Raw genomic sequence first — 53095 nt, forward strand, 5'->3', positions numbered from 1 at the left:
GGGCTGGTGCCCGCCGAGGAGCGCGACGAGGCCGCCCACGCCCTCGACCTCCTGACCCAGCGGATCGCCGAGCGGGTCGACCTCGACCGGGTCCTCACGCTGGCCCGCACCGCACCCGACCTCGACGAGGCGCCGTGGGACGCGGCGCGCGAGGTCGCCGCCCCCACGGACCGGAGGCCGGTCGTCGCGATGGCCGGCGGTCGCGCCTTCACGTTCCGCTACGCCGAGACCGAGGAGCTGCTGCGCGCAGCCGGCTGCGACGTCGTCACCTTTGACCCGCTCACCGACCGGGCGCTGCCCGCGGGCACGAGGGGCCTCTACCTCGGCGGCGGCTTCCCCGAGGTCCACGCCGCCGACCTCAGCGCCAACACCGCGCTGCTCGGAGCCCTGAGACAGGCCGTCGCCGACGGGGTCCCCACGGTCGCCGAGTGCGCCGGCCTGCTCTACCTGTGCCGGACGGTCGACGACGCCGCGATGATCGGCGCGCTGCCGGCCGATGCTGCGATGACGCCCCGGCTCACGCTGAGCTATCGCCGAGCCACCAGCCCGAGCGACACGCTGCTGGCGCGGGCCGGCGAGACCGTCACCGGCCACGAGTTCCACCGCACGCAGGTGAGCCCGCCGGCCGGGCACGACGCGGCCGCCTGGGTGATCGACGACCTGCCCGTCGGCTTCGCGTCCGCCCGCCACCACGCGTCGTACCTCCACACGCACTGGGCGGGCCACCCCCACCTCGCCCAGCGCTTCGCCGACGCGGTCCACGGCTGAGATGGAGCCCCTGCACGACGCCCTGCGGCACCACGGCGACGTCGAGGCCACCGCGGGCCTGGTCGACCTCGCCGTCAACGTCTACGACGAGGCCCGGCCCGCCTGGCTCGACGAATCCCTGCGAGGAAGCCTCGACGACGTCGGGCGCTACCCCGACGCGACGGGAGCCCAGCAGGCACTGGCGATCCGGCACGGCCGCGACCCCGACGAGGTCCTGCCGACGGCCGGTGCGGCCGAGGCGTTCGGCCTGCTGGCGCGCCTGCGGCCGTGGCGGCACCCGGTGGTCGTGCACCCGCAGTTCACCGAGCCCGACGTGGCCCTGACCCAGGCCGGCCACCCGCCCGACCACGTGCTCCTGCGGGCCGAGGACGGCTTCGCGCTCGACCCGCGTCACGTCCCCGACGACGCCGACCTGGTGGTCGTCGGCAATCCCACCAACCCGACCGGCGTGCTCCACCCGGCGGCTGCGATCCGAGCCCTGGCCAGGCCGGGTCGACTCGTCGTCGTGGACGAGGCGTTCATCGACTTCGTGCCCGGCGAGCAGGAGTCTCTCGCCGCCCGCGACAGCGAGAAAGCCCCACCAGGGCTGGTGATCGTGCGCAGCCTGACCAAGCTGTGGTCGATCCCGGGCGTGCGTGCGGGCTACGTGCTGGCGGCCCCCGACGTCGCACGCGACCTGCGCGCGGGCCAGGCCCCCTGGTCGGTCTCGACGACGGCCAGCGCAGCCATGCAGGCCACCGCGACGGGGCAGGCGCGCGAGGAGCAGGAGCGGCGGGCAGCGCGCACGACCACCGCCCGTCAGGTCCTCGTCGACGGCCTCACCGCACGGGGGATCGAGACCGTGCCGAGTCGCGCGCCCTTCGTCCTGGCGCGTGTCGGCGACGGCGTCCATGCCCGGCTGAGGGCGACCGGGTGGGCCGTGCGGCGTGCCGACACCTTCCCGGGCCTGGGGCCCGACTGGGTGCGGATCTCGGTCCGTGCGCCGGCGGTGACACAGCGGCTGCTCGATGCCCTAGGGTGAGCGCACGGGCACGAGGAAGCCGGTGGGAATCCGGCACAGTCGCGCTACTGTGACACCCCCTCCCGAGGGGGTGGAGTCAGACCCGAAGGCCCGTGAATCCCCAACTATCCAGGGACGCACGTATCCCTCAGGAGGACTCATGTCGCACGTCACCCCTGCCCCGATGGCAGGCCCCCTCTCGGTCGAGATCCCCTCGATCCCCGCAGCGCAGCTCGCGCCGTGGCTCTTCTTCGCCGGTCTGCTCGGTGTCCTGGCCATCGTCTTCGTCGGTGCCGAGCAGGGCGCCTTCTCGGTGTTCTCCGGCACGATGCTGCACGAGTTCGTGCACGACGGTCGCCACCTCCTCGGCTACCCCTGTCACTGACGGCCGACTGACATGGCGCGGTCCGAGACCCTGACCGCCCGCACCTTCCTCCTCCACGGCCTGCTGGCCGGCCTCGTGGCCGGCCTGCTCGGCTTCGCCGTCGCGTCCGCGGTCGGCGAGCCCCCTCTGGCGAGCGCGATCGCCCTCGAGGGTGGCCACGAGGAGGCCGGTGCCGGTGACGGTCACACGCACTCCCACGGCGAGGAGGCCTCCGACGACGAGGCCTCCGCCGTGTCCCGCAGCACCCAGAGCACCTGGGGCCTGCTCACCGGCACCACGGCCATCGGGCTGGCGCTCGGCGGCCTGGTCGCCCTGGGCGCGGCCGGCGCCATGGGGCGTCTCGGTCGCCTCCGCCCCGGCCAGTCCACCGCCCTCGTGGCGGCGGTCGGCTTCGTGGCGGTGGCGCTGGTGCCGTTCCTGAAGTACCCCTCGCTCCCGCCCGGAGTCGGCAGCGGCGACACCATCAGCGAGCGCACGGCGGCGTACTTCACCTTCCTGCTGGTCTCCGTCGTCGCCGCCGTCCTCGCCGTGGCGCTGGCGTCCCGGCTGGCCCCCACCCGTGGGGCGTACGCCGCCACGCTGGCCGGGGCGGGTGGCTACCTGGTCGTCGTGGTCCTGGCCGCAGCGGTCCTGCCCGCGGCCCAGCAGCTCGGCGACTTCCCGGCCGACACGCTGTGGTCCTTCCGCCTCGGGTCGCTGGCGACGCTCGCCACGGTCTGGTTGGTGATCGGGGTGGTCCTCAGCGGACTGGTCGGGCGCACGTGGGCCCGGAGCCAGGAGCGTGAGGCACGCCGCGAGCTGGCGGCCTCGCTCTGAGACGGGACCCGCGGCCGGACCTAGAGCCGCAGCGCTCGGCCTGCGACGACCAGCACCACGTCGTCGCAGGCCGTCGCGACGCGTTGGTTGACGACCCCGAGCAGGTCACGGAAGACGCGGCCCGAGCGGTGGTCGGGCACGATGCCGAGGCCCACCTCGTTGGTGACCAGCACGACCGGTCCGACCGCCTCGCCCAGCGCGGCGACGACGGCGTCGGTCGCATCGGTCACGGTGGCCTCGAGCACCTCCCGCCCGGCCTCCCAGCCGGCGTCGTCGAGCAGGGCGGTGAGCCAGGTGCCGAGGCAGTCGACGAGGACCGGGCCGTCGGACCCGCGGATCGCCGCGGCGACGTCGGTGGTCTCGACCGTGCTCCAGCTGTCGGGTCGCCGCGAGCGGTGCACCGCGACACGGGCCGCCCAGTCGGGGTCGGCCTCCTCGTCGGGCACGGGCCCCGGGGCGACGTAGCGCACGGGCTCCTCACCGAGCAGCCGCTCGGCATAGGTGGACTTGCCGGAGCGGACCCCGCCCGTGACCAGGACCTTCATCGCGCGTCACCCTATCGGGGTCTGCGATGAGCCCGCGGGCGGCCGGCCTGCTGCTCGGCCTGGCCGCCGACCGGGCGCTCGGCGACCCCGTGCGGTGGCACCCCGTGGCCGGCTTCGGCCGGCTGGCGGGCGCCCTCGAGCAGGTGACGTACGACGACGCGCGCGGCGCGGGCGTGCGGCACACGGCCCTGCTGGTCGGTGGCACGGTCGCCCTCGGTGTCGCCGCGGAGCGGGCCACCCGCGACCGGCCGCTGCTCCACACCCTCGTCACCGCCGCCGCGACCTGGACCGTGCTCGGCGGCACGTCGCTGGGCCGCGAAGCCACGGCCGTCCACGACCTCCTCGCCGCGGGCGACCTGCCCGCCGCCCGGCAACGGCTGACCCACCTGGTCGGCCGGGACACCTCGGCGCTCGACTCCTCGGGCATCGCCCGCGCGGTCGTCGAGTCGGTCGCGGAGAACACCTCAGACGCGGTCGTCGCGCCGCTCGTGCTCGGGGCGGTCGCGGGGGTCCCGGGGTTGCTCGGCTACCGCGCCGCCAACACCCTCGACGCGATGGTCGGTCACTGCACGCCGCGGCTCGAGCGCTTCGGCTGGGCGTCGGCCCGCCTCGACGACGCGCTCAACCTGCCGGGGGCACGACTCGCGGGCGCGCTGACGGTGCTGCTCGGGGAGGACCGACGCGGCGGCGTACGCGCCTGGCGGCGGGACGCCGCCGCCCATCCCAGCCCCAACGCGGGCGTGGTCGAGGCCGCCTTCGCGGGCGCGCTCGGCCTGCGACTGGGCGGGCTGACGACCTATGCGTCGGGGGTCGAGCAACGGCCGACCCTCGGCGACGGTCGCGACCCGGGCCCGGCCGACATCGTCCGCTCGACCCGGCTCGCGACGCGCGTGCAGGTCGGCGCCGGCGTGGTGAGCGCGGGCCTCGCCCTCAGCGGCGGTCGGCGACCCAGGCGAGCGCGGCGGCCGCGTCGCTGACGACCTCGACGCCGACCGGAGCCGGGCGGCGCACGACGACCACCGGCACCCCGAGCGCCGAGGCGGCGTCGAGCTTGGGCCGCGTCAGGTCGCCGCCGGAGTCCTTGGTGACGAGCACGTCGGTGCCGTGCTCGCGCATCAGCGCGAGCTCGCCGTCGAGCTCGTAGGGCCCACGGTCCAGCAGCACCCGCCACGCGGCAGGCAGGTCCACCTCGGGCGGGTCGACGACGCGCACCAGCGCGTGCGCCTCGGCCAGGGGCCCGGTGAAACGCCCCAGCGACTGACGACCGACGGTCAGGAACGGCCGGTCACCCAGGGACGCCGCCACGCTTGCGGCCGCGTCGTGCCCGTCGACCCAGTGCCACGCGTCAGCGCCGGGGAGCGACGACCAGCCGGGACGCTCGAGCCGGAGCAGCGGCACACCCTCGGCGGCACACGCCTGGGCAGCGTGGTCGGTGATGCCCGCGGCGAAGGGATGGGTGGCGTCGACCACGACGTCGTAGGACGCCTCCCGCAGGTGTGCACGCAGTCCCTCGACACCTCCGAAGCCGCCCAGCCGGGTCTCCCCCACGGGCAGCCGCGGCCGCGCGACCCGTCCCGCGAGCGACGACAGCACCTCGATGTCGGCCTCGACCAGCAACCGGGCGAGCTCGCGGGCCTCACCGGTGCCGCCGAGGAGCAGGACGCTCATCGGTCGCGCCCGGGCGCGAGGAGGGGCAGCCCGGCCGGGGCGCCGTGGGCGACCAGGTCGAGCAGCGCCTCGACGTCGAGGTGCTCCTCGACGAGGTCGGCGAGCAGCTCGAAGCGGGCCTCCCGGCGCTCGGCGAAGACCACCCCCGCCGGCTCGTACGACGTCCCCGCGGCCTGCGCGGCCGCCCCCAGGAGGGCCTCGCGCAGCGCGTCGGCCTCGAGGCTGCCGTGCCACATGGTGCCGAAGACCGCGCCCGCCCTTGCCCCGCCGAGGAAGTCCTCGATGTCGGCCCCACGGGTGATGCGGCCGTGGTGGATCTCGTAGCCGTGGGCCTCGGCCCCCAGCGCCCGCCCGGTCGGCAGCCGCAGCACCTTGTCGGCGCCGAAGGTGGTCTCGACGTCGAGCAGGCCCAGCCCGTCGACCACCGCGCCCGCCGCGCCCTCGACCCCTGCGGGGTCACTCACCTGCCGCCCCAGCATCTGGAAGCCGCCACAGATGCCCAGCACGGGCTTGCCCGAGCGAGCGTGGGCGAGGACGGCCCGGTCGAGCCCGCGGCTGCGCAGCCAGGCGAGGTCCTCGATCGTCGCGCGGGTGCCGGGCAGCACGACCAGGTCGGCGTCGGCCAGCGCGCGTGGGTCGGAGGCGAAGACGACGTCGACGTCGGGCTCGAGCCCGAGCGCGTCGACGTCGGTGAAGTTGCTGATGCGCGGCAGCCGCACGACCGCGACCCTCAGCCGGGCCACGGTGTCCGAGGCACGCCGACCCTCGAGATCGAGCGCGTCCTCGGAGTCGAGCCACACGTCGGGTCGCCACGGCAGCACGCCGAAGACCGGCCTGCCCGTCAGCCGGGTCAGCTCGTCGGTGCCGGGCGCGAGCAGGGAGACGTCCCCGCGGAACTTGTTGACCACGAAGCCCGCCACCAGCGCCTGGTCGGCCGGCTCGAGCAGCCCGACCGTGCCGTACATCGCGGCGAAGACCCCGCCCCGGTCGATGTCGCCCACGACCACGACCGGCATCGAGGCGTGCCGGGCGAGCCCCATGTTGACGTAGTCGCTCGCGCGCAGGTTGATCTCCGTCGGCGAGCCGGCGCCCTCGGCGACCACCACGTCGAAGCGGCTCGCCAGGTCGTCGTACGCCGTGTGCGCGGCGTCGCGCAGGTGGGTGCGGCCGCCGACGAAGTCGCTCGCCGACAGGCTGCCGGCCGGTCGGCCCATCACGACGACGTGGCTGCGCCGCTCACCACCGGGCTTGAGCAGGACCGGGTTCATCGCCGGCTCGGGGACGGCGCGGGCCGCCAGGGCCTGGGTCCACTGGGCGCGGCCGATCTCGGCGCCGGCGCCGTCAGGGCCCGCGCAGACCATCGAGTTGTTGGACATGTTCTGCGCCTTGTAGGGCGCGACATGCAGTCCTCGCCGCGCGAACGCGCGGCAGAGCCCGGTCGTGAGCACGCTCTTGCCGGCGTCCGAGGTGGTGCCGGCGACGAGGAGCGAGCCGCGGACCGCGCTCAGCGGCCGCGCCGCCACACCACGACCGACTGGTCGGGGTCGGACGGTCGGAGCACCGGGAGCCGGTTGGGCGGCCCGGCCGCGCGGCGCACCATCACGGCCTGGCGCAACGCCTCGCGGGTGGCCTCGAGCTCGGCAAGGAGCTCCTCGTTGCGGCGGGCGAGGGCGGCAGCGCGGTTCTCGAGGTCGAGGATGCGCCGCACCCCCTCGATGCCGATGCCCGAGGAGGTGAGGTCGGCGATCTCGCGCAGCCGGTCGATGTCACGCGGGGAGTAGCGGCGACCGCCACCGCCGGTGCGGCCGGGGGTGATGAGCCCCAGCCGCTCGTAGGTGCGCAGCGTCTGCGGGTGCAGCCCCGTCAGCTCCGCGGCGACGCTGATCACGAAGACCGCAGCGTCGGGCCCGGGAGCGGCGAAGGGGTCGCGCGCGGGCATCACGCACCGGCCTCGAAGAGGTTGGCGCGAAGGGGCTTGCCGGCCATGGCCTGACGATAGGCCTCGATCGCGGCGCGCGCCGGCTCATCGAGCACGGCGGGCACCTGGACCTCGACCGTGGCGAGCAGGTCGCCGTGGGAGCCGTCGGCCTTGACCGCGCCCTTGCCGCGCACCCGGAAGGTGCGCCCGTTGGGGGTGCCTGCCGGGATCTTGAGCGTCACCGGGGTCCCACCGAGCGTCGGGACCTTGATGTCGGCGCCGAGGGCGGCCTCGTCGAAGGAGACCGGCACGGTGAGCGTCAGGTTGTCGAGCTTGCGCCCGAAGAGCCGGTGGGCACCGACCTTGACGACCACGAAGAGGTCGCCGGCGGGGCCGCCGTTCTCGCCGGCCGCGCCCTTGCCGCGCACCCGGATCCGCTGGCCGTCCTTGACGCCCGCGGGGATGCGGGCCTGGATGGTGCGCGCGGACATGCCGCGACCGTTGCCGTGGCAGGTCGCGCACTTCTCGTCGTAGACGAGCTGGCGGCCGCCGCAGGCGGGGCAGGTCTCGTTCATCGAGAACGCACCGCCGACCGAGGCCGTGACATAGCCGGCGCCGTCGCACTCCGGGCAGACCCGCGGGCGGGTGCCGGCCTTGCCGCCGGTGCCGGAGCAGTCGGGGCAGGGCGCGTCGGAGGTCAGCCGCAACGAGATCGTGACACCGTCGATGGCGTCGGTGAAGCTGATCGTCGCGGTGGTCTCGACGTCGGCGCCCTTGGCGGGGCGGCGGACCTGCTGGCCGCGCCGGCCCCCGCCGAAGAGGTCGCCGAACATGTCGCCGAAGCCGGCACCGCCAGCACCGCCGGCCCGGTCGCGGAGCAGGTCCTCGACGTTGAAGCCGCCGCCACCGCCGCCGGCGAAACCGCCGCGGGCGGCCCCGGAGCCGTAGAGCGAGCGCATCTCGTCGTACTTGGGACGCTTGTCGGCGTCACCCACGACGTCGTAGGCCTCGGCGACGGCCTTGAACTTCTCGTGCTTGGCGGTGTCGCCGGGGTTGGAGTCGGGGTGGTTGGCGCGCGCGAGCTTGCGGTAGGCCTTCTTGATCTCCTCGCCCGACGCGTCCTTCTTGACGCCGAGCACGGCGTAGAAGTCCTTCTGGGCCCAATCGGCCCGGAATCCGTTGTCACTCATCGCGCACCTCCCTCCCTCGTCGTGGTTGTTACTGGTCGGCCGGGTCGACGACCAGGACCTGCGCGGCGCGCACGACCCGGTCACCGATCTTGTAGCCGGACTTGGCGATGACCTTGCACGTCGTCACCGTGACCTCGGGATCCTGCCCGATGTGGGACAGGGCCTCGTGGACATTGGGGTCGAAGGCGTCACCGACCGTGCCGAACTTGATGAGCCCGAGGGACGCCACGGTGCGCTCGAGCTGCTCGGCGACGGCCTTGAAGCCGTCGTCGAGGGGCCCGTGCTCCTTGGCGCGGTCGATGTTGTCCAGGACCTCGGTGATCGGCGCGAGCGCGGCGTAGGTCGCGTTCTCGCGGATCAGGTCCCGGTCACGGTCGACCCGGCGCTTGTAGTTGAGGAACTCCGCCTGCAGCCGCTGCAGGTCGGCGGTCCGCTCCTGGAGCGCACCCTCGATCGCCGCGAGGTCGGAGGGCTCGAGCGGAGCCCCCTCCTCGATGAAGTCCGAGACACGCAGCTCGTCCTCGGTCTCGGTGCCGGACTGCTCGTGCAGGGGCACCTCGACCTCGGTCTCGTTGGGCATCTCGGCCGCGGCGTCGCCGAACGTGCCGTCCGCCGCGCCCTCCTCTGGGGTCACTTGGTGTCCTCGGCGGGACCGTCCGTGGCCTCCTCGTCGACGATCTCGGCGTCGACGACGTCGTCGTCGGCCTCGCCCGTCGCGCCGGTGGCGCCACCCGCAGCGGCCTGGTCGGCCTCCGCGGCGGCGTACATCGCGGCACCCATCTTCTGGCTGGACTCACCGAGCTTGCTGATGCCGGCGTTGAGCGACTCCGAGCTGGCCTCGGCGTCCTCGAGCGTCTCCTTGAGGGCGTCGAGGTCGGCCTGGACCTCGGTCTTGACGTCTTCGGGGATCTTGTCGCCGTTGTCGGCCAGGAACTTCTCGGTCGTGTAGACGAGCTGGTCGGCCTGGTTGCGGACCTCGATGGTCTCGCGACGCTTGGCGTCCTCCTCGGCGTACTGCTCGGCCTCCTTGACCATCCGGTCGATGTCGTCCTTGGACAGCGCGGAGCCGCCGGAGATCGTCATCGACTGCTCGCGGCCGGACGCCTGGTCCTTGGCGGAGACGTGGACGATGCCGTTGGCGTCGATGTCGAAGGTGACCTCGATCTTCGGGATGCCGCGGGGGGCCGGCGGGAGACCGGTGAGCTCGAAGTTGCCGAGCCCCTGGTTCTGCGCCCACATCTGACGCTCGCCCTGGGCGACCTTGATCTCGACCGACGGCTGGTTGTCGTCGGCGGTGGTGAAGATCTCCGAGCGCTTGGTCGGGATCGTGGTGTTGCGCTCGATCAGGGTGGTCATGACGCCGCCCTTGGTCTCGATGCCGAGGGAGAGCGGGGTGACGTCGAGGAGCAGCACGTCCTTGACCTCGCCCTTGAGGACGCCCGCCTGGAGCGCGGCGCCGACGGCGACGACCTCGTCGGGGTTGACGCCCTTGTTGGGCTGCTTGCCACCGAGGAGCTCGGTGACGAGCTCGCTCACCGCGGGCATGCGGGTGGAGCCACCGACCAGCACGACGTGGTCGATCTTGTCGACCGCGACGCCACCGTCCTTCAGGACGTTCTGGAAGGGGGTCTTGGTGCGGTCGAGCAGGTCGGCGGTCAGCTTCTGGAACTCGCTGCGCGTCAGGCGCTCCTCGAAGTGGAGGGGGCCGGACTCGCCGTGGGTGATGTAGGGCAGGTGGATCGTGGTCTCGGCCGAGGACGACAGCTCGATCTTGGCCTTCTCGGCGGCCTCCTGGAGGCGCTGCTTGGCGATCTTGTCGGCCGCGAGGTCGACGCCGTTGTTGTCCTTGAACTTCTTGACCATCCACTCGACGACGCGGTTGTCCCAGTCGTCACCACCGAGGTGGTTGTCGCCGGAGGTCGCCTTGACCTCGACGACGCCCTCGCCGATCTCGAGGAGGGACACGTCGAACGTGCCGCCGCCGAGGTCGAAGACGAGGATCGTCTGGTCGTCGCCCTTGTCGAGGCCGTAGGCCAGCGCGGCCGCGGTCGGCTCGTTGACGATGCGGCTCACGTTGAGGCCCGCGATCTCGCCGGCCTCCTTGGTCGCCTGGCGCTGGGCGTCGGAGAAGTAGGCCGGCACGGTGATGACCGCGTCGGTCACGGGCTCACCGAGGTAGGCCTCGGCGTCACGCTTGAGCTTCTGGAGGACGAACGCGCTGATCTGCTGCGGCGTGAAGTCCTTGTCGTCGATCTTCTGCTTCCAGTCGGTGCCCATGTGGCGCTTGACCGAGCGGATGGTGCGGTCGACGTTGGTGACCGCCTGACGCTTGGCGACCTCGCCGACGAGGACCTCGCCGGACTTCGCGAACGCGACGACCGAGGGGGTGGTGCGCGCACCCTCGGCGTTGGCGATGACAGTGGGCTCGCCACCCTCGAGGACGGCGACGACGCTGTTGGTCGTCCCCAGGTCGATGCCGACAGCACGTGCCATGGTGTTACCTCCGGTGATCCGGCCCCGATCGGGGCGCTGGGTGAAGACTGTGGGTGACAGTCTTGCAAACAAGTTGAGTCCACTCAACTCAAGTTCGCTCACGGGGTAGAACGGAAGGTCGGCGGGCTTTGTTCCCGCCGCTTCCGACGCGCAGGGGTGTCTAGCGCGGCCAGTCGGTCCACGTCGCCCCGGCGTCCCGGCTGACCACGAGCCCGGTCCCGGTGAAGGTCGCCGCGAGGAGCAGCTCACCGACCGCGCCGAGGAAGAGGGCGTCGTCGGGCAGGTCCAGCGGACGCCAGCCGGAGTCGTCGCTGTCGTCGTCGAGGGACCCGACCCAGGGCCGCTGGTCGCCGAGCGCCACTCGGCCGTCCGGCAGCTCCTCGACGGAGGCGCCGAAGAAGTCGGGGTCGTCGATGTCGTCGAGGTCGGCTCTGTCCCAGGGCCCCGAGGTCCTGCCGACGGGGCGGTGGCGCAGTGCCACGGCCTCGTTGCCCGTCCTCCCGCCCAGGACGGGCACGACGACGGAGCCGCCGACGACGCGCACGCGGTCGGGATAGCCGTCGGGCGTGGGCAGCTCGAAGGTCGTGGTCGTCCACGGCGCCGCGCCGTCGGCGGAGTGGAGCACGTCGATCGAGGTGCCCTGCCAGGCGACCAGGGCCCAGACACCACCACGGTCGTCGAGGTCGATGTCGAGGGCACGACGGTCGTCGGGCCTGCGCTCGGCGTAGCGGTAGGTCGCGAGGTCCGCCGGACGGAAGAAGCGCAGCTGGTCGATCGCGACGTCGCCGCGTCGGGTCGGCGTCGGCCTGCGGCTGTTGACGACCGGCACGACCTCGCCGTCGGCGCGGACGAGCTCGAAGCGCGGCAGGGTCCAGTCGGGGCGCAGCAGCACACCCTCGGAGGTCGACCACGCGTCCGGGCTCGCGCTTTGCTCGCTCACGCGCACGCCGCGGCCCTCCGCGACCCGGTCGCCCTCGTCGTCGTACAAGCGCCAGGCGGACGCCTGCGGACCCTCGTCGTCGTCCGAGGCCACGAGGAAGGAGACGAGCACCTCGCCGGTCCCGGTCGAGGCGACGCGCGTCGCGCGGCCGGCGCCCACGATGTCCTCGACCGTGGCGTCGGGATCGGCGGCAACCTCGATGCTGCGGTCGGGGTCGTACGACGTGCCGCCCGCGCCGCTGTCGGGCCCGGCCGTGCAGCCCGTCAGCAGCAGGGCGGCCATGACGAGCGAGCTCAGCGCGCGCGTGCCGTCCACGTCTCGCCTCCGTCCTCGCTGACCTGCACCGGGTCGACCCCGGTGCCGAGGTCGTAGAGCACCCCGTCGCGCTCGCGCAGGGCGCCGGCGCCGTCGTCGGCGAGGTCGACCTGCTCCCAGTCGCCCTCCTCGGTGCCGGTGAACCAGGAGGGACCGGTGTCGCCGAGCAGCAGCCGGCCGTCGGCCATGACGTCGAGGGAGGGGCCGTACCACTCCTGCGCCTCGATGCCCTCGAGCGGCACCGAGCGCCACTCCTCGGCGGCCGGCGCTGCGGCGTCACGGACGGCCAGCGAGGCGAGGGTCTCGCCCATGTCGCCGGCCAGGAGCGGCACGTAGACCAGCTCGTCGCTGACCTGGACCCCGTCGGGGTAGGTCTGCGGCGGCACCGGGAGCGGCACCTCGGTCCAGGGCTCGCGGCCGTCCGTGGAGGTGGGGACGCGCAGCCGGGCACCGTCAGCGTTGGGAGTGGCCCACACGCCCCCGTCGGCGTCGATGGCGATCTCGAAGACGTCCTGGCCGATCGGGCGCAGGTCGGGCAGCCGGTGGACGACCCCGGGACCGTCGCCCTCGCCGGGTCGGAAGAAGTAGGGCAGGCCCAGGGCGACGTCGCCGGGTTGCGTCGCGGTAGGCCCCTTGACCACCGGCGCCTCCTCGACCTCGCCCGCGCTGGTCACCACGTGCCACGTCGGCTGGCCCTCCGTCGGTTGCACCAGCACACCGTCGTCCAGGTCCCACAGCTCCGGGAGCGCGCTGGCCTCGAAGACGCGGACCCCCTTGCCGTCGGCGACGGTGGCGCCCTCGTCGTCGTACAACCGCCAGGCGGACGCCTGGGGTCCCTCGTCGTCCTCGGACTCGACCACAAAGGTCACGAGCACCGCGTCGTCCCCGGCGAAGGACAGCCGCGCGGGCCGCCCCGCCTCGATGATCTCCTCGGCCGTGGCGTCGGGATCGGCGGCGACCTCCCACATCTGCTCCGGGTCGACCGGCGGCGCTCCCGAGGGCGCGTCCGTGCCGCTGCCGCAACCGGCGAGGGCGAGCGTCAGGGCTCCGACGCTGACGGCGACGAGGTGGTGCTGGGTCCGAGACATGCCCCCATGGTCACTCACGTGGCGCCGACCTCAGCCCAGCTCCTCCAGGATCGCGTCGCGGTCCTCGTCGGGGACCGACTCGGCCACGTAGATCGTGACGGTGCCGTCGTCGGCCCTCACCCCGATCACCTCGGCCGGCTCGTAGCCCTCGAGGGCCACCAAGGGGACCTTGTCGGGCTCGGTCGGGAAGAAGGCGCCCTGGGGGTCCTGACCCATGTCGTCGCAGTCGGAGAGGGCGCCCTCACCCACCTCCTCGCTGACGTCCCGGCCGGTCGTCCCGAAACCGACGTAGACGACGTCCTCGAAGCGCATCAGCTGCGCGCAGTCGGCCGAGACCTCACCGCCACCGCTGCCGGCTCCGGCGCAGGCGGGGAACAGGGTGAGCGCGCCAGCGAGGGAGGCGGTCAGGAGCGCGGCGTCGGTCCTCATCACAGCAGTGTCGCCCGGGAGCGCAGCCAGTCCTCGAGGCGCGCCAGCTCCGCGGCGTCGGTGATGAACGACCGCCGGCCGGGCGGGGGCAGGAAGCCGACCACGTCCATCACGTCGAAGAACGGCTGCGGCGCACGCCCGGTGCGCGCGACGTAGGCGTCGGCGAAGGCCTGCGCGGCGTCCGTGCCGTGGTGGAGCGCGATGTTGCTGCAGCCGTGGGCGACGTCGAGCCACGCCGGCCCGAGGGACGTCTCGACCCAGTCGACGACCCCGCCGACCTCGTCGCCGACCCACAGCACGTTGCGATGGTGGAAGTCGCGGTGGATCAGGCGGGGCTCGTACGACGGAGGGTCGGTGCGCAGGAGGGCGAACGCTGCCTCCCACAACCCGGCGTCGCTCGCCCAGGGCGGCACGACGTGCTTCGCCTCCCACGCCCAGGACTGGTAGTCGCGCACCTCGATCGTGGGCTCGACGTCGTGGATCGCCGCGAGCACGTCGGCCAGCCGCTCGAGCGACGCGGCGTCGACGCGGTCGACGTCGACCTCGCCGGGGACCAGCGTCATCAGGTGCGCCGCGACGCCGCCGTGCTCGCCCTCTGCATCGAGCGCGAGCGACCGCGGTGCCGGCACCGGGGTCGGCGCCAGCATCCGCTGGACCTCCGCCTCCCGAGTCGTGAGCGCGGCGCCGTGGGTGCGCCACGGCTCCTCGGTCATGAGGCGGAGCACGACCTCGTCGCCCCCCTCCGGTGTGAGCGCGAGCATCGTCGAGGTCCAGCCGCCCTGGAGCTCCCGGACGTCCTCGACCGGGCCGACACGGCCCTCGACCCAGGACCGTGCGGTGTCGCTCAGGTGCGCCATGGCGACCCGAACCGGGCGACGTGGTGCCAGACCTTCTTGAGGTCCTGCGGGTCATGGCGCCCCTCGCGGATCGCGCGGCCGACGACCTCGGCGTCCAGGCAGCCGTGCTCCGCGATGCTGCGGCCGACCTCGACGACGCCGTGCACGTGCGCCTCGACGTAGACGTCCAGCAGGTCGGCGGCGCTCACCGGACCGATGCTGCCATGCGGATCGGTGGGGATGGCGGATCGGTGAGGATGGCTCCATGCGCGACATCTACGTGGTCACCCATCCGGAGGCGACGCACCACCTGGAGGACCGCGTCGGCGGCTGGTTCGACTCCGAGCTGACGCCTCGCGGTCACGAGCACGCACGTCTGGTTGCGCAGGCCCTGCACGAGCGCATCGAGGTCGGCCCCCCTGCGGCCGTCTTCACCTCCGACCTGCGCCGCACGGTGCAGACCGCGGAGCCGATCGGCGCCGCGCTCGGTGTGACACCGATCCGGCTGCAGGGCCTGCGGGAGAAGTCCTACGGCGAGGGCGGCGGCATGCCGGACGCGTGGTTCCGCGAGCGCTTCGTCCCGCCGCCCGCCGAGGGTGAGCGCCTCGAGCACGACGAGGGGATCGCCGGCGCAGAGACCAAGGGTGCGTGGGTGCGGCGGGTCTACGCCGCCATGGACGAGGTCGTCGCCGACCCCTCCGCCACGACGGTGATCGTCACCCACGGCGGCTCGGTCTCGTTCGTGATCGCCCACTGGATCGGGATGCCGCTCGACGCCCTGAGCCGGGTCGCCTTCCGGGTGCCGTCGGGCAGCATCACCCACCTCCATCGCGACGACTACTTCCACAACCACGCCGTCGTGTCGCTCGGCGACACCGCGCACCTCAGGGGTCGGTGAGGTCTCTCGTGCCGTGTGGGGTGACGAGGAGGGTCTGGCCGTGGGGTTCTTGCCAGAGGAAGGTGCCGGGGACCAGTTGTTGATATCGCCAGCCGGCGTGGGTCTTGAGCTGGTGGTGATGTCGACAGAGTGGGGCCAGGTTGCACTCGCACGTCACGCCCGACTTTGCGTGGGCGATGAGGTGGTCGAGGTCGCATCTGCGTGAGGGCTTGGAGCAGTGGGGGAAGACGCAGGTGGGGTTGCGGAGTCGGACCGTCTCGGCGGTGGTGAACGACGGCACGTAGGGGTCGTCACCGGTGTGGCCGGCGGTGTCGCCGCCTGCGCAGTGGGTGGTGAGGTCGAGGACGGGGCGGATGGTGACGTGGCGGTCTTGGCGGGCGAGCCAGTCGCGGACGGTGGTGGCGAGGAGGGTGTGGCCGTGCTCGTCGGTGGCGAGCAGCCCACGGCCTTCGAGCGCATCCTGGTTGAGGTGGACGTAGGCCACGATGCTCTTGCTCGGTGCCGGCGCGTCCTGGTGGTTGAGGAGCGCGAGGGCCCGGGCGGGGTCGGCGAGGATCCCGACCGCCATGGAGCGGCGTACGTCGAGGGTCTCGAGGGATCCGTCGCGCTTCAACGCCTCCGCCACCTGTGACAGGGCGGTGTTGAAGTCGTGCAGGTCGGCCCAGTCGGCGCGGATGTCCATGGTGGCGATCCCGGTGTGACCCATGGTCTTCTCGTCGAGGGTGACGTGGCGGTGCTCGAGGGCCTCGAGGGACTCGATCTCGACGAGCTCGGCGTGGAGCTTCAGTTTGGCCTCATCGATGAGCCGGTCGACGGTCACCAGTCCGGCGGTCTCGGCGATGGGTGCGATGCCTCGGTCGACGTGCTCGATGACGTCGCGTGGTGCGCCGAGGACGGCCTTCGCGATGCGGTGCGCCCGCCACACGGGGACCTTCCCGGCGCAGACCTTGGCGTGCACCCTCGGCATGCGGTGCCGGATGACCAGGGAGTCGCGGATGAACGCACGACCCGCGCTTGTGCTCATCTGGTTGGCGGTGGCGAAGGGTGCTGCGGCGTTCCAGGCGATGGGTGGGATGCCGAACCACTGGTCCTCGTCGAGGTCACCGGTGCCGGGGGTGCGGTCGTCGCGGTCACCGAGGTCGTCGGCCGGCACGGAGCTGCTGCGGGGTGCTTTCCAGGTCTGGTCGCCGGGGGTCTCGGGGTGGGCGTGGGCCCACGCGATCGCGAGGTGGAATGTCTGCAGAGCCGCAGCGTCGGCTGCTGCTCTGGCGTCACGGACCAGGGTGATGAGGTCGGTGGGGGTGGGCGCGTCGTCGTCGACCTGGTGGGGGTCGATGACGGTGGTCATGACATCTAGTGTAGTCGAAGACACGTTCGGTTGACAAGCACGATTCCACATGTATCCGCAGGTGGTTTCGAGGCTCGCTGCGCTCGCACCTCAACCACCGTGCGCGGCTCGCTCGCCATGGGTCCCTCTTCGGTGGCCACACGTTTGACCACCCCGCAAGCGCGGAGTCCAGCCGGCCTCGACGCCTCCTCGCTGACGCTGGTCGCGCCTCACCACCGATATCCGGTCGAGTTCACTGACTGGACGTGGTGGAGTCCTGCCTGGAGGTGATCGCGATGGCTGGTTACGGCGCACTGTCCGACGTCTACGAGTGGCTGATCGGGGACGACAAGCTGACCCCCGCCCAAGCAGCCGCGGTCTACTGCAGCGAGGTCGTGGGCTCCGTGCCGCCCGACGCCCGCGTCCTCGACTGCGCGTGCGGGACCGGCCAGCTCGCCGTCGGTCTCGCGGGTCTCGGCCTCGACGTGGTCGCCGCGGACGCCAGCGACGGGATGGTCCGCCGGACCGAGGAGCTCGCCAGCGAGCAGGGCGTCTCGCTGCACACCCTCCACGCGAGCTGGGACGAGCTGCCCGACCACCTGGCGGACGCGACGTTCGACCTGGTGTTCTGCGTCGGCAACTCGCTCGGGCACGCCGAGGGCGCAGCCGGGCGCCTGACCGCACTGGGGGCGATGTCACGGCTGCTGGGCCCGGGCGGGCGCCTCGTGATCACGTCACGCAACTGGGAGCTCGTGCGCTCCGCCGGCTCGCGGGTCGACGTCCGCGACCGACTCGTGCGCCGCCACGGCCGCGATGCGGTCGTCAGCTACTACTGGCACATCGAGCAGCGCTGGGAGCAGGAGCACGTCCTCGAGATCGTGGTCGCCCGGATCGAGCCGGACGGGGCGGTGCAAGCCTGCGCGGAGCGGTTGTCCCTCTGGCCCTACCGGTACGACGACCTCGTGGTGCAGCTGGGCAACGTCGGGCTCACGGTGCAGTCCACCACCTTCGACCCCGCCACCGACGGCTACACGGTGGTCGCCGGGAGGTCCGCCTCATGAGCGAGCCGTTCTACGCGGACGCGAGGACCTACGACCGCTTGTTCCCCGGAGGCGAGCGGGCCGTGGAGCTCTACCGGGCCGAGGCCGATCGGCACGGCGGGTCCGTCCTGGAGCTCGGGTCCGGCACCGGGCGCACGCTGATCCCCATCGCCGCCGACGGGCATCCGAGCGTCGGTCTGGAGCTCTCGCCGGACATGCTCGCCGAGGCGCAGCGCAAGGCGGCCGAACGCGGCGTGGACGTCGACTGGGTGCAGGGCGACATGCGCGACTTCGACCTGGGCCGGAGGTTCGACCTCGTGATCATCGCGGCCAACTCACTGCTCCACCTGCACGACGCCGACGACCTGGTGAGCTGCTTCCGGTCCGTGAGCCGGCACCTGGCAGCCGGAGCGCGTTTGGTCTTCGACGTGTTCAACCCGAGTGTGCACGTGCTTGCCGGCGCCGACGGCGTGCGGCGCACCCGTGAGGAGTTGGCATTCAAGGATCCCGGACGCGGCAACGTCAGCGTCGATGTCGCCGAGACCTACGACGCGGCGGCCCAGGTGACCCGCGGGACGTGGTCCTTCTCGGCGGAGTCCCAGCCCGACTACCTCGTCGTGCCGTTGGAGCTCAGGAGCGTCTTCCCCCAGGAGCTGCCGCTGTTGCTCTCGCTCGGCGGCCTTCGGCTCGTCGAACGGTTCGGCGACTGGTCCCGTGGGCCTCTCACCGCAGAGTCGGCGATCCAGCTCTGCGTCTGCGAGTCGGCCTGAACCGAGGGGCCACAGGACCACCGTGGTCGGCTCAGGCGGGCCGATATCGCAGGGCGACCGCACCGGACCCGAGCTCACGACGGTCCACGAGGTCGAGCCGGATGGGCTCGCGCAGTCCGGCGAGCGTGACGTTGATCGAATAGCGAAGCGGTCTCATCTCGTTGCTCTCCCTGGATGCGTGCCGCGCGTGCACCGGACGCTACTCAGGAGCACCGCACTGACAGAGGATGAGTCACATGCCCGAGCTCCTTACCCCGACCACAGACCTCCACGACGCCTGGCTCGCCTGCCACCGCGAGTGGGGGCCGGGGGTGCACGAGGACGGCTTCGCGATCAACCCCGATGACGACGTCGAGTCTGTCGACGGCTTCGCCGCCTGGGTCGCCCGGCTGCACGCGCTGCCGGCCGCGCGGGCCTGGTGGATCGTCGAGGGCGACGAGGTCCGGGGCGGGATCGTCCTGCGCCACGTCACCAGCGAGACGACCCAGCGACTGGGGCACGTCGGCTATGGCATCCGGCCCTCGGCCCGGGGCCGGGGCCTCGCCACGTGGGCGCTCGGCCGGGTGCGCTCCCACGGCCGGGCCGCGGGCCTGGACCGGCTGCTGGTCGTCTGCCTCGACGACAACGTCGGCTCGATCACGACCATCGAGCGCAACGGGGGGATCCTCGAGGAGGTCGTGGACGACCCCCACGGCCGGCTGCGGCGCTACCGGATCGACGTCGACGACAACAACGACGGCGACGTCACCGACCCGTCACCGCCGCACACAGCCCACTGACCGTCCGGGTCCACACGTCCGGATGCGTCGACCAGAAGTCGTGCGGCACGTCGGGCAGGGTCGTGAAGGTCCCGTGGCGCACGGTCCGCGCCAGCTGAGCCATCGGCCAGCTCGGCCGGATGTCGTCGCCGGCCGCGACGAAGGCCATCGGCACGTCGCAGTCGGCGAGATCCCGCCACAGCGAGTCCCCTTGGATCCATGCGGTGAACGACGCACCCAGCGCCGCGTGCACCTCCGGCGCCCAGGCGATCTCCACGACGGGCTCTCCCGGCTTGCCCGCCTCGTAGGCCTCGGACCAGGTGCGGTCGCGCTGCGGACCGCGCCCCGCGATGCCGACGACGGCCACCACCGACGCCGGGTGCTCCACGGCGTAGCGCACCGCCAGGTCACAGCCCCACGAGTGGCCGACCACCACCCACGACGCCACCCCCACGGCCGACCGCACGGCCTCCAGGTCCGCAACCGCCCGCTCCATGTCGTGCGGCCCGCCGCCGGAGCGCCCCACCCCGCGCGGCTCAGGGAGCCAGACGCGGTGGCCGACCGGCGCGAGCGCGTCCTGCTCCAGGTAGTGCACGCACCCAGGTCCACCCGACAGCACGAGCACGTCCGGGCCGTCCCCCGTCACGCCGACGTGCAGGGCGACGCCGTCCACCTCGACGCGCACCGACTCCATGCCCACGGACGCTAGCAACCGTGAGCCACACTGGGGTGATGAGGCGACTTCTCGGCGCCATGGTCCTGCTCCCGGCACTCGCCGGCTGCAGCAGCACGGCGGAGCCCGGAGCAACCCCGACACCCCCGGCCAGCAGCACCCCGGCGCCGCCCACGAGCAAGCCCACCACCCCACCCACCGAGACGCCGACGCCGACGCCGACCCCGACGCCCCAGCGTCGCGCCAGCCCCGACGACGTCGACGTCTCGGTCGCGACGCGGGCGGTGCGCCACCTCGCGGGTGTCATCGGCCCGCGGCCCGGGACCAGCCCGGCGTACGTCGAGGCGGCCGCCTGGGTGCAGGGCCGGCTCGAGGCCAGCGGGTGGCAGGTGACGCGGCAGCGCTTCGCCACCCCGGCCGGCGTCTCGTGGGGCGTGCCCGTGCAGGCCGGGCCCAGCATCAACCTGGTCGCGACGCGGGGCGACGTCGAGCCCGGCAAGCCCTGGCTCGCCGTCGGTGCGCACCTCGACACGGTGCCGCAGGCGCCCGGGGCCGAGGACAATGCGTCCGGCGTCGGTGCCCTCCTGGCGACGGCCGACGCGATCGCGGAGACCAGGACCCGGCTGCCCGTCGTGCTCATCGCGTTCGGGTCCGAGGAGCCGCGCGGCCCCAGCGACGACGACCACCACTACGGCTCGCGGGCCTACGTCGCCTCCCTCACGCCCGCCGAGCGACGCGGCCTGCGCGGCATGATCTCGCTCGACCGGGTCGGCGTCGGCGACGTGATGCCGGTCGGCACGCCGGCGGAGCCCAACGCCCTCACCGACGAGATCACGGCAGCCGCCCGGCGCGCGGGAGAGGCGACCGTGCTCGACCCCTTCCAGCGCTCCAGCGACCACTGGTCCTTCGTGCGCGACGGCCTGCCTGGCGCCCGGCTGGGCAGCACGCCCTACGCCGGCTACCACTCCGAGGCCGACACCCCCGACGTCGTACGACGCTCCCAGCTCGCCGCAGCCGCCCGCATCGTCGTCAGCTGGCTCAGGTAGCCCCGCTCAGGTAGCCCCGCTCAGGTAGCCGCCCGCCAGAGGTCGAGCGCGATGTCGACGAGCCCGACGCGGGGCAGCCGCGCCACCTCGGCGAGCGGCCACCAGCGCGCCTCGTCGGTGCTGCCGTCGACCTCCTGGGTGAGCTCGCCACCCACGACGGAGCCCTCGTAGACGACGCGCACCGCCTTCATCGGCCGGTCGGTGTCGGCCAGGCGCCGCGAGACCGGGATGGTGTAGCTGTGCACGCCGAGCAGGCGACCGAGCCGCGCGTCGTAGCCGGTCTCCTCCCGCACCTCGCGCACCGCGCCGTCCTCGGCCGACTCGTCGAAGTCCACCCCACCCCCGGGCAGCGTCCACTTCTTCTCGTCGGCCTCGTTCCACAGCGCGAGCAGGACCCGGTCCTGGTCGTCGACGATGACGGCGTAGGCGGCCAGACGTGTGTCGTAGTCGGTGTACTCCATCGCCCCATCATGGAATAGACCACCTGGGCGCCGTCGCTATGCCCCCATGACCGTTTCCACGATCACGCTCAACGACCACACGACCATCCCCCAGCTCGGCTTCGGCACCTACCAGGTCCCGCCCGAGGAGACCGCCGCCACCGTGCGCACCGCGCTCGAGGTCGGCTACCGCCACATCGACACCGCGCAGATGTACCAGAACGAGGAGGGCGTCGGCGAGGCGCTGACGTCCTCCGGCATCGCGCGCGACGAGCTCTACGTCACGACCAAGCTCAACAACGGCTTCCACGCCCCCGACGACGTGCGCCGCAGCTTCGACGAGTCGCTGGCCAAGCTCGGCCTCGACCACGTGGACCTCTTCCTGATCCACTGGCCGCTGCCCACCAAGTACGACGGCGACTACGTCTCCACCTGGAAGGCCATGGCCGAGCTCACGAAGGACGGGCGGGCCCGCTCCGTCGGCGTCTCCAACTTCGAGCCGGCCCACCTCGACCGCATCGTGGAGGAGACCGGCGTGCTGCCGGCCGTCAACCAGATCGAGGTCCACCCCTACCTGACGAACGAGGCGGCCCGCGCCGCGTCGATCCGGCACGGCGTCGAGGTCGAGGCCTGGTCCCCGATCGCCCAGGGTGCGGTGCTCGACGACGAGGTGATCGACAAGATCGCCGCCGCCCACGGCAAGACCGCCTCGCAGGTGACGCTGCGCTGGCACCTCGAGCGGGGCGACATCATCTTCCCCAAGTCGATGCGCGAGGAGCGGATGCGGGAGAACTTCGACATCTTCGACTTCACCCTCACCGTCGACGAGGTCGCCGCCATCACCGCGCTCGACCGTGGCGAGGAGGGCCGCACCGGCCCGCACCCCGACACGTTCGACTTCATCCCCGGCTGAGGCTCTCGGCCAGGGCGGTCGCCGACTCCTCGTCGAAGGCGCCGGCCAGCTGCAGACGGCCGTCGGTGATCGGCGTCTCCACCGTGGGGGCGCTGATCACCACGCCTGCGGCCACCAGCGCGAGCCGGCCACCCGTGGCAGCCAGCTCGGAGGACAGGTCGCCCAGCGACTCGCTGGCACCGGTCTCGAAGTCCACCGTGACGACCCAGACGTCCGAGCCCGTCGCGATGCCGGCCTGAGCGTCCTCGACACCGCCGACGACCACGGCCGGCCCGAGGCTGTACTTCGTGCCTCGGTCGTCGCAGGCAGCGCCCTGCTGCTCGGCGCCCAGGGTCACCGGCGGTGCGTCGCAGTCGAGCCCGTCGAACTGCTGCTTCACCAGCGAGTCCGGCGCCGGCGCCTCGCTGGTGGCGATCACGGCCCGGACCTCCAGCGGTGTCCCGGGGGCGGTCGAGGCCGACGGCGAGGCGGCGGTCGGGTCGGCCTCCGGCCGATCCGTGGGCGGCTCGTCCCCGCACCCGGCCAGCACGGCGACGAGCAGGGACCCGAGGACCAGGGCACGCAGTCTCATGCCTGCGAATGTCTCACGCGTCGAGAGTGCGTCCCCAGGTCTCGAGCAGGTGGGCGAGTCGCGACCGCCCTAGGTCGCCGAGGCCCTCGACCAGCCGGTGCTCGTTGGCCATGTGGGCCTCGAAGGCCTCGTCGATGAGCGTGCGGCCCGCCGGGGTCAGGGCCACGACGCGTCCGCGGCCGTCGAGCTCGCTGACGCGCCGCGTCACCCAGCCCTTCTCCAGGCACCGGTCGACCCGCTTGGTCACCGCTCCCGACGAGACCATCGTCGAGGCCGCCAGCGCACCGGGCGTCAGCTCGAAGGGCTCCCCGGTGCGCCGCAGGGTGGCCAGGACGTCGAACTCACCCTCCCCCAGGCCGAACGACCGGTAGACCACGGTGAGCTCCTCGTCGAGGTGCTGCGCGATCCGGGTCAGGCGCCCGATGATCCCCTGGGGCGCGACGTCCAGGTCGGGGCGCTCCACCGCCCACTGGCCCATGATCCGGCCGACGTGATCCAGGTCGCGCTCCATGCGCGGAATATATCCCACGTGGAAACTATTCTTGTTTCCATGGAAAGTATCTCGTGGCGCACTGCGGCGATCACCGCCGTCGCGCCGATCGCGTGGGGTTCGACGTACGTCGTCACTGAGCAGCTGCTGCCGCCCGACCGCCCGCTCTTCGCCGCCGTGGTGCGCGCACTGCCGGCCGGTCTCCTGCTGCTGGCCTACCGCCGTCGACTCCCCCAGGGCGACTGGTGGTGGCGCTCCGCCGTGCTCGGGGTGCTCAACATCGGCCTGTTCTTCCCGCTCATCTTCCTGGCCGCCTACGAGCTGCCCGGCGGGCTGGCCGCGACCCTGCAGGCGACCATGCCGCTCGCGGTCATGGCCGTCGCCTGGCGGCTGCTGCGCGAGCGCCCCGGTGCCGCGCGGATCGCGGCCGCCCTCGTCGGGGTCCTCGGCGTCGGGCTGCTGGTGCTCCGCTCACCCGGCCAGGTCTCGACCGTGGGCCTGCTCGCCGCCTTCGGCTCGGTCGCCGTGACCGCGCTGGGCTTCGTGCTCCTCAAGCGCTGGGAGCCGCCGGTCGACATGGTCACGCTCGTGTCCTGGCAGCTCGTCGCCGGAGGCCTGGTCCTCGTCCCGGTCGCCCTGGCGGTCGAGGGCGCCCCGCCCGCGATCGACCTGCCCGCCGCCGCCGGCTTCCTGTGGCTCGGCGTGGTCGGCACGATCCTGGCCTACACCTGCTGGTTCCACGGGCTCACGCGCATGCCCGCCGGGGCGGTCTCCCTCATCGGCCTGCTCAACCCCGTGGTCGGCACCCTGCTGGGCGTCGCGTTCGCGGGCGAGCTCTTCGGCTGGTCGCAGGCCCTCGGCATGGCGCTGGTCCTCGGCGGTGTCGTCGCAGGACAGCCCGCCGTGGCGGTCGCCGTACGACGTCGCCGGGCGACCCGACGCACCGCCGGCGTCCCACCCACCACTCCCCGCGAGCTCGTCGGGGCCGGGGCGCGACGCGGATAGGGCGGCGCCGGTGGGCCGACGTCAGCCGATCGTCACCGTGACCTCGTTGGAGATCTCGTCGTTGTCGGTGTCGACCACGCGGAAGCGGTTCTCACCGGGCTTGCCGGTCTGGATGTAGGTCGAGAAGGTCTCGTTGGTCACCAGGGCGGTCACGGGGAAGTCGCCCCACGCGCCGTTCTCGAACTGCTGCACCTGGAGGATCGCGCCCTCACCGCCGGGATAGACACCGGTCAGGTCGATGCGCTCCATCGCCCCCACCGCGGTCTGCCCGGACTGCAGCGAGATCCCGGACTCCGGCTCCTCCTCGGACGGCTCCTGGCTGGGGAACTGGCTGACCGAGCCCTCGGGGTCGGGCGCCAACGTGATCAGCGGGTCCGAGTCGCGGTTGGTGGGCTCCACCGGCGGCAGGAACATCGTCTCCTGCGCGGTCGAGCCCGAGGTCGCCTCCTCGGAGCCCCCGATGCCGAGCACCCGGCTGGCCGCCAGGGCGCCACCACCGAGGATCAGCCCCACGGTCAGCGCGACGGCCACCAGCGCGACGACCCCCGACAGGACGGGGTGTCCGTCGGCTCCGGCGGGACGGTCGGTGTCTTCCTCGGCCACGTGCGGTCTCTCCCTGGCTCGGCGTACGTCGGGGCCATTGTCGGCGACGCAGCCAAGCAGACCAAACGCCAGCCCCCAGGGCCGGGCGTCAGCGGGGCTCGAGGACCACGACCGGGATCTCCCGGTCGGTGCACTCCTGGTAGACCTCGAAGTCGGCGTAGAGCTCCACGAGCAGCGGCCACAGCCGCGCACGCTCCTCGGGCGAGGCCGTGTGCGCGCGCACCGCGCGCTTCTCCGTGCGGATCTGCACGGTCGTGTCGGGCGAGGCGACCAGGTTGGGATACCACTGCGGGTTCTTCGGCAACCCGCCCTGCGAGGCGACGACCACGACGTCGGGACCGTCGAGCAGGTAGAGCAGCGGCGTGCGGAAGCGCGTCCCCGACTTGCGGCCGACATGGTCCAGGAGCAGCGTCGGCACCGGCTTGCGGAAGCCCGCGCCGATGCGCCACTTGCTGCCGATCCGTCCACCGGTGAGCGTGAAGACCTTCACCTGGGCCTTGGCCATGTACTTGATGACCTTCACCGTCGCCGGGCTCGCCAACGCCTTCTTGCGCTTCTCGAGCTGCTCCGGGGTCATCGTCATGTCAGAGGCCACGCTTCCACACGACCTGCTCGTGCAGGTGCCGGCTGCGCCAACCGTCCGCGGTGCGGACCAGCGTGTGGTGGTAGATCCCGCCCAGCTCGACGATCTTCTCCCCGCCCGTCCCGTCGTCCATGGGCATCGGGTTGTGGAAGTACGCCGAGCAGGTCGCGGCGTCCGGGTCCCCGGCGTCGAGGGAGATGTCGAGCTGGCCCAGGGTGTGCATCCGCTTGGGGAAGAACGCCGGGAGCATCTCGGCCAGCCACGGCTTGACCTCCTCGTACGACGCCGCGATGCCGCCCGACTCGGTGTAGTCGATCTGCGCGTCCGGGGTGAACACGGTGTCCAGCACGTCCCACTCCCCGGTGTCGATGGCGCGGGTGTAGCGGGTCAGCACGTCGGAGATCTCGGCCCGGTCGCTCAGCATCTGGAGGTCCACGTGTGAACTCTGGCACAAAACTGGAACACGTTCTATATTTCGACAGGCTCAATAACCGGAAAGCAGGAGAGATGCGATTCACCTACGCCGAGGCGATGACCCAGGCGCACTACTACGCCCCGCTCGCGCAGGCCGCGGAGGCCGCCGGCTACACGAGCATGACCGTGGCCGACAGCCTGATCTATCCCAAGGAGTCGGACTCCAAGTACCCCTACACCGACACCGGGGACCGGGCCTTCCTCGACGGCAAGGAGTTCATCGAGACGATGGTGCTCTGCGCGCACCTCTTCGCGCACACCACGACGCTGCGCCTGACGCCGTTCGTGCTCAAGCTGCCGGTCCGCCCGCCGGTGCTGGTCGCCAAGCAGGCCTCGTCGCTGGCCTTCCTCTCCGGCAACCGCCTCGGCCTCGGCGTCGGCCTCTCGCCGTGGCCCGAGGACTTCGCCAACCTCGGCGTCGACTGGGCCAAGCGCGGCAAGCGCATGGACGAGTGCATGGACATCCTGCGCGGGCTCACCATGGGTGAGTACTTCGCCTACGACGGCGACTTCTACCAGGTCGACGAGCTCAAGCAGTGCCCCGGCGCGACCGAGAAGATCCCGCTCCTGGTGGGCGGTCACGCCGACGCGGCGCTGCGCCGCGCGGTCCTCAAGGGCGACGGCTGGATGCACGCCGGCGGCGACGGCGAGGAGCTCGACCGGCTCCTGACCCGCCTCGCCGAGATCCGCAAGGAGGAGGGCGACACCCGCGACGACTTCGAGGTGCACGTCATCTCCTACGACGCCTACGACGTCGACGGCATCAAGCGCCTCGAGGACAAGGGCGTCACCGACTGCATCGTCGGCTTCCGGGTGCCTTACATCATGGGCCCGGACACCGAGCCGCTCGAGAAGAAGATCGACGCGATCGAGCAGTACGCCCACAGCATCATCCACAAGGTCAACGGATGACCGGCTCGGCCCAGGGCAGCCTGGGGCTCACCCAGGTGCTGCAGGACGCGATCGCGGAGGCCGAGGAGCTGGTCGCCAACGCGCCATTCATCCGCACCGAGACCGACCGGCTCGAGGGCTACGACTACCTCTCCGGGCGCATCCGGATGGCGATGCAGATGGCCTTCGACCACGACCTCGACCGGCCGTTGCTCATCAACCCGACCCACCAGTTCTCCCGCCAGGGGCTCGACAACCCCGACGCCATCTACTTCAACGCCTACCTCCGCGAGGGCGTCGAGTACGTCGTGCGCGGGCGTCGCGGGTCCAGCGCGGACCTGTCCTTCCAGGTCATGGGCGGCTCCTACAGCGCCACGTCCGCCGCCACGTCGTTGATGGCCTTCGACGACCGCGAGCTCGACGTCGCCGACGACGGGACCTTCGAGTTCACCTACGTCGCCGAGCCCGGCGCCAAGACCCTCATCGTGCGCGAGGTCTTCAACGACTGGGACACCGAGGAGCGCGGGCTGCTCACCATCGAGCGCACCGACACCCTCGGCAAGCCGGCGCGCGCCCTCACCGAGGACCTGCTCCGCAAGAAGTACGAGGTGGCCGCCCGCAGCCTGGTCGGCAGCATCCAGACGTGGTTCGCCTTCCCCCAGTTCTTTCAGTACAAGGAGCCGGTCAACACCCTGACCGCCCCGCAGTCGACGCCGGGCGGGCTCGCCTCCCAACGCTCCTCCATCGGTCACTACGAGCTGGCCGAGGACGAGGCGATGATCGTCTCGGTGCCGCGCTGCGACGACTGCGCCTACCAGGCGATCCAGATCGGGTCGGACTGGTATGCCTCGACCGACTACGAGACCCACCAGACCTCGCTCACCAAGGCCCAGGCCGACACCGACCCCGACGGCGTCATGCGCTTCGTCGTCTCCGAGCGGCCTCCGGCCGACGGCGCCCCGATCGCCAACTGGCTCGAGACGACGGGGCACCGCACCGGCTCGATGATGCTGCGCTGGCAGCGCCTCGAGCGGGACCTCTCGGCCGACGACGGCCCCACGATCCAGGTCGTCAAGGTCACCGACGTGCCCGACCTGCTCCCGCACCTCACCGCCCTCACCACCGAGGAGTACGCCGCGCGGATCGCCGCGCGCCAGCGCTCCGTTGCCCGAAGGATGATCAGTTGAGCCAGGACTCCCCCGCACTCGGACTCGCGGCCGCGCACGACACCTCGATCGAGGAGCGCTACACCCCCGTCCCCCTGCTCCAGGGCAAGGTGGTCGTCATCTCCGGCATCGGCCCGGGCCTCGGCCGCTCGCTCGCCGAGGAGGCGGCCCGGATGGGCGCCGACCTGGTGATCGCGAGCCGCACCGAGTCCCGCCTCCTCGCACTCCAGGCCGAGCTCGAGGGCCACGGCGGCAAGGTCGTCAGCGTGGTCACCGACGTCACCGACGAGGACTCCCGGGTCAACCTGCGCGACAAGTCCCTCGAGGCCTTCGGTCGCGTCGACTGCGTCATCAACAACGCGTTCACCATCCCGCCGATGGACCCGATCACCCAGATCAGCCCGCGCAAGCTCGCCAAGGTCAACGAGACCAACGTCTTCGCCCCGCTGCGGCTCTCGGCGCTCTTCGCCGACGCGCTGGCCGAGAGCAAGGGCTCGATCATCATGCTCAACTCCTGCGTCGCGTTCTCCTCCCAGCCCGAGTTCGCCGGCTACAAGCTGTCCAAGGGAGCGCTGGAGCACCTCGCCTCGTCGCTCGCGACCGAGCTGGGCCCGCGCGGGATCCGCGTCAACAGCGTCGCGCCGTCGTACATCTATGAAGACGTCAACCGCGGCTACTTCGACTTCCTCGCGGCCGTCGAGGAGAAGACCCACGAGGACGTCTACGCCGAGAAGGCCGCGCCCACCGACCTCAAGCGGCTCGCGTCGTCGGAGGAGGTCGCCCGCGCGACGCTCTTCCTCGCCAGCGACCTGGCCTCCGCGGTGACGGGGCAGATGCTCACGGTCGACTGCGGGGAGTTCCATGACTGACAACGTCATGGCAAGGACCCGGCCGGACGTCGGGTCCTACGACGACATCGCGGCCGCCGCCACGCGCACGACGGGCATGACCGACACCGGCGGCGACTCCCACGAGGAGGGCCTGCGCACGCTGGTCGAGGACCTGTCCTCACCGGAGGCCGGTCTGACCCCGCTGGGCAACTACTTCCAGCGCTCGGAGGTCAAGAGCGCGATCGTGGGTCGCCTGCTCACCCAGGCGAAGTTCAACGAGCGGCCCGAGCACGCCGACGTCGCGATCGAGCGTCCGGTCTTCGTGATGGGCCTGCCGCGCACGGGCACCACGGCGCTGCACCGACTGCTGCACGCCGACCCCGTCGCGCAGGGCCTCGAGATGTGGATCACCCAGTTCCCCCAGCCGCGACCGCCGCGCGACACCTGGGAGAGCGACCCGATCTTCAACGCCATGCAGCAGGCCTTCTCCGCGCACCACGTCGAGTCCCCCGAGTTCATGGGGATCCACTACATGGACGCCACCTCGGTCGAGGAGTGCTGGCGGCTGCTGCGCCAGACCGGCAAGTCCAACTCCTACGAGTCGCTGGCCAACGTGCCGCGCTACACGGCGTGGCTGGCGCAGCAGGACTGGACCGACGCCTACGCCCGCCACAAGCAGAACCTCCAGCTGATCGGGCTCAACGACCCCGAGAAGCGCTGGGTGCTCAAGAACCCCTCGCACATGACCGCGCTCGACGCGCTCATGACGGTCTATCCCGACGCGCTGGTGGTCTACACCCACCGCGACCCCGTGGTGTGCATCGCCTCGTCGTGCTCGCTGTCCGCCGAGACGACCGCCGGCCACTCCACGACGTACGTCGGTGACGTCATCGGCCAGACCCAGCTCGACCTCTGGTCGCGCTCGTTCCACGCCTTCCACGACGCGCGGCCGGCCTACGACCAGGCGCAGTTCGCCGACGTCGCCTTCCGCGACCTCGTCTCGGAGCCGGTCGCGACGATGCGGGGCATCTACGAGCAGTTCGGGATGGACTGGACGCCCGAGGCAGAGGCCGCGATCACCGACATCGACCGCGAGTCCAAGTCGGGCTCCGCCAAGCCCTCGCACCGCTACGACCTCGCGGACTACGGCCTCACCGAGGCCCAGGTCCACGCCGCCTTCGACCGATAGGGACCACCACATGAAGCGCGTCGTCGTCTGGGGCACCGGTGTCGTCGGCACCATGGTGATCGCCGAGATCATGAGGAGCCCGGCGTTCGAGCTGGTCGGGGTCGGGGTGAGCAACCCGGCCAAGGTCGGCAAGGACGCCGGCGAGCTGTGCGGGATCGCGGAGACGGGGGTGCTCGCCACGGACTCGGTGGACGAGCTCGTCGCGCTGCGCCCGGACGCGCTGGTGCACTACGGCCCGACGGCGCAGCACGCCGACGACAACATCCGCGTCATGAGCGCCTTCCTCCGCGCGGGCATCGACGTCTGCTCGACCGCCATGACGCCGTGGGTGTGGCCGGGGATGAAGCAGAACCCCGCCGCCTGGATCGACCCGATCACGCAGGCGTGCGAGGAGGGTGGTGCGTCGTGCTTCACCACCGGCATCGACCCCGGCTTCGCCAACGACCTCTTCCCGCTGACCCTGATGGGCCTGTGCGGCGAGGTCACGTCGGTCCGCGCGTCGGAGCTGCTCGACTACACCGACTACGAGGGTGACTACGAGGACGAGATGGGCATCGGCCGGCCGCCGGAGTTCACCCCGCTGCTGGAGATCCCCGACCTGCTGATCATGGCGTGGGGCGCGACGGTGCCGATGATCGCGCACGCCGTCGGCATCGAGCTCGACGACATCACCACCACCTGGGAGAAGTGGGTGACGCCGACGGACCGGACGACCGCGAAGGGCGTCATCGAGGCCGGCAACGTCGCGGCGATCCGCTTCACCATCAACGGGATCTTCCAGGGCCGCGAGGTGATCTCGCTCGAGCACGTCAACCGGATCGGGCTGGACGCCGCGCCGGAGTGGCCGGCCGGCTCGCAGGACGACGTCTACCGCGTCGACATCACCGGCTCGCCCTCGATCAGCCAGGAGACGTCGTTCCGCTTCACCGACGGCTCGGGCCGCTCCCCCGCCGTCGCCGGGTGCCTCGCCACCGGCCTGCGCGCGCTCAACGCCGTGCCGGCCGTCAACGACCTGCCCGCCGGCTGGGTCACCGCCCTCGACCTGCCGCTGGTGCCAGGGGTGGGCACGATCCGCTGACCGTGGCGGGCGGGCGCGTGCGGGTCGTGTGCCGGCCCCTACGCCTTCTTCACGACGCTCGACTTGAGCTGCATCGCGCCGAAGCCGTCGACCTTGCAGTCGATGTCGTGGTCGCCGACACCGTCGACGAGGCGGATGTTGCGGACCTTCGTGCCGACCTTGATCGAGGTCGGGCTGCCCTTGACCTTGAGGTCCTTCACCACCACGACCGTGTCGCCGTCGGCGAGCACGTTGCCGGCCGAGTCCTTGACCACCCGCGGGGCGTCGACCTCGTCCGCGGAGAGGTCCTCGGCGGACCACTCGAAGGCGCACATCGAGCAGACCGTGAGCCCACCCAGCTCGTAGGTGTGCTCGCTCGAGCACTCCGGGCAGGTCGGGGCTGCGGTCTCGGTCATGCGCCCACCCTAGGGCTGCCCGGGCGGCCCTCCACAGGCGCGGCAAGGCCCGGTTTGCGTGCCCCCGCGCACCGAGCAGCCTCCGGTCATGTTCACCGTCAATCCCCGCGCCCTGCGGCACGCGAGCCGCGACCTCATCCGCCACGGCCTGGACGTCGACGACCGGCTCCAGGTCCCCCTGCCCGACACCGGCCGCTCCGGCTGCGCCACCCAGGAGGGTCTCGAGCGGGTGCTCGCCGAGACGACTGCGGTGGCCGACGGCCTGCGCCACCTCGGTGACGCCCTCGACGTCTTCGTCACCACCTCCTCCGGCGTCGACGGCGGCGTCGGCGGCGCGCTCGACCGGCTGCTCCCAGGAGCGACGTCATGACCCTGAGCACGTCCTTCGAGGGCGACCCCGAGTCCTGCTGGCGCACCGCGGAGCGTCTCGACAGCCTGGCCGCCGCGGTCGAGGACGCTCGTGGCTTCGTCGCGACCCAGGCCACCTCGTCGTCCGATGACTTCGCGGGGTGGTCGGCCGAGGCCTACCGGCTCAGCGCCGGACGCCTGCATGGCAAGGCGCAGCACTGCGGGTCGGCGTGCCGCGAGCTGGCGGTGGCCCTGGCGGCGTTCGGCACGAGCCTCGACCGGGTCCGGCTCGCGCTGCGTCGCACCCGGGACCTCGCCCGCCGGCACCTCGTCGTCGAGGGCGAGGAGATCCTGCGCCCCGGCCCTTACGCCGACGACGGGCAGCGGCGCACCTTCGCGCTCGTCGAGGAGACCCTGCACCTGGCCCGCCAGGTCGAGCACCAGGCCCACCACGACTGGCAGGCGGCCCTCGCCGAGCACGCCGGCACCGCACCGGTCCCGGTCGTGGCTCCGCTCCCCGGAGCGACCCCTCCCCCACCGGCCGCGGCGGCTCCACCGGCCCCGCCCCTCCCCGATCCCGGCGAGCCGGTCCGGCCCGACCCGGTCGACCCGCCACCCCCACCCGACCCTCCCGACGCCGCGGACCAGGGCGCACCCCCGATGGCAGCCGTCGTGGCTGCTGCTGGAGCAACCGCGGCCGGCGTCCTGACCCGGCCACCGCGCGCCCGTCGCCCGGTCGACCTCACGCTCGTCGCACCGACCGACGACGACTGGTCGCCGGCCACGTCGCCCACCACTCCCGTGCCACCGGCCATCCCGATCCCCTGGGAGGTGCCCGATGGCCCGCGGTGACCTCGGCATCGTGGTGCCGCCCCGCTGGCCGCGCCGCTCCGACCCCGACCACGGCGTGCTGGTCAGCGCCCGTTCTCCTGTCCTGCCCGACAGCGGGGTGCGTCCCGAGCTGGTGCTCGCGTGCACCCGGGTCGACCAGGAGCTGGGTGCCTGGCGCGACGACGCCCTGCGTGAGCTGGCCGGGCGTCTCGACGACCTCGACGTGGAGGACGAGGACGCCTTCGACCTGATGGGCCACGACGTCGTCTACCGCCGCTTCGCCCACCGCCTGGGCGCGGCCGACATCGTCAGCGAGCAGTGGGCCTGGCTGGTCGGCACCCTCGGCCTCACCTTGACCTGCTCGGTCGCCCGCGAGGACTACTGGGACTGGTGCGACGTCTTCGAGGCGATCGCCGAGACCGTCGACCTCAGCCAGGTCGCGGCCTAGGTGGTCAGCGCGACGCGAGGCCCGTCCGCTCGGCGGGGTGGGCCAGGTAGTGACGACACAGCCGCAGCACCTCGTCGGGGTCGACCGCCAGCTTCTCGGCGTCCATGGTCGGGTGGCCCGAGCCGGACATGCCGGCCAGCACGTTGGTCCCCTCGTAGCGACCGCCCTCGACCTCAAAGGACAGCCAGTTGTGGATGGGGTCCTCCGCCGACCGGAAGAGGTCACTGGGCGGACGGAAGCGGTTCCAGTGCGGTCGCACGGCGCGGAGGTCGTCCCACGCGAAGGACATCGGCTCGGCCTGGGTGCGCAGCACGACCTGGTCGGGCGTGAGCACGATGCCCTTGTCGGGCGTCATCCGGCTGCGGATGCCGCCCCAGACCGCCAGCATGAAGAACACCCCGGTCGCGAAGGCGAAGAGCGACAGCACGACCGCCAGCACGAGGCGACCCGCGCCCGCATCGTCGGGCGCCTCGTCGACCGCCATCACCGGCGCGAGCAGCAGCAGGAGGCCGATCAGGAAGAAGCCGGCCATCGAGGTGAGCTTCATCGGGTGGACGGGCAGCAGGAGGCCGCGACCCTCCGGGCCGTCGTAGGGCCGGGGCGGCAACCGCTTGCGCGTGCGGCCGAAGGGGATGGCCCCGATCGCGAAGGCGAAGAGCGCCACGAGCACGAAGGCGAGCACGTTGCCCTCGCGCAGCGCGCTGACACCGGCCAGGAGCAGGATCGCCGCGAGGAGCAGGCACGCCCCCGCGAGGAGGTAGTGACGTCGGGGCGTGAAGTGCCATCCCTCCCCCGCGTCGTGGCCGGCGATCGGGGTGGTGGAGGGGCTGGCGTCGTGGGTCACGCCGGGCTTCTACCCGCCGCGCTCACGACGTACACCGGGGCAGCCTTGAGCTTGTCGTCGGCGCAGGACTGGCGCCGCGGCTCGCCGCGGGTCTCCTCCACGACGACCTGCCACGGCTCACCGTCGGCGCGCAGCGAGATGGTGTCGCCGTCGTGCCCGAGCACCGTCACGTCGGCGAAGGCGAGGTCACCCCGCAGGTGGAGCTCGGCGACCTGCTCGGCGCCGCTGCGCCCGGCCCGGCCGCGGGTGAGCAGGACCGGCACCCGCCCCGCCTCGACCTCCTCGCACGCCCTGACCGCCGACTCCGCGTCGAGACGGCCCAGGGTCAGCCCGGAGGGCAGCGCGAGGAGGGTCCCGGAGAAGCGGTGTCCGCCGAGGTGGGTGGTCTCCCACGTGGCCTCGGGCCACCGCGCGGCGAGTGCGGCGGCGACGGGTCGCCCGAGCTCGGCGCAGCACACGTCGCGGCGACCGTTGGTGCAGACCAGCCACAGCGGTCCGTCGTACGCCGTGAGGTCGGTGCCGCCGGCCGTGTCCAGCGTCAGCAGGTCCCCGACGTCGTCGAGCAGCGCGGTGCGGACGACGGGCTGCTCGCCGGGGGCGCCGCCGAGCGAGGCCGTGAAGACCCGCACCTGCGGCGACGGGTCGGTCTCGCGACCGTGCCGGCGGATCAGCTGCACCCGGACGCCCTCGAGGCCGAGCAGGTGCGCGCGCACCTCGTCGGGCAGCGCGCTCTCGGCGACGGCCTTGCGACCCCAGGAGCCGGGGTGCTCGACGAGGAGCCAGTCGGTGTCGGTCGGGGCCGTGCCGGCCAGCGGCTCGGCGGCGGCGAGGCTGAGAGCCGCGCACCTGGTGTCCACCCCGACATTCGACCAGACCGCGCACTAGAGTCGATCGGGTGCCCCGACTGGCGTTCCGCCCCCTGCTCCCGACCCTCGTCCTCCCGCTGGTCCTCGGGCTCGCCGGACCGGCAGTGCCCACCGCCGGCGCCCGCGTCGCGGACGCTGCCCCGTCGACCCCCGCGGCTGCGGCTGCGGCCCGGGCCAAGCCCGACACGCTCTTCCCGCGCCAGGGCCACACCGGCTACGACGTGCGGCACTACGACGTGGGGCTGCGCTACGAGCCGGTGAGCAACCGCCTCGAGGCGTCGACCGCGATCCGGGCGGTCGCGAGGACCCCGCTGCGCTCCTTCCGGCTCGACTTCGTCGGCATGACGATCGACTCGGTCACGGTCGGCGGCGTCCCGGCGCGGTGGCGGCGCACGGCCGAGCACCTGATCGTCACCCCCCGCAAGCCACTCGCCGAGGGCCGCTTCGTCACGACCGTGGCCTACTCCGGCACCCCGTCGGACTACACCGACGCCGACGGGTCCCAGGAGGGCTGGGTCCGCACCGTCGACGGCGCGGTCGCGCTCGGCGAGCCGGTCGGCACGATGACCTGGATCCCCTCCAACAACACCCCGGCGGACAAGGCGCGCTACACCTTCCGCATCGACGTGCCCAACACGGTGCAGGCGACGGCCAACGGCAACCTCGTCTCGCGGGAGCGCCGCGGCCTCCGCATGACGTGGACCTGGCAGGCGCGCGACCGCATGTCGACCTACCTCGCGATGGTGGCGATCGGCTCCTTCAACGTCTACCGATCCTCGGTCGAGTCGATCACCGGCCGCACGATCCCGCTGTGGAGCTTCGTCGACCGCACGACCGACGACACGACCGCCGCACGCGCGCTGCTGCCGAAGGTGATGCGCTTCCAGGAGAGGCTCTTCGGCGCCTACCCGATGACGTCCGGCGGGATGGTCGTCGACAACGCGTCCGTCGGCTATGCGTTGGAGACCCAGACGCGGCCGTTCTACCCGTTCTCCGTCGATGCGGCGACGCTGGTGCACGAGACCGCGCACCAGTGGTACGGCAACTCCGTCACGCTGCGCGACTGGCACGACATCTGGCTGGCCGAGGGCTTCGCGACCTACGCCGAGTGGCTCTGGGAGGGTGCGCACGGCGGGAAGTCGCCGGCCGAGCGCTTCGACGCCCTCTATGCCACCCCGGCCGACCAGGACCTGTGGCACCCCGCGCCCACGGAGTTCACCAGCTCCGCCGACCTCTTCGGCGAGCCGGTCTACAACCGCGGCGCGATGACCCTGCACGCGCTGCGCGAGCGCATCGGCGACACCGACTTCTTCCGCTTCATCAAGCGGTGGGCGACCGTGCACCGCCAGGCCAACGTCAGCACCTCTCAGCTCGTGAGCCTCGCCGAGCAGGTCTCCGGCGAGCAGCTCGACGGGCTCTTCGCCGACTGGCTCGAGCTGGACGGTCGGCCGACCGGCTACTGAGCCGTCGGCTTGGCCTGCCGCAGCGTGAGCCAGAGGCTCAGGGCGACGTAGTAGACGAGGTAGCCGACCGACCCGGCGACGACGAGCGCGTTGGGGTCGGGCAGCTGGGCGACGATCACGGCGTAGGAGACGAACCACAGCGCGGTCAGCACGAAGGTCAGCTGCCACAGCGCCTCGGTGCGCGAGGGGTAGACGTAGCGGATCGGGACGAAGACCAGCACCGTGCAGACGAGGATCGCGACCGCGGTCGAGGTCGTGCCCATCCCGGTGGCGATGACGTAGAACGCCAGGACGTTCCAATAGCTGGGGAAGCCCAGGAAGAAGTGCTCGCCCTCGACGACCGGCTTGGCGTCGGTGCGGCAGAACTGCACGCACGAGGCCATCAGCGGCACCGCGGCGACGATGCCGCCGAAGGTGCCACCGGGCAGGTAGCCGTTGGCCCACAGCAGCGCCATCGGCGCGAGCACGTAGGTCATGTAGTCGACGATGTTGTCGAGCAGCGCCCCGTCGAAGCCGGGCACCAGCTCCTTGACCCGGAAGCGTCGCGCGAGCATCCCGTCGGTGCCGTCGACGAACATCGCGGCGAAGAAGAGCCACAGCACGGTGTCGACGTCGCCGCGGTAGGAGTAGTGGACCATCAGCAGCGCCAGCACGGAGCCGGTCGCGGTGTAGGTGTGCACGGCCGCCGCAGCGAGCCACTGGGCCCGGCTGTGGGGCGGGGTGTGCGGTGGTGCGGGCGTGGTGGTCATGGGCGGCCTCCGACCCAGGTCTGGGCGACGATCGGCGTGCCGGGGCGGTAGGCGAGGTGGACGTGGCTGGGGGCGTCGAGGACGACGAGGTCGGCGCGCTTGCCGGGGGCGAGGACGCCGACGTCGTCGCGACCGAGGGCGGCCGCACCGGTCGCCGTGGCGGCGCGCAACGCCTCGGCCGGTGTCATCCCCATCTCCCGGACCGCCAGGGCGATGCAGAACGGGATCGAGGAGGTAAAGCACGAGCCGGGGTTGCAGTCGCTGGCGATCGCGACCCGCGCGCCGGCGTCGAGGAGCGCCCGGGCGTCGGGGTAGGGCTGCCGGGTGGAGAACTCCACGCCCGGCAGCAGCGTCGCGATCGTGCCCGAGTCGCGCAGGGCGTCGACGTCGGCGGCGCTCAGGTGGGTGCAGTGGTCGACGGCGTGCAGGCCCAGCTCCGCTGCGAGGCGTACGCCGGGCCCTGCGGTGAGCTGGTTGGCGTGCAGGCGGGGCAGCAGGCCGGCCGCGCGGCCCGCCTCCAGCACCGTGCGGGCCTGGTCGCCGTCGAAGGCGCCCTCCTCGCAGAAGACGTCGATCCAGCGGGCGTGCGGCGCGGCGGCCTCGAGCATCGGCCCGGTGACCAGGGCGACGTAGTCCTCCACGGCGGTGCCCGCGGGCACGACGTGGGCGCCCAGGAAGGTCGTCTCCTCGGTGAACTGGCGCGCCACGGCCAGGCTGCGTGCCTCGTCGTGGACGCTCAGGCCGTAGCCGCTCTTGATCTCGACGGTCGTGGTGCCCTGACGGCGCATCTCGGCCACGAGGCTCCCGACGCGGGCGGTGAGCTGCTCGTCGCTGGCGCCGCGGGTGGCGGCGACGGTGGTGCGGATGCCGCCGGCGGCGTAGGCCTGCCCCGCCATGCGGGCGGCGAACTCGTCGGCACGGTCGCCGGCGAAGACCAGGTGGCTGTGGCTGTCGACGAAGCCCGGCACGACCGCGCGGCCGGCGAGGTCCACCTGGGCGTCGGCGGCGGGGGCGTCGGCCAGGTGGCCGACCCACGCGACGCGGGCGCCCTCGACGACCAGCGCCGCCTGGTGGAGCACCTCGGCGCCGGCGGGGTCGTGGGTCGTGAGCTCGCCGATGTTGGTCAGGAGCGTGCTCGTCACCACGCCCTCCTCACCTGCCTCACGCCCACAGCCTCTCGATCACGACGGCGAGGTCGCGACCGACCTGCTCGCGATCACCCTGCTGGAAGACGACGCGTCCGTCGACCACGACATGCGTGATGTCGGCCGCGGTTGCGGCGAAGACGGCCGTGTGGGCGTCGGCACCGGTGCCGGCGGTGCGCGGGCTGGCGGTGTCGAGGGTCACGAGGTCGGCCCGCTGACCGACCGCGATCGTGCCTGCATCGGGGAAGCCGAGGCTGGCGTGGCCGTGGACGGTCGCCGCGTCGAGCAGCTCGTGCGCGGTCCAGTGACCGCGGCTGCGGGTGGCCAGCCGCTCGTCCATCTCGACCGCGCGCATCTCCTCGAAGAGGTCGATCACCGCATGGCTGTCGGAGCCGAGCGTCAGCGGGCTGCCGGCGTCGTAGAGGTGCCGGCTGGGGCCCACCCCGTCGCCGAGGTCGCGCTCGGTCGTGGGGCAGAAGCACGCGTAGGTGCGGGTGCTGCCGAGGTGGGTGAGGTCGTCCTCCATCAGGTGCGTGGCGTGCACCGCGCTGGTCAGCGGCCCCAGCACGCCGTGGTCGGCGAGGAGCTGGGTCGGCGTGGCGCCGTAGGCCGCGATGCAGGCGTCGTTCTCGGCCGTCTGCTCCGAGAGGTGCACGTGCAACGGCCGACCGGCCGCGGCCTCGACGACGGTCGCGAGGTGCTCGTCGGGCACCGCGCGCACCGAGTGGATGGCGGCACCGACCACGGTGGCGTCGTCGGGTCGCAGCGCCGCCATGCGCTGCGCCCAGCGCTCGGCGTCACCGTCGGAGTAGCGCCGCTGCACGCCCTGGACCGGCTCGCCGAAGCCGCTGCTGAGGTAGCAGGTGTCGAGCAGCGCGATCCGGATCCCGACGTCCTTGGCCGCCGCGACCAGCGCATGGCCCATCGCGTTGGGGTCGTCGTACGGCGTGCCGTCGGGCTGGTGGTGCAGGTAGTGGAACTCGCCCACGGTCGTGATCCCCGCGGCCACCATCTCGGCGAAGACCGCCCGTGCCAGCGCGTGGTAGCTGTCGGGGTCCAGCGCCTCCGCCACCTCGTACATCTGCTCGCGCCACGTCCAGAACGTCCCCCGGTGCCGTTGGGTCCGCCCGCGCAGCGCCCGGTGGAACGCGTGGCTGTGACCGTTGGCGAGGCCGGGCAGGGTGAGACCGGGGAGGGTCGGCGCGGCGCCGGCGAGGGCGCTGAGCCTGGATCCGGGCACGACCTGGGTGAACCGGCCGTCCTCGATCACCACCAGCACGTCGTCGTGCACGGCGCCGTCGACCCACGCCCGCTCCAGGACGTACGACGAGCCCGCCGAGGCGGTCATCGCGGGGGTCATCACGGGGGTCATCGCGCCAGCCGCTCGAGCGTGTCCGCGAGCGCCGAGACGCCCACGAGGCAGTCGGGGAGCTCGGCGGACTCGGCCGGGGAGTGCGAGACGCCGCTCGGGTTGCGCACGAAGAGCATCGCGGTGGGGATGCCGGCGGCCGAGAGGATGCCGGCGTCGTGACCGGCCTGGGTCGGGATGACCGGCCAGTCGCCGCCGGCGTGGTCGGCCGCGACCGCGGTGGCCAGTGTCGCGTCGAAGGCCACCGACGCCGACACCGACTCGGCGGTGACGACCAGCGCGGTCCCGTCGCGCTCGGCCCGCTCGCTCGCCTGCCGGGTCACGGCGGCCACGAGGTCGGCCAGGTCCGCGTCGGAGGCGCAGCGCGCGTCGAGCCACGCGGTGACCCGCGAGGGCACGGCGTTGGTGCCGTTGGGCTCGACCTCGATCCGGCCGAAGGTCGCGCGGGACCCCGACAGCCGGGCCTGCTTGTTGGCGGCGAGGGCCGTCATGGCATAGGTGAGCATGGGGTCGGCCCGGTCCTCCATGCGCGTGGTGCCGGCGTGGTTGGCCTCGCCGGTGAGGTCGAAACGGTAGCGGCCGTGCGGCCAGATCTCGCTGGCCACCCCGACCGCGGCACCCCGGTCGACCAGGTCGCGGCCCTGCTCGACGTGCAGCTCCACGAAGGTCCCCACGCCCGACAGGTCGAGCAGCCCTCCCTCAGCGGCGCCGGGCAGGCCGACCGACGCCAACGCGTCGCCGAGGAACACCCCGTCCCGGTCGCGCAGCTCCTGCGCGTCGGCCCACGACAGCGCGCCGGTGGCGAGCCGCGAGCCCAGGCAGGCCAGCCCGAAGCGCGAGCCCTCCTCCTCGGCGAAGACCGACACCCCGATCCGCCGCTGCGGCAGCACACCGCGCGAGCGCAGCAGGTCGAGCGCCGCGAGTGCGGAGACGACGCCGAGCGGTCCGTCGTAGGCCCCACCGTCGAGCACCGAGTCGAGGTGCGAGCCGGTCAGCAGGGCCGGGGAGGCCGCGTCGACGCCGACCGGGTCCCACCACGCGACGACGTTGCCGACGCCGTCGACCTCGACCGCGAGCCCCCGGGCGACAGCCTGCTCGACGAACCACGCGCGCAGCTCGGTCTCGGCTCCGAGGAAGGGCTGACGGAAGTAGCCACCGGACGCGGCTGAGCGACCGATCGGGGCCAGGTCGGCCCACATCCGCTCGAAGTCGTCAGTCATGGTGCGACCCATACTGGGGCACATGGAGTTCCAGGACGTCGTCAGGCGTCGCACGATGGTCCGCCGCTACTCCGAGGAGCCGGTCGACCCGGCGCTCGTCGACCGCGCGCTCGACAACGCGACCCGCGCGCCCAACGCCGGTTTCACCCAGGGCTGGGCCTTCCTGCGGCTCGACACCCCCGACGACGTACGACGCTTCTGGGCCGCCTCCACCGACGCCGCCAGCCTCGAGCGGCCCAGCGCCTGGCTCGCGGGGCTCATGACGGCCCCGGTCGTGATCGTGCCGTGCTCGAGCAAGGCGGCCTACCTCGACCGCTACGCCGAGCCGGACAAGGGCTGGACCGACCGCGACGAGACCCGCTGGGCCAAGCCCTTCTGGCACATGGACGCCGCCATGGCCTCGCTGCTGATCCTCCAGACGGTGACCGACGCGGGCCTCGGCGCCTGCTTCTTCGGCGTGCACGCCGCCCACGAGCCGCGGCTGCGAGCCGAGCTCGGCATCCCCGACGACTACGACCCGGTCGGCGTCATCACCATCGGCCACCGGCTCCCCGACAGCGCTGCCACCCGCAGCGGGTCGCCGACGCGACGTGCTCGCACGCCGTGGCGCGACGTGGTGCACCACGGTCACTGGGGAGGCCTCGAGGGGCAGACGGGTCACTGACCCAGTCCACCGGGCGGCGCCGCGCCGGTCAACGACTCACGAGCCCGTCAGCGTCTCGCATCCGAGACCAGCTCCCAGGCGGTAGCGTCGCCGCATGACCTTGAGGGAGGGGCAGCGGTCGCCTGCCCGCAGCCATGAGCGCGCGGTGGCCAAGCTCCAGGCGCTGGTGCGGATCCCGACGGTCAGCGACCGCGACCCGGGGCTCGTCGACACCGCCGCGTTCGACCTCTTCCTCGAGGAGCTCGCCCGCCAGTTCCCCGTGCTCCACGAGCGGTTGGAGCTGACCCGGGTCGACACCCACGGCCTGCTCTTCCGCTGGCCCGGAGCCAGCAGTGCGCGCCCGGTGGTGCTCATGGCCCACCTCGACGTCGTGCCGGTCGAGGGCACCTGGCAGCACCCGGCGTTCTCCGGCGAGGTCGTCGACGGCGTCATCTGGGGCCGCGGGACGCTGGACGACAAGGGGTCGCTGGTCGCGATCTGCGAGGCCGTCGAGTCGCTGCTGGAGCGCGACGTGGTGCCGGCGCAGGACGTGTGGCTCTCCTTCGGCTGCAACGAGGAGGTCTCCGGCAGCTCCGCGGTGCTCGCCGTCGAGGAGCTCCGCCGGCGCGGGGTCGAGCCGTGGTTCGTCCTCGACGAGGGCGGCGCGATCGCGAGCGAGGCGTTCCCCGGGGTGAAGGCCCCGATCGGCGTCATCGGCCTGACCGAGAAGGGCGTCACGTCGGTCGAGCTGCGGGTCGAGGGACGCGGCGGCCACGCCAGCACGCCGAGCCGGATGGGGCCGACCGCCCGCCTGGCCCGCGCGATCGTGCGCCTCGACCGCTCCCCGATGGCCCCGCGCACCCCGTCCCCGACGGTCGAGCTCTTCCGCCGGATGGCCCCGCACGGCCCGCTCCCGCTGCGGCCGGTCTTCGCCAACGCCGCGCGCCTCAAGCCGCTGCTGACCCGCGCGCTGCTCGCCGCGGGTCCCGAGCCGGGCGCCATGACGCGCACGACGTTCGCCGTCACGACCCTTTCCGGCTCCCCGGCCCTCAACGTGATCGCCGCGACCGCCAAGGCCGGCGTCAACATCCGGATCATGGTCGGCGACACCGTCAACGACGTGCTCGACCACGTGCGCTCGGTCGTCGCCGACGACCAGGTCCACATCGACGTGGTCGAGCGCAACGAGCCGAGCCCGGTCTCCCCGATGGACGACGCCTTCGAGCTCCTCGAGGCGACGATCGGCGAGGTCTTCCCGGACGCCGTGCCCTCGCCCTACGTGATGATGGCGGCCACCGACTCCCGCTTCTTCACCGAGATCTGCGAGCGGGTCTACCGCTTCGCGCCCTTCCGGATGACCAAGGCCCAGCGCGAGGCCATCCACAGCTTCGACGAGCACCTCGGCGTCGAGGCGTTCCTCGACGGCGTCCGGTGGTACGAGCTGCTGATCGAGAGGCTCCCCCGATGAGCACGAGTCCCGGCCCGACGAGCACCCTGCGACCCGCCGCCCACGGCCTCGCCCTCGTCGTCGGCTTCCTGGTCGCGGTCGAGGTCGCGAGCGGGGTGCTCCAGGGCTACTACACGCCGATCTTCCCGCAGATCGCCGACCACCTGAGCATCAGCGAGGGCGACGTCAACTGGTTCGAGGCGGCCCAGCTGATCGTCAGCGCGCTGTGCGTCCCGCTCCTCGCGCGCCTCGCCGACCTGGTCGGGCACCAGCGGGTGCTGCTGCTCTCGACCGCCGTCACGGCGCTCGGCTCCTGGGTGCTGGCCTTTGCGTCGTCGTTCTCGACGTTCCTGATCGGCTGGGCGCTGCAGGGCGCCTACGTCGTGTGGTTGCCGCTCGAGGTCGCGATCATCCACCGCCGCACCCGCGACTCCGGGCGCCAGGAGCTGCTCACCCGCCGCGGAGCGGCCGTCCTGGTCGGCGCGCTCGAGCTGGCGGTCATCATCGGCGCGCTCAGCAGCGGCCTGCTGGTCGACACGCTCGACATGAACCTGATGCTGGCGATCCCCGCGATGGTCGTCACCGCGGTCTTCTTCGTCATCCTCGTCGGCGTCGAGAACTCCCCCGGCGAGGCCACCGGCGGCATCGACTGGACCGGGCTCGGGCTGATCACGCTGGCGCTCGGCCTGGTGATGGCCGGCTTCGTGGTGCTCCGCCTCCAGGGTGTCGGCAGCCCGCTGGCCTGGGCCCTGGTGGTCGCCGGCCTCGCGGCGCTGGTGCCGTTCTGGCGCTACGAGGCCGCCCAGGCCGAGCCGATCGTGGACGTGCGCCTGCTGGCGACCCCGCAGCAGTGGCCCGTGCAGGTCACCGCCTTCCTCTTCGGCATCCCGGTGCTCGGCGGCCAGATCCCGCTCTCCACCTTCGCGCAGGCCGACCCCGACGTCCGCGGCTACGGCCTCGGCGCCGACTCGGCCTTCGTCTCGACGCTGATCGGCGTCTACGTCATCACCCTGGCGATCGGCGCCTTCACGCTGCCGCTCACCTCGCGCTGGCTCGGCGTACGACGGGCGCTGATGGTGTCGTGCCTGCTGGTGGCCCTCGGCTACGCCCTGTGGATCCCCTTCCACGACAGCACCGGCCAGGCGCTGCTCAACATGGGCATCGCCGGCCTCGGGTCGGGCGCCCTCGTCGCCGCCCTGCCGGCTGCGGCGGCCGCTGCCGCGCCACCCGACCGCACCGGCTTCGCGACGGGCATGACCAACGCGACCAAGACCGTCGGCGGTGCGATCGCGTCGTCGATCTTCGCGATCGCCCTGGCCAGCAAGGGGATCGAGGGCGTGACCGAGGCCGAGGCCCCGCTGTCGGGCTACCTCACGGTGTGGGCGGTGTGCTCGATCGCCTCCGTGCTCGCGGCGCTCTCGCTGCTGGCCGCGCCGAAGCACGCCTTCTCCGACCGGCCCGGCTCCCAAGGTCAGAGCGTGCGCGCGAGCAGGCCGTCCAGCTCGACGTAGTGCCGCTCGGCCGCCGCCTCGTCCCACATCGCGGTGTCGGCCATCGTGTAGCCGTGGGCCGCCCCGGGGTAGACCTCGTTGCTGGCGTGCAGGCCCGCGGCGGCGATCGCCTCGCCCAGCGCCGCCACGGCCTCGGGCGGCATCGAGCCGTCGTTGTCGGCGTGACCGAGGACCAGCTCTGCCCGGGCGTGCGCCAGCGCGAGGTGCGGGCTGTCGGCCTCGTCGGTGACGAGCCCGCCGCCGTGGAAGCCGCCGCACGCGGCGACGACGTCGGGGTGCGCGCCCGCGGCACGGATCGCCAGCCGGGCGCCCATGCAGTAGCCCGTGACCCCGATCGGCCCGGCGCCGACGCCGTCGAGGCCGCGCAGCGTGTCGACGTACGCCGCGATGTCGGCGAGCGCGAGGTCGGAGGTGAGGGCACCGATCCGGGGCAGGGCGACCTTGAAGAAGGCGTCGCGCTCGGCGGGGTCGGTGAGGTCGCCGGTCGGGGCCAGCTCCGCGACCGTGCCCTCGCGGTGGAAGACGTGGGGGGCGAGGACGACGTAGCCCCAGCTCGCGATCCGGTCGCACATCGCGGCGATCTGCGGCCGCAGCCCGATCGCGTCCATGAAGAACAGGACGCCCGGCAGGGCACCGATGTCGGGGGTCGCGGGCGGGCGGGCGACGTAGGCCTCCGCGGTGCCACCGGGCACAGGGATGTCGATCAGGTCCATGCCCAGCAACCTAGCCAGTGCTCACACACCCCCTCGTAAACTCGACCTCGTCATCACAGCCGCGGAGGTGACCCATGACCCACGACGACGAACCTCTCGAGGTCGAGCGCGTCGACAAGCTGCCACTCAAGGACAAGCGCACCGGCCTGACGGCCGCCCAGACGCGCATCGCCAACCAGTCCTCCTGGGTCGACCAGCAGATCCGGGTCGCCATGGCCAAGGGCGAGTTCGACGACCTGCCCGGCGCGGGCAAGCCGATCGAGGGGCTCGGGCGCGACCACGACCCCGACTGGTGGCTCAAGAAGCTCGTCGAGCGGGAGAACATCACCGTCCTGCCGCCCTCGCTCCAGCTCCGCAAGGACGACGCCGAGCTGGAGGTGCGCCTCGACGGTCTCTTCAACGACACCGAGGTGCGTCGCGAGGTCGAGGACTTCAACGCCCGCGTGATCCGGGCGCGCTACTCCCCGCAGGACGGCCAGCCGCCGCTGGTCACGATGCCCCGCGACGTGGACGCGACAGTCGCCGCCTGGCGCGAGCGCCGCGACGAGCGGGCCGCGGCGGCTCGGGCCCGGCGAGAGCAGCAGCAGGCCGAGGCGCCGCCGCGTCGTCGATGGTGGCGGCAGCGACGACGGGACTGAGCGCCGAGAGATCCGTCATACCCGGGTGGTGTCCGCCGCTGGTACTTTCCGCGCATGACCGGTTCCTCGCGCAGTGCCAAGGACTTCTTCCGCCCCCTCGCGGTCGGAGCACCCACCCCGCTCACGGAGGTCCCGGCTCGCCCGAGTCGTGCGATCCACTTCTTCGACCCGAGCAACGAGAAGATGGCGGCCAAGATCCCCGCCATGGTCGGCACCGTCGACGTCCTCCTCGGCAACCTCGAGGACGCGGTCAAGGCCGACAACAAGGTCGCCGCGCGTGAGGGCCTCGTGCGCATCGCCCAGGCCACCGACTTCGGACCCACGCAGCTGTGGACCCGGATCAACTCGCTCGACAGCCCCTGGGTGCTCGACGACCTCACCACCCTGGTGCCCGCGATCGGCGACAAGCTCGACGTGATCATGGTGCCGAAGGTGCAGGGCGCCGAGGACATCCACTACGTCGACCGGCTGCTCGCCCAGCTCGAGGCCAAGGCCGGTCTCGACCGGCCGATCCTGATCCACGCGATCCTCGAGACCGCGCGCGGTGTGGCCAACGTGGAGGAGATCTGCGGCGCCAGCCCCCGCATGCAGGGCCTCTCCCTCGGCCCAGCCGACCTGGCGGCCGACCGTCGGATGAAGACGACCCGCGTCGGCGGCGGTCACCCGGGCTACCTCGTGCGCCAGGACCCGACGGTCAAGGACGGCGTCACCGACATCGAGGGTCAGCGCACGACCTACCAGCAGGACCTGTGGCACTACACGATCGCCCGCATGGTCGACGCCTGCGCGATGCACGGCATCTACCCCTATTACGGCCCCTTCGGCGACATCGCCGACGTGGTGGCCTGCGAGGACCAGTTCCGCAACGCCTTCCTGCTCGGCTGCGTCGGCACGTGGAGCCTGCACCCCAAGCAGATCGCCATCGCCAACCGGGTCTTCAGCCCGTCGGTCGAGGACATTCAGCACGCGCGTCGGGTGGTCGCGGCCATGGGTGACGGCACCGGCGCGGTGATGCTCGACGGCAAGATGGAGGACGACGCCTCGCTCAAGCAGTGCCTGGTGATGGTGCGCCTGGCCGAGGAGCTGGCGGCGATCGACCCCGAGCTGAAGAAGCAGTACGACGCGATCGAGGTGGCCTGAGCCATGACCGACTTCACCCCCCTCCGCTCGGTCCTCTACATGCCCAGCTCCAACGAGCGGGCGCTCGAGAAGGCCAAGGCGATCGCCTGCGACGGCCTGATCCTCGACCTTGAGGACGCGGTCGCCCCCGACGCCAAGCCGGCCGCCCGTGAGTCCGCGGCGGCGGCCGCGGCGTCGGGCGACTACGGCCGCCGTACGGTCACGATCCGGGTCAACGGCATCGGCACCGAGTGGCACGACGACGACATCGTCGCCGCCGCGCAGGCCGGCCCCGCCGGCATCGTCGTGCCCAAGGTCAACAGCGCCGACGAGGTCCGCTCGCTGGTCGCCGCGATGGAGAAGGCCGGCGCGCCCGACCACACCCGCCTGTGGGCGATGGTCGAGACGCCCGAGGCGATCTTCAACGTGCGCGAGCTCGCCGCCGCCTCCGACCGGCTCGCGGTGCTCGTGATGGGCACCAACGACCTGGTCAAGGAGCTCTACGCCGAGCACGTGCCCGGCCGCGCGCCGCTGCTGACGTCGCTGTCCCTCGCGCTGCTGGCCGCGCGGGCCGCCGGCATCGCGATCCTCGACGGCGTCTACAACGACGTGAAGAACGAGGAGGGCTTCCTCGCCGAGTGCGAGCAGGGTCGTCAGCTCGGCTTCGACGGCAAGACGCTCATCCACCCCGGCCAGGTCGGCCCGGCCAACGAGCAGTTCGCACCGTCCGAGAAGGCCGTCGAGGACGCCCGCGGGATCCTCGAGGCCTGGGAGGCCGGCAAGGGCTCGGGCGTCGTCACCTACAACAACAAGATGGTGGAGAACCTCCACGTCGAGTCCGCCCAGCGCACGCTGAGCATCCACGAGGCCATCCGGGCGCTCGGCTGATCCTGGTCAGCCGTCCAGCTCCCGGACCAGACGCACCGGTGCGGTGAGCCGGAAGGACGCGTCGAGGAGCTCGGCGACCTCGTCCCAGCCGCGCTCGTCGGGTGCCGGCAGGTCGACGCCGAGCCAGCCGCTCGGGCCGAGGTAGGCCGGCACGAACGAGCGGTCCTCCTCGAGCAGGGCGGTGCGCTCGTCCTCGTCGAGCAGCACCATCAGGCACTGCGGGTGCTCGTGCCAGTCACCGTCGACCTTGTGCGAGCCGCCGTAGTAGGCGAAGACCTTGGTGGTGAAGAACGCCGGACGTCCGTGCGAGACCTTCTCCTGGGCTCCCGGCAGCGCCAGCGCCAGCGCACGGACCCGGGCGAGTGCCGGGTCGTCGTCCGCGAACATCTGCGGGTGCGGCACGCCTCAGCCCCAGATCTCCCGCACCCGCTCGGCGTACGCCGCCGCCTGGGCGTGGCCGGCCCTGGCGGACGCCGGGCGGGCGGCGGGGTCGAGGACATTCTTGCCGATCGCGGACAGCGACCCCTCGTCGGGCGTGATCACCAGGTGCGCGACCCCGAGCTCGGCGAGCTGTTGCGACGCCGTGCGGAGCGGGCCGATCGAGCGGTCCGACGGGGTGAGCGCGACGACCGGGTCGCAGCCGGCGGCCAGGTCGGAGTTGGAGCCGGAGCGCATGCCGCCGTCGACGTAGGTCCTGCCGTTGATCGGGATCGGCGGATAGACGCAGGGCACGGCGCAGCTGGCGTTGACGGCGTCCTCCAGCCCGACGTCGTGACCGGGCTTGAAAGCGACCAGGGTGCCGGTCTCGACGTCGACGGCCGTGATGACCAGGTCGCGGTCGGGCCAGGTCGTGGTCGTCAGGCGCTGGCGGACCTGGTCGTAGCGCTCGGCGATGCTCGGGGTCCTGCCCTGAGCGGTCGTCCGGACCGCCCGGCGGCCCAGGATGCGACCGAAGGCCTCGACGTCGCCACGGGCGCGCAGGAGCGCGAAGCCGAAGGTCGCGAGCACGCGCGGACCGATCGAGGCCAGCGTCGTCTCGGTGGGACCGTCGGGGTGGCCCGGCGGGAGGAGCTGGCGACGGTAGAGCTCGTCGAGCGGGGTGTCGCTGGTGATCTGCGAGCCGACGATCGAGCCCGCCGACGTGCCGATCACCCGGTCGGCGGTGGTCAGGTCGACCCCGGCCTCGGCCAGACCGGTCAGCAGCCCGGTCTCCCAGGCGATCCCGGTGATGCCGCCGCCGCCCAGGACCAGTCCCCGCGTGCGGGTGGGTGTGCTCATGGCGTCAGTCTCTCAGGCGCTTGTGACCTCCGTGACGTCCGATGATCGGACCTACGGTGGCGCATATCCCGGAGTGCGAGCGTCAAACCACCCCGTGGGGTGGTTCCAGCGCCCGGTCAGCACGAGATGGTGGTCGACGAACATCTCGAAAGGATGGTTATCCCCATGGTGGTACTCGGACTGATCCTGCTGATCATCGGCCTGATCGCAAAGATCTCGATCCTCACGACGATCGGCGCGATCCTGCTGGTCGTCGGCCTGATCCTCAACCTCGTCCCGGTCGGCGGCACGCGTCGACGCGTCTATTGACGCACCCGCACGACCTGAGCGACACGCTCGACAACAGGACCCCCGGCCTCATGGCCGGGGGTCCTGGCATTTCCGCGACCGGGCGCGACCGGGCGTGACCGGGCGTGACTGTCGCCCGACACGCCTGCGGTCCGCGCACTACTGCGCGTCGCGTAGTACTGTGCGCTGCATGGACACCACCCAGCTCCTCAAGGGCGTGCTCGACCTCGCGGTCCTCGCCGTCGTGGAGGACGACGACGGCTACGGCTACGACGTGCTGCGCCGGCTGCGCGCCGGCGGGCTCACCGAGGTCGGCGACGCGTCCGTCTACGGCACCCTGCGACGGCTCTACGCCGCGGGCGCACTGACGTCCTACGTCGTGCCCTCCGACGAGGGCCCTCACCGCAAGTACTACGGCATCACCCCGATGGGGCGGGCCCAGCTCGAGCGTCAGACCAAGGACTGGGCGAGCTTCTCCGAGACCGTCACCGCCCTCCTCGCCCACCACCCCCAGGGAGCAGCCTCGTGAACGACAGCCTCAACACCGACACCCGCCCCGAGGTCGAGGCGTTCGTCGCCGAGGTCCGCGCCCGGCTCGCCGACCTCTCCGAGGAGGAGCGGGAGGAGCTGCTCGGCGGCCTCGAGGCCGACCTCTCGGACCAGCTCGCCGACGGGACCGCCCTCGGCGACCCCTCGTCGTACGCCGAGGAGCTGAGGGGCGCCGCCGGCCTGCCGGTCCGTGCCCGGTCGTCGCGGCTGCGACGGCCCTCCCTCCCGACCGCCGCGTCCCTCGAGGAGGGGCTGGACCGCTCCCGCGAAGGCTTCCTGGCCCTAGTGCAGGAGCGGGCGTGGACGCGGCAGGCGTGGGAGCTGCTCGAGGCCGTGCGACCGGCGTGGTGGGTGCTGCGTGCGTGGGTCGCGGTGACGCTGCTGGACCAAGTGGCCGGCACCTGGGAGTACGTCACCCTCGTGCCCACCCTCGCGGTGCCGCTGCTCGGGCCGGGGCTGCTGCTGGTGGCGGTGGTCCTCAGCGTGCTGATCGGGCTGGGGCGCCTCTGGCCAGGCTCCGGGCCTCGTCGTCCGCTGCTGGCCCGGCTGGTGCTGGTCGCGCTCAACGTCGTCGCCGTGCTCGCCCCGCTGAGCTTCGCGGTGATGACGCCGGTGCAGGGCGACCCGGAGTGGGCGGGCTACTCGGCCGGCTACCGCGACGGCGCCCGGCAGCCCGGTCTGCGCCTGGACAGCGACGAGGTGCGCAACCTCTTCGTCTACAACGCCAACGGGCGGCTGGTGCAGGGCGCGCAGATCTTCCGCGGCAGCGGCGAGCCACTGACGGTGCGACCGCAGGACGCGCACACCGGGCGTGGCGACGAGCGACTGGTCGGCTGCGGCTGGCTCAACGGCACCACCGAGCTCTTCAACGTCTTCCCGCTCGCCCAGCGCCCGCAGCTGCGCGGCTCCTGCCTCGACGAGCCCGGTCGCCGCGACCCGGGCGGTCCGCTGGTCGACGCCGAGCCGCCGTTCGCCCAGGTGCCGCCGGTGACCTCGCCGGTGCCGGTCGAGCCGGTCGAGCCGGTGGCGCCGGTCGAGCCGGTGGCGCCGACTCGCTGAGGATCAGGGCTGGTCGTCGCGGCGCAGCTTCTCGTCGAGCCAGAGCTTGACGCTGCCGGCGACCCCGGCGACGTCGTGGACCAGCTTGCCCAGGGCGTCCTGCGACTGCTGGAAGGTCTCGGCATAGCTGGCGGCTGCTGCCTTGGCCGCGTCGGTCACCTTGGCCGAGTCGTCGTCGCTCCGGCGCGGGTAGGCGCCGGCGACGAAGCGGGTGTACTCCCCCGAGTCGACCCAGCGCCGCAGCTCCGCGGCGCGGACGACCGCGAAGGGGTGGGTGCGGTTCTCGATGAGCAGGAGCTTGAGGACCGAGTCGCGCAGGTCGCTGGCGTCGAGGTACTCCTGGCCCTGGGCGAAGAACGACGTCGTGTCGAGCTGGTCGAGGTGGCCGCCGCTGGCGAGCTGCATGTGCACCCGGAAGGCGGTCGCGGTGTCCTGGGTGGCCAGCAGACCCGCGCGGTCGGCCGACAGCTCGGCCTTGCGCGACCACTCGTAGAGCGCGGCCACGATGGCCCGCAGGCCGAGCCCGCCGAGCGGCAGGCTCGAGAGGACGCCGCTCAGCACGAGCAGCCGCTGGAGCAGCGTCTGGTAGACCGCGTGCCCGCTCACCGCGTGCCCGAGCTCGTGACCGATCACGAAGCGCAGCTCGTCGTCGTCGAGGAGGTCGACCAGCCCCGAGTTGAGGACGATGAACGGCTTGTTCATGCCGATCGTCATGGCGTTGAGGACCGGGTTGGCGGCGACGTACAGCTCCGGCAGCTCCTCGACGTCGAGCACCCGCCCGACGTCGACGAGCATGTGGTGCAGCGCGGGGAACTGGCGCTCGTCGACCCGCACCGCCGAGCCGAGGAAGACCAGCCGGAACGCGCGCTCGTTGAAGAGCCCCGCGACCGCCTTCAGCACCGTGTCGAAGCCCTTGAGCTTGCGCAGCGCGACCAGTGCGCCCTGGTCGGCGGGGTGCTCCCACGCGCGGGAGCTGATGTCGGTGAGGGTGGCCCGGGACCGAGCCGGCTGGTTCGTCACGTCGTCACTCTCGCACGGGGATGTGAAGGCCCCCGGTCGCGGCAATGCCCATCCGGCCGGATAGTGCGGGACGTTTTCGACCTCCTGGTGGTCCCGCGAGGTCGAAATCGTCCCGCACTATCCGGCCCATCAGGCGTGCGTCAGCTCCTCCACCTTGCCCAGCCGGACGAGGCGGGCATCGAGGGTCTCGGGCGCGGGATCCCACGGCGGACGCTCGAGGGTCCACGCGCGCTGCGAGGGTGGCAGGAAGAGCGCTCGGGACCGTACGCCGAGGATGCGTGCCGCGGCTGCCCGGCGGGAGTCTCCGCGGACGACGCTGACGTACTCCAGCCCGACCCCGCGAAACCGCTGCTCCCGCGTGACGTCCCCGCGGTGCTGCTCGATCGACTTGTGGTGCTCGCCGTCGTACTCGACCACGAGGCCCGCGACCGGATCGAACAGGTCCGGGATCCCGAGCAGGTTGCCGTCGAGGTCGTAGACCGGCTCGTTGACGATCGGCTCCGGCAGGTTGGCGAGCTGGGTGTAGACGAGGCGGAGCCAGGTCTCTCGAGGCGAGCGACTCTCGTCGACTGCCAGGGACACCGCGTGTCGCGCGAGCGGCGCCCCGTTGCGCGAGTTGGCGTTGCCGACGTAGGTCGCGAAGAGCCAGACCGAGATGAGCCCGGCCGCGGCGGCCATGTCGATCGCCTCGACGGCCGACCAGAGGGAGCCGCGCCGGCGTACCTCGTCGAAGAGCGCTCGCTGTGGGGTGGTCACGGGGATCCCGGCGACCAGCTCGCGATCCGAAAGGGAGAGGGAGATCCGCTCGAGGTGACAACCCGGGGCCGCGCGCAGCTTGGCGCCGGCACCCCCGAGCGACAGCGGGACCGGCAGCTCGACCTCGCCACCGGGGGCCAATCCGTCGAAGAAGGCCGCACCGCGCCACCGCAGGGCCGCCCATGCCGTCACGCAACCCGACCGGCCGTTGGGTCTCAGCCGCGCGGCCTGCTCGACGATGCGCTGCTCGACACAGACGTTGGCCGACGAGGGCACGTAGAGGCCGGGCCCGACCTTCCGCCAGCGCGGCCCGTTGGCGGCGCGCCAGGTGGGACCGGCCCTTCCGCTGCTGTCGGTGCGACTCGGGGCGAC

At 72.5% G+C, this 53095-nt stretch carries 61 protein-coding genes, 1 pseudogene and 1 riboswitch (1 of these 63 cut by a window edge); of the genes and pseudogenes, 30 read left to right on the top strand and 32 right to left on the bottom strand.

The features are described 5' to 3' along the window. The 4 genes and pseudogenes from AAG827_RS08705 to AAG827_RS08720 form a co-directional block, all read left to right on the top strand. Positions 1-768 (top strand): annotated as a pseudogene (locus AAG827_RS08705) (cobyrinic acid a,c-diamide synthase); the annotation flags it as partial. 1 nt (position 769) lies between these two features. Continuing rightward, positions 770-1789: an Rv2231c family pyridoxal phosphate-dependent protein CobC gene (cobC, locus tag AAG827_RS08710; protein WP_341925523.1), complete on the top strand. Its 1020-nt coding sequence runs from the start codon at positions 770-772 to the stop codon at positions 1787-1789. A 14-nt stretch (positions 1790-1803) separates the two neighbouring features. Next, positions 1804-1871, top strand: a riboswitch (cobalamin riboswitch). Positions 1872-1928: 57 nt separating this feature from the next. Then, the gene (locus AAG827_RS08715) at positions 1929-2153 is read left to right on the top strand and encodes a CbtB-domain containing protein (protein WP_341925524.1); all 225 of its coding nucleotides are present in this window, start codon (positions 1929-1931) and stop codon (positions 2151-2153) included. A gap of 12 nt (positions 2154-2165) precedes the next feature. After that, positions 2166-2969: a CbtA family protein gene (locus AAG827_RS08720; protein WP_341925525.1), complete on the top strand. Its 804-nt coding sequence runs from the start codon at positions 2166-2168 to the stop codon at positions 2967-2969. 20 nt (positions 2970-2989) lie between these two features. Here AAG827_RS08720 and AAG827_RS08725 read toward each other — a convergent pair whose 3' ends face one another. After that, entirely contained in the window at positions 2990-3514 is a 525-nt protein-coding gene (locus tag AAG827_RS08725; RefSeq protein WP_341925526.1) for a bifunctional adenosylcobinamide kinase/adenosylcobinamide-phosphate guanylyltransferase, read from the bottom strand. 26 nt (positions 3515-3540) lie between these two features. Between AAG827_RS08725 and AAG827_RS08730 the strand changes: the two genes are divergently transcribed. Beyond that, on the top strand, positions 3541-4491 hold the full coding sequence (locus AAG827_RS08730) for a cobalamin biosynthesis protein (protein WP_341925527.1): 951 nt from the start codon (positions 3541-3543) through the stop codon (positions 4489-4491). Here the strand turns inward: AAG827_RS08730 and AAG827_RS08735 are convergent. The 11 genes from AAG827_RS08735 to AAG827_RS08785 all read right to left on the bottom strand — a co-directional run bounded on the left by AAG827_RS08735 (position 4445) and on the right by AAG827_RS08785 (position 14600). Continuing rightward, entirely contained in the window at positions 4445-5182 is a 738-nt protein-coding gene (locus tag AAG827_RS08735; protein ID WP_341925528.1) for a cobalt-precorrin-6A reductase, read from the bottom strand. The two genes, AAG827_RS08730 and AAG827_RS08735, sit on opposite strands and share 47 nt — an antisense overlap. Then, positions 5179-6705, bottom strand: coding sequence for a cobyric acid synthase (locus AAG827_RS08740; protein ID WP_341925529.1), 1527 nt, complete (start codon positions 6703-6705; stop codon positions 5179-5181). The genes AAG827_RS08735 and AAG827_RS08740 overlap by 4 nt, the downstream gene beginning before the upstream one ends. Further along, entirely contained in the window at positions 6687-7121 is a 435-nt protein-coding gene (locus AAG827_RS08745) for a MerR family transcriptional regulator (protein WP_341925530.1), read from the bottom strand. The genes AAG827_RS08740 and AAG827_RS08745 overlap by 19 nt, the downstream gene beginning before the upstream one ends. Next, positions 7121-8290 (bottom strand): molecular chaperone DnaJ, encoded by a 1170-nt coding sequence (dnaJ, locus tag AAG827_RS08750; RefSeq protein ID WP_341925531.1) that lies wholly within the window; start codon positions 8288-8290, stop codon positions 7121-7123. Before dnaJ ends, AAG827_RS08745 begins: the two co-directional genes overlap by 1 nt. A gap of 28 nt (positions 8291-8318) precedes the next feature. Then, positions 8319-8924 (bottom strand): nucleotide exchange factor GrpE, encoded by a 606-nt coding sequence (gene grpE / locus AAG827_RS08755; protein WP_341925532.1) that lies wholly within the window; start codon positions 8922-8924, stop codon positions 8319-8321. After that, the gene (gene dnaK, locus AAG827_RS08760) at positions 8921-10783 is read right to left on the bottom strand and encodes a molecular chaperone DnaK (protein WP_341925533.1); all 1863 of its coding nucleotides are present in this window, start codon (positions 10781-10783) and stop codon (positions 8921-8923) included. The genes grpE and dnaK overlap by 4 nt, the downstream gene beginning before the upstream one ends. 160 nt (positions 10784-10943) lie before the next feature. Next, the gene (locus tag AAG827_RS08765; protein WP_341925534.1) at positions 10944-12038 is read right to left on the bottom strand and encodes a hypothetical protein; all 1095 of its coding nucleotides are present in this window, start codon (positions 12036-12038) and stop codon (positions 10944-10946) included. Continuing rightward, positions 12017-13126 (bottom strand): hypothetical protein, encoded by a 1110-nt coding sequence (locus AAG827_RS08770; protein WP_341925535.1) that lies wholly within the window; start codon positions 13124-13126, stop codon positions 12017-12019. The genes AAG827_RS08765 and AAG827_RS08770 overlap by 22 nt, the downstream gene beginning before the upstream one ends. 30 nt (positions 13127-13156) lie before the next feature. Next, positions 13157-13555, bottom strand: a complete 399-nt coding sequence (locus tag AAG827_RS08775; RefSeq protein WP_341925536.1) for a DUF6281 family protein — start codon at positions 13553-13555, stop codon at positions 13157-13159. Beyond that, positions 13555-14412 (bottom strand): aminoglycoside phosphotransferase family protein, encoded by an 858-nt coding sequence (locus AAG827_RS08780; RefSeq protein WP_341925537.1) that lies wholly within the window; start codon positions 14410-14412, stop codon positions 13555-13557. Before AAG827_RS08780 ends, AAG827_RS08775 begins: the two co-directional genes overlap by 1 nt. Beyond that, positions 14400-14600 (bottom strand): hypothetical protein, encoded by a 201-nt coding sequence (locus tag AAG827_RS08785; RefSeq protein ID WP_341925539.1) that lies wholly within the window; start codon positions 14598-14600, stop codon positions 14400-14402. The genes AAG827_RS08780 and AAG827_RS08785 overlap by 13 nt, the downstream gene beginning before the upstream one ends. Before the next feature lie 56 nt (positions 14601-14656). On the opposite strand from AAG827_RS08785, the gene AAG827_RS08790 reads away from it, so the two are divergent. Further along, positions 14657-15289, top strand: a complete 633-nt coding sequence (locus tag AAG827_RS08790) for a histidine phosphatase family protein (RefSeq protein ID WP_341925540.1) — start codon at positions 14657-14659, stop codon at positions 15287-15289. Here the strand turns inward: AAG827_RS08790 and AAG827_RS08795 are convergent. After that, the gene (locus AAG827_RS08795) at positions 15276-16637 is read right to left on the bottom strand and encodes an HNH endonuclease signature motif containing protein (RefSeq protein ID WP_341925541.1); all 1362 of its coding nucleotides are present in this window, start codon (positions 16635-16637) and stop codon (positions 15276-15278) included. The two genes, AAG827_RS08790 and AAG827_RS08795, sit on opposite strands and share 14 nt — an antisense overlap. Positions 16638-16912: 275 nt before the next feature. Here AAG827_RS08795 and AAG827_RS08800 point away from each other — a divergent pair, with 275 nt between their 5' ends. From AAG827_RS08800 to AAG827_RS08810, 3 genes are all read left to right on the top strand, one after another. Beyond that, positions 16913-17677, top strand: a complete 765-nt coding sequence (locus tag AAG827_RS08800; protein WP_341925542.1) for a class I SAM-dependent methyltransferase — start codon at positions 16913-16915, stop codon at positions 17675-17677. Further along, entirely contained in the window at positions 17674-18426 is a 753-nt protein-coding gene (locus tag AAG827_RS08805) for a class I SAM-dependent methyltransferase (protein ID WP_341925543.1), read from the top strand. The genes AAG827_RS08800 and AAG827_RS08805 overlap by 4 nt, the downstream gene beginning before the upstream one ends. A 236-nt stretch (positions 18427-18662) precedes the next feature. Further along, positions 18663-19205 carry a GNAT family N-acetyltransferase gene (locus tag AAG827_RS08810; protein ID WP_341925544.1) on the top strand — a complete coding sequence of 181 codons (543 nt, stop codon included), beginning with the start codon at positions 18663-18665 and terminating at the stop codon, positions 19203-19205. Here AAG827_RS08810 and AAG827_RS08815 read toward each other — a convergent pair. Continuing rightward, positions 19171-19878 carry an alpha/beta hydrolase gene (locus tag AAG827_RS08815; protein WP_341925545.1) on the bottom strand — a complete coding sequence of 236 codons (708 nt, stop codon included), beginning with the start codon at positions 19876-19878 and terminating at the stop codon, positions 19171-19173. The two genes, AAG827_RS08810 and AAG827_RS08815, sit on opposite strands and share 35 nt — an antisense overlap. 38 nt (positions 19879-19916) lie before the next feature. Here AAG827_RS08815 and AAG827_RS08820 point away from each other — a divergent pair, with 38 nt between their 5' ends. Further along, positions 19917-20903 (top strand): M28 family peptidase, encoded by a 987-nt coding sequence (locus AAG827_RS08820; RefSeq protein WP_341925547.1) that lies wholly within the window; start codon positions 19917-19919, stop codon positions 20901-20903. 20 nt (positions 20904-20923) lie between these two features. On the opposite strand, the gene AAG827_RS08825 is transcribed toward AAG827_RS08820, so the two are convergent. After that, positions 20924-21364, bottom strand: a complete 441-nt coding sequence (locus AAG827_RS08825) for an NUDIX domain-containing protein (protein ID WP_341925548.1) — start codon at positions 21362-21364, stop codon at positions 20924-20926. A 46-nt stretch (positions 21365-21410) separates the two neighbouring features. Between AAG827_RS08825 and AAG827_RS08830 the strand changes: the two genes are divergently transcribed. Next, positions 21411-22256: an aldo/keto reductase gene (locus AAG827_RS08830; protein ID WP_341925549.1), complete on the top strand. Its 846-nt coding sequence runs from the start codon at positions 21411-21413 to the stop codon at positions 22254-22256. Here the strand turns inward: AAG827_RS08830 and AAG827_RS08835 are convergent. Next, positions 22243-22827 (bottom strand): hypothetical protein, encoded by a 585-nt coding sequence (locus AAG827_RS08835; RefSeq protein ID WP_341925550.1) that lies wholly within the window; start codon positions 22825-22827, stop codon positions 22243-22245. The two genes, AAG827_RS08830 and AAG827_RS08835, sit on opposite strands and share 14 nt — an antisense overlap. 13 nt (positions 22828-22840) lie before the next feature. Then, the gene (locus AAG827_RS08840; protein WP_341925551.1) at positions 22841-23338 is read right to left on the bottom strand and encodes a MarR family transcriptional regulator; all 498 of its coding nucleotides are present in this window, start codon (positions 23336-23338) and stop codon (positions 22841-22843) included. A gap of 39 nt (positions 23339-23377) precedes the next feature. Here AAG827_RS08840 and AAG827_RS08845 point away from each other — a divergent pair, with 39 nt between their 5' ends. Next, complete coding sequence (locus AAG827_RS08845) at positions 23378-24322, top strand: EamA family transporter (RefSeq protein WP_341925553.1); 945 nt, start codon at positions 23378-23380, stop codon at positions 24320-24322. A gap of 21 nt (positions 24323-24343) precedes the next feature. Here the strand turns inward: AAG827_RS08845 and AAG827_RS08850 are convergent, their stop codons facing one another. The 3 genes from AAG827_RS08850 to AAG827_RS08860 form a co-directional block, all read right to left on the bottom strand. Beyond that, a complete protein-coding gene (locus AAG827_RS08850) occupies positions 24344-24925 on the bottom strand; it encodes a hypothetical protein (RefSeq protein WP_341925555.1) in 582 nt (193 codons plus the stop codon). 88 nt (positions 24926-25013) lie between these two features. Then, positions 25014-25508: a nitroreductase family deazaflavin-dependent oxidoreductase gene (locus tag AAG827_RS08855; RefSeq protein WP_341925556.1), complete on the bottom strand. Its 495-nt coding sequence runs from the start codon at positions 25506-25508 to the stop codon at positions 25014-25016. A 1-nt stretch (position 25509) separates the two neighbouring features. Beyond that, positions 25510-25944 carry a nuclear transport factor 2 family protein gene (locus AAG827_RS08860; protein ID WP_341925557.1) on the bottom strand — a complete coding sequence of 145 codons (435 nt, stop codon included), beginning with the start codon at positions 25942-25944 and terminating at the stop codon, positions 25510-25512. A gap of 71 nt (positions 25945-26015) precedes the next feature. Between AAG827_RS08860 and AAG827_RS08865 the strand changes: the two genes are divergently transcribed. Genes AAG827_RS08865 through AAG827_RS08885 form a run of 5 tightly spaced genes read left to right on the top strand, consistent with a single transcriptional unit; the run spans position 26016 to position 31136 of the window. Then, positions 26016-26894, top strand: a complete 879-nt coding sequence (locus AAG827_RS08865; RefSeq protein WP_341925558.1) for a TIGR03619 family F420-dependent LLM class oxidoreductase — start codon at positions 26016-26018, stop codon at positions 26892-26894. Next, positions 26891-28060, top strand: coding sequence for a hypothetical protein (locus tag AAG827_RS08870; protein WP_341925560.1), 1170 nt, complete (start codon positions 26891-26893; stop codon positions 28058-28060). Before AAG827_RS08865 ends, AAG827_RS08870 begins: the two co-directional genes overlap by 4 nt. Further along, a complete protein-coding gene (locus AAG827_RS08875) occupies positions 28057-28908 on the top strand; it encodes an SDR family oxidoreductase (protein ID WP_341925561.1) in 852 nt (283 codons plus the stop codon). The genes AAG827_RS08870 and AAG827_RS08875 overlap by 4 nt, the downstream gene beginning before the upstream one ends. After that, a complete protein-coding gene (locus AAG827_RS08880; protein WP_341925562.1) occupies positions 28901-30058 on the top strand; it encodes a sulfotransferase in 1158 nt (385 codons plus the stop codon). The genes AAG827_RS08875 and AAG827_RS08880 overlap by 8 nt, the downstream gene beginning before the upstream one ends. Positions 30059-30068: 10 nt before the next feature. After that, complete coding sequence (locus AAG827_RS08885) at positions 30069-31136, top strand: diacylglycerol kinase (RefSeq protein WP_341925563.1); 1068 nt, start codon at positions 30069-30071, stop codon at positions 31134-31136. Between the two features lie 38 nt (positions 31137-31174). On the opposite strand, the gene AAG827_RS08890 is transcribed toward AAG827_RS08885, so the two are convergent. Then, on the bottom strand, positions 31175-31531 hold the full coding sequence (locus tag AAG827_RS08890; protein ID WP_341925564.1) for a zinc ribbon domain-containing protein YjdM: 357 nt from the start codon (positions 31529-31531) through the stop codon (positions 31175-31177). An 88-nt stretch (positions 31532-31619) separates the two neighbouring features. Here AAG827_RS08890 and AAG827_RS08895 point away from each other — a divergent pair, with 88 nt between their 5' ends. Genes AAG827_RS08895 through AAG827_RS08905 form a run of 3 tightly spaced genes read left to right on the top strand, consistent with a single transcriptional unit; the run spans position 31620 to position 33158 of the window. Next, complete coding sequence (locus tag AAG827_RS08895) at positions 31620-31901, top strand: hypothetical protein (protein ID WP_341925565.1); 282 nt, start codon at positions 31620-31622, stop codon at positions 31899-31901. Continuing rightward, the gene (locus AAG827_RS08900) at positions 31898-32731 is read left to right on the top strand and encodes a hypothetical protein (protein ID WP_341925567.1); all 834 of its coding nucleotides are present in this window, start codon (positions 31898-31900) and stop codon (positions 32729-32731) included. The genes AAG827_RS08895 and AAG827_RS08900 overlap by 4 nt, the downstream gene beginning before the upstream one ends. Further along, positions 32718-33158: a hypothetical protein gene (locus AAG827_RS08905; protein ID WP_341925568.1), complete on the top strand. Its 441-nt coding sequence runs from the start codon at positions 32718-32720 to the stop codon at positions 33156-33158. The genes AAG827_RS08900 and AAG827_RS08905 overlap by 14 nt, the downstream gene beginning before the upstream one ends. Before the next feature lie 4 nt (positions 33159-33162). On the opposite strand, the gene AAG827_RS08910 is transcribed toward AAG827_RS08905, so the two are convergent. Together AAG827_RS08910 and AAG827_RS08915 are read right to left on the bottom strand one after the other, a co-directional pair. Beyond that, positions 33163-34002, bottom strand: a complete 840-nt coding sequence (locus tag AAG827_RS08910) for a hypothetical protein (protein WP_341925569.1) — start codon at positions 34000-34002, stop codon at positions 33163-33165. Further along, the gene (locus AAG827_RS08915; protein ID WP_341925570.1) at positions 33999-34859 is read right to left on the bottom strand and encodes a sucrase ferredoxin; all 861 of its coding nucleotides are present in this window, start codon (positions 34857-34859) and stop codon (positions 33999-34001) included. Before AAG827_RS08915 ends, AAG827_RS08910 begins: the two co-directional genes overlap by 4 nt. 38 nt (positions 34860-34897) lie before the next feature. On the opposite strand from AAG827_RS08915, the gene AAG827_RS08920 reads away from it, so the two are divergent. Beyond that, entirely contained in the window at positions 34898-36331 is a 1434-nt protein-coding gene (locus tag AAG827_RS08920) for a M1 family metallopeptidase (protein ID WP_341925571.1), read from the top strand. On the opposite strand, the gene AAG827_RS08925 is transcribed toward AAG827_RS08920, so the two are convergent. Genes AAG827_RS08925 through AAG827_RS08940 form a run of 4 tightly spaced genes read right to left on the bottom strand, consistent with a single transcriptional unit; the run spans position 36325 to position 40814 of the window. After that, on the bottom strand, positions 36325-37080 hold the full coding sequence (locus tag AAG827_RS08925; RefSeq protein WP_341925573.1) for a CDP-diacylglycerol O-phosphatidyltransferase: 756 nt from the start codon (positions 37078-37080) through the stop codon (positions 36325-36327). The two genes, AAG827_RS08920 and AAG827_RS08925, sit on opposite strands and share 7 nt — an antisense overlap. Continuing rightward, positions 37077-38222 (bottom strand): imidazolonepropionase, encoded by a 1146-nt coding sequence (hutI, locus tag AAG827_RS08930; RefSeq protein ID WP_341925575.1) that lies wholly within the window; start codon positions 38220-38222, stop codon positions 37077-37079. Before hutI ends, AAG827_RS08925 begins: the two co-directional genes overlap by 4 nt. A 19-nt stretch (positions 38223-38241) precedes the next feature. Continuing rightward, entirely contained in the window at positions 38242-39597 is a 1356-nt protein-coding gene (locus AAG827_RS08935) for a formimidoylglutamate deiminase (RefSeq protein WP_341925576.1), read from the bottom strand. Beyond that, positions 39594-40814, bottom strand: a complete 1221-nt coding sequence (locus AAG827_RS08940) for an allantoate amidohydrolase (RefSeq protein ID WP_341925577.1) — start codon at positions 40812-40814, stop codon at positions 39594-39596. Before AAG827_RS08940 ends, AAG827_RS08935 begins: the two co-directional genes overlap by 4 nt. Positions 40815-40836: 22 nt before the next feature. On the opposite strand from AAG827_RS08940, the gene AAG827_RS08945 reads away from it, so the two are divergent. The 3 genes from AAG827_RS08945 to AAG827_RS08955 all read left to right on the top strand — a co-directional run bounded on the left by AAG827_RS08945 (position 40837) and on the right by AAG827_RS08955 (position 44415). Beyond that, the gene (locus AAG827_RS08945; RefSeq protein ID WP_341925578.1) at positions 40837-41478 is read left to right on the top strand and encodes a nitroreductase family protein; all 642 of its coding nucleotides are present in this window, start codon (positions 40837-40839) and stop codon (positions 41476-41478) included. Positions 41479-41572: 94 nt separating this feature from the next. Next, complete coding sequence (locus AAG827_RS08950) at positions 41573-42925, top strand: M20/M25/M40 family metallo-hydrolase (RefSeq protein WP_341925579.1); 1353 nt, start codon at positions 41573-41575, stop codon at positions 42923-42925. Beyond that, complete coding sequence (locus tag AAG827_RS08955) at positions 42922-44415, top strand: MFS transporter (protein ID WP_341925580.1); 1494 nt, start codon at positions 42922-42924, stop codon at positions 44413-44415. The genes AAG827_RS08950 and AAG827_RS08955 overlap by 4 nt, the downstream gene beginning before the upstream one ends. On the opposite strand, the gene AAG827_RS08960 is transcribed toward AAG827_RS08955, so the two are convergent. Beyond that, positions 44376-45128, bottom strand: a complete 753-nt coding sequence (locus tag AAG827_RS08960) for a dienelactone hydrolase family protein (protein WP_341925581.1) — start codon at positions 45126-45128, stop codon at positions 44376-44378. The two genes, AAG827_RS08955 and AAG827_RS08960, sit on opposite strands and share 40 nt — an antisense overlap. Positions 45129-45202: 74 nt before the next feature. Here AAG827_RS08960 and AAG827_RS08965 point away from each other — a divergent pair, with 74 nt between their 5' ends. From AAG827_RS08965 to AAG827_RS08975, 3 genes are read left to right on the top strand one after another with little or no spacing between them, the layout of a single operon-like run. Then, positions 45203-45766 carry a DUF1992 domain-containing protein gene (locus AAG827_RS08965; protein ID WP_341925582.1) on the top strand — a complete coding sequence of 188 codons (564 nt, stop codon included), beginning with the start codon at positions 45203-45205 and terminating at the stop codon, positions 45764-45766. A gap of 54 nt (positions 45767-45820) precedes the next feature. Further along, positions 45821-46906: a CoA ester lyase gene (locus AAG827_RS08970; RefSeq protein WP_341925583.1), complete on the top strand. Its 1086-nt coding sequence runs from the start codon at positions 45821-45823 to the stop codon at positions 46904-46906. Positions 46907-46909: 3 nt separating this feature from the next. After that, on the top strand, positions 46910-47773 hold the full coding sequence (locus AAG827_RS08975) for a CoA ester lyase (RefSeq protein ID WP_341925584.1): 864 nt from the start codon (positions 46910-46912) through the stop codon (positions 47771-47773). A gap of 6 nt (positions 47774-47779) precedes the next feature. Here the strand turns inward: AAG827_RS08975 and AAG827_RS08980 are convergent, their stop codons facing one another. After that, the gene (locus AAG827_RS08980) at positions 47780-48175 is read right to left on the bottom strand and encodes an MmcQ/YjbR family DNA-binding protein (RefSeq protein ID WP_341925585.1); all 396 of its coding nucleotides are present in this window, start codon (positions 48173-48175) and stop codon (positions 47780-47782) included. 3 nt (positions 48176-48178) lie between these two features. Beyond that, the gene (locus AAG827_RS08985) at positions 48179-49051 is read right to left on the bottom strand and encodes a patatin-like phospholipase family protein (RefSeq protein WP_341925586.1); all 873 of its coding nucleotides are present in this window, start codon (positions 49049-49051) and stop codon (positions 48179-48181) included. Between the two features lie 165 nt (positions 49052-49216). On the opposite strand from AAG827_RS08985, the gene AAG827_RS08990 reads away from it, so the two are divergent. From AAG827_RS08990 to AAG827_RS09000, 3 genes are all read left to right on the top strand, one after another. Further along, a complete protein-coding gene (locus AAG827_RS08990; protein WP_341925587.1) occupies positions 49217-49360 on the top strand; it encodes a hypothetical protein in 144 nt (47 codons plus the stop codon). Between the two features lie 169 nt (positions 49361-49529). Next, positions 49530-49868 carry a PadR family transcriptional regulator gene (locus AAG827_RS08995; protein WP_341925588.1) on the top strand — a complete coding sequence of 113 codons (339 nt, stop codon included), beginning with the start codon at positions 49530-49532 and terminating at the stop codon, positions 49866-49868. After that, positions 49865-50947, top strand: coding sequence for a hypothetical protein (locus AAG827_RS09000; RefSeq protein ID WP_341925589.1), 1083 nt, complete (start codon positions 49865-49867; stop codon positions 50945-50947). Before AAG827_RS08995 ends, AAG827_RS09000 begins: the two co-directional genes overlap by 4 nt. Positions 50948-50950: 3 nt before the next feature. Here AAG827_RS09000 and AAG827_RS09005 read toward each other — a convergent pair whose 3' ends face one another. Together AAG827_RS09005 and AAG827_RS09010 are read right to left on the bottom strand one after the other, a co-directional pair. After that, entirely contained in the window at positions 50951-51967 is a 1017-nt protein-coding gene (locus AAG827_RS09005) for a M48 family metallopeptidase (protein ID WP_341925590.1), read from the bottom strand. A 129-nt stretch (positions 51968-52096) separates the two neighbouring features. Next, positions 52097-53095, bottom strand: the 3' portion of a protein-coding gene (locus tag AAG827_RS09010; protein ID WP_341925591.1) for a hypothetical protein. It continues 48 nt past the right edge of the window; only the last 999 of its 1047 coding nucleotides appear in the window; its start codon lies off the right edge, out of view — the gene reads right to left on this strand; it ends in the stop codon at positions 52097-52099.

The organism is Nocardioides psychrotolerans, assembly GCF_943371775.1.
GTDB classification, from domain to species: Bacteria; Actinomycetota; Actinomycetes; order Propionibacteriales; family Nocardioidaceae; genus Nocardioides; species Nocardioides psychrotolerans_A.

Coding starts and splice junctions, on each gene's coding strand:
- AAG827_RS08810 (WP_341925544.1), top strand. CDS start 18,663: ATGCCCGAGCTCCTTACCCCGACCACAGACCTCCACGACGCCTGGCTC.
- AAG827_RS08835 (WP_341925550.1), bottom strand. CDS start 22,827: ATGAGACTGCGTGCCCTGGTCCTCGGGTCCCTGCTCGTCGCCGTGCTG.
- AAG827_RS08865 (WP_341925558.1), top strand. CDS start 26,016: ATGCGATTCACCTACGCCGAGGCGATGACCCAGGCGCACTACTACGCC.
- AAG827_RS08950 (WP_341925579.1), top strand. CDS start 41,573: ATGACCTTGAGGGAGGGGCAGCGGTCGCCTGCCCGCAGCCATGAGCGC.
- AAG827_RS08855 (WP_341925556.1), bottom strand. CDS start 25,508: ATGACGATGACCCCGGAGCAGCTCGAGAAGCGCAAGAAGGCGTTGGCG.
- AAG827_RS08805 (WP_341925543.1), top strand. CDS start 17,674: ATGAGCGAGCCGTTCTACGCGGACGCGAGGACCTACGACCGCTTGTTC.
- AAG827_RS08820 (WP_341925547.1), top strand. CDS start 19,917: ATGAGGCGACTTCTCGGCGCCATGGTCCTGCTCCCGGCACTCGCCGGC.
- dnaK (WP_341925533.1), bottom strand. CDS start 10,783: ATGGCACGTGCTGTCGGCATCGACCTGGGGACGACCAACAGCGTCGTC.
- AAG827_RS08840 (WP_341925551.1), bottom strand. CDS start 23,338: ATGGAGCGCGACCTGGATCACGTCGGCCGGATCATGGGCCAGTGGGCG.
- AAG827_RS08780 (WP_341925537.1), bottom strand. CDS start 14,412: ATGGCGCACCTGAGCGACACCGCACGGTCCTGGGTCGAGGGCCGTGTC.
- AAG827_RS08940 (WP_341925577.1), bottom strand. CDS start 40,814: ATGACTGACGACTTCGAGCGGATGTGGGCCGACCTGGCCCCGATCGGT.
- AAG827_RS08955 (WP_341925580.1), top strand. CDS start 42,922: ATGAGCACGAGTCCCGGCCCGACGAGCACCCTGCGACCCGCCGCCCAC.
- AAG827_RS08870 (WP_341925560.1), top strand. CDS start 26,891: ATGACCGGCTCGGCCCAGGGCAGCCTGGGGCTCACCCAGGTGCTGCAG.
- AAG827_RS08880 (WP_341925562.1), top strand. CDS start 28,901: ATGACTGACAACGTCATGGCAAGGACCCGGCCGGACGTCGGGTCCTAC.
- AAG827_RS08960 (WP_341925581.1), bottom strand. CDS start 45,128: ATGGACCTGATCGACATCCCTGTGCCCGGTGGCACCGCGGAGGCCTAC.
- AAG827_RS08985 (WP_341925586.1), bottom strand. CDS start 49,051: ATGAGCACACCCACCCGCACGCGGGGACTGGTCCTGGGCGGCGGCGGC.
- dnaJ (WP_341925531.1), bottom strand. CDS start 8,290: ATGAGTGACAACGGATTCCGGGCCGATTGGGCCCAGAAGGACTTCTAC.
- AAG827_RS08815 (WP_341925545.1), bottom strand. CDS start 19,878: ATGGAGTCGGTGCGCGTCGAGGTGGACGGCGTCGCCCTGCACGTCGGC.
- AAG827_RS08885 (WP_341925563.1), top strand. CDS start 30,069: ATGAAGCGCGTCGTCGTCTGGGGCACCGGTGTCGTCGGCACCATGGTG.
- AAG827_RS08845 (WP_341925553.1), top strand. CDS start 23,378: ATGGAAAGTATCTCGTGGCGCACTGCGGCGATCACCGCCGTCGCGCCG.
- AAG827_RS08830 (WP_341925549.1), top strand. CDS start 21,411: ATGACCGTTTCCACGATCACGCTCAACGACCACACGACCATCCCCCAG.
- AAG827_RS08925 (WP_341925573.1), bottom strand. CDS start 37,080: ATGACCACCACGCCCGCACCACCGCACACCCCGCCCCACAGCCGGGCC.
- cobC (WP_341925523.1), top strand. CDS start 770: ATGGAGCCCCTGCACGACGCCCTGCGGCACCACGGCGACGTCGAGGCC.
- AAG827_RS08770 (WP_341925535.1), bottom strand. CDS start 13,126: ATGTCTCGGACCCAGCACCACCTCGTCGCCGTCAGCGTCGGAGCCCTG.
- AAG827_RS08745 (WP_341925530.1), bottom strand. CDS start 7,121: ATGCCCGCGCGCGACCCCTTCGCCGCTCCCGGGCCCGACGCTGCGGTC.
- AAG827_RS08895 (WP_341925565.1), top strand. CDS start 31,620: ATGTTCACCGTCAATCCCCGCGCCCTGCGGCACGCGAGCCGCGACCTC.
- AAG827_RS08905 (WP_341925568.1), top strand. CDS start 32,718: ATGGCCCGCGGTGACCTCGGCATCGTGGTGCCGCCCCGCTGGCCGCGC.
- AAG827_RS08965 (WP_341925582.1), top strand. CDS start 45,203: ATGACCCACGACGACGAACCTCTCGAGGTCGAGCGCGTCGACAAGCTG.
- AAG827_RS08715 (WP_341925524.1), top strand. CDS start 1,929: ATGTCGCACGTCACCCCTGCCCCGATGGCAGGCCCCCTCTCGGTCGAG.
- AAG827_RS08990 (WP_341925587.1), top strand. CDS start 49,217: ATGGTGGTACTCGGACTGATCCTGCTGATCATCGGCCTGATCGCAAAG.
- AAG827_RS08735 (WP_341925528.1), bottom strand. CDS start 5,182: ATGAGCGTCCTGCTCCTCGGCGGCACCGGTGAGGCCCGCGAGCTCGCC.
- AAG827_RS08935 (WP_341925576.1), bottom strand. CDS start 39,597: ATGACCCCCGTGATGACCCCCGCGATGACCGCCTCGGCGGGCTCGTCG.
- AAG827_RS08900 (WP_341925567.1), top strand. CDS start 31,898: ATGACCCTGAGCACGTCCTTCGAGGGCGACCCCGAGTCCTGCTGGCGC.
- AAG827_RS08890 (WP_341925564.1), bottom strand. CDS start 31,531: ATGACCGAGACCGCAGCCCCGACCTGCCCGGAGTGCTCGAGCGAGCAC.
- AAG827_RS08720 (WP_341925525.1), top strand. CDS start 2,166: ATGGCGCGGTCCGAGACCCTGACCGCCCGCACCTTCCTCCTCCACGGC.
- AAG827_RS08975 (WP_341925584.1), top strand. CDS start 46,910: ATGACCGACTTCACCCCCCTCCGCTCGGTCCTCTACATGCCCAGCTCC.
- AAG827_RS08725 (WP_341925526.1), bottom strand. CDS start 3,514: ATGAAGGTCCTGGTCACGGGCGGGGTCCGCTCCGGCAAGTCCACCTAT.
- AAG827_RS08790 (WP_341925540.1), top strand. CDS start 14,657: ATGCGCGACATCTACGTGGTCACCCATCCGGAGGCGACGCACCACCTG.
- AAG827_RS08800 (WP_341925542.1), top strand. CDS start 16,913: ATGGCTGGTTACGGCGCACTGTCCGACGTCTACGAGTGGCTGATCGGG.
- AAG827_RS08730 (WP_341925527.1), top strand. CDS start 3,541: ATGAGCCCGCGGGCGGCCGGCCTGCTGCTCGGCCTGGCCGCCGACCGG.
- AAG827_RS08775 (WP_341925536.1), bottom strand. CDS start 13,555: ATGAGGACCGACGCCGCGCTCCTGACCGCCTCCCTCGCTGGCGCGCTC.
- AAG827_RS08825 (WP_341925548.1), bottom strand. CDS start 21,364: ATGGAGTACACCGACTACGACACACGTCTGGCCGCCTACGCCGTCATC.
- AAG827_RS08795 (WP_341925541.1), bottom strand. CDS start 16,637: ATGACCACCGTCATCGACCCCCACCAGGTCGACGACGACGCGCCCACC.
- AAG827_RS08970 (WP_341925583.1), top strand. CDS start 45,821: ATGACCGGTTCCTCGCGCAGTGCCAAGGACTTCTTCCGCCCCCTCGCG.
- AAG827_RS08945 (WP_341925578.1), top strand. CDS start 40,837: ATGGAGTTCCAGGACGTCGTCAGGCGTCGCACGATGGTCCGCCGCTAC.
- AAG827_RS08995 (WP_341925588.1), top strand. CDS start 49,530: ATGGACACCACCCAGCTCCTCAAGGGCGTGCTCGACCTCGCGGTCCTC.